This window comes from Paenibacillus sp. USHLN196 (assembly GCF_037144955.1).
GTDB lineage: Bacteria > Bacillota > Bacilli > Paenibacillales > Paenibacillaceae > Paenibacillus > Paenibacillus xylanexedens_C.
The window spans coordinates 576,714-634,384 of record NZ_JBBCYH010000001.1 but is presented as its reverse complement, the minus strand read 5'-3'; the positions used below and the strand labels follow the sequence as shown (position 1 = coordinate 634,384).

Below are 57,671 nucleotides of genomic sequence, written 5' to 3'. Positions count from 1 at the left end.
CTCTTAATGAACAACGTTTAACGTGCTGAATTGTTCACGACATGAATGATTGCTTGGTTGGATTACTCCAGTCCAGCGATCTGTTCTTTTAATTTGTTAGCAGATGCCTGGAAAGCCACCTTCTCGGTTTCATTCAACGGAAGAGGCAGAATTTCACGCACACCGTTGCGGTCTACCACACATGGAACGCCCAAGTATACATCCGAGACACCATTGTAGTCTTCAAGGAACGTCGACACGTTCAGAACGGAGCCTTCGTTGCCGAGAATTGCAGCTACAATACGGTCCAGAGCAAGAGCGATTGCATAGGAAGTCGCGCCTTTGGCATTAATAATCTCATACGCTGCATTTTTGGTACGGTCGAAGATATCCTGTTGTGTTTCTTCATCCAGTTCCAGATCTGTTCCTGCAACGTTAGCCAGGCTCCATACCGGAACTTCGGAATCGCCATGCTCACCAATAATGTGGGCGTGAATACTACGCGGATCGATCCCTTTATTTTTACCAATCAGGTAACGGAAACGTGCGCTATCAAGCAATGTACCCGAACCGATCACACGGGAAGCAGGCCATCCGCTTTGTTTCCATGAAGTATAGGACAGAATATCTACAGGATTGGTTGCAATCAGCAAAATACCATGAGAATTCACTTCAGTAATACGCTCAATAATATCTTTGAAAATGCTTGCATTTTTCTTCAGCAGATCAATCCGGGTCTCGCCTGGTTTCTGGGAGGCACCCGCTGTAATAATAATGATATCCGCATCTTTGCAGTCGGAGTAATCGCCAGCCCATACTTTCACGCCACCCGTAAACGGAAGACCGTGGTTCATATCCAGCATTTCGCCGGTTGCCTTATCATGATTCACATCCACAAATACCAACTCGGACGAACGCTGTCTCAACATTAGCGTGTATCCCGTTGTTGTTCCCACCGCACCCATGCCTACAATCACGACACGACTTGGTTTCAGAGCTGCACTGTTTGTCATGTTCATATCCACTCCTTTTGGGTTATACTCCCATCCATATTAAGGGATTAGAGAACATAAAGCGAGTGTTGTCTATAAAATAGTTCACATTTCATGTCTTTTTACCAATTATTCCGTCGAAAAACATAATAGGATGAAAAGGGCTGAAGCGCAGGCTATGAGTGGGCAATGAGCCTTTTACACAAGGTTTGTGGTAGAATAGGAGCAGTGGATTCTGATGAATCGTAAATAAAACGCCATAGGACAGGCATGCGCGCCTGTATATTGGATGAGAGAGGTGGAACCCACTTGCGTTGGCAATGGATTAAAATCGCGCAGACAGCATTGCTGTCTATAGGTATAGTAGCCTTATTGGCTGCCTGCACCGACTCAGATCAGCCGCCAGAAGCAGAACCTCCACAACAGCAGGAGGACGCTGGGAATACAGGACAGACGTTAACCGTCGTTCCCCCGGTGAACAGTACGGAATCTGCGGATATGGCGAAGTACCAAATACAGACCCGTTTGACCGATTTTCAGTTGCTCAATGACAACGGAGGATTGGCATGGGGGGTAACACGAAATGCGCTGCGTCTGTACTACACGCAGGATCAGGGAAAGACCTGGATCAATATTTCACCTTCGGAAAATGTACAGTTTCCGGCTAACCCTAAATATGGACAAAGCATTTATTTTGTAGATCGTGCGCACGGTTGGATTGTTCGTGAAGGCATGGGCGGAACAGATACCATGGTGCTTCGTACCAACAATGGAGGCGTAAGTTGGAGTCTGTCTTCTCTGTCCAAAACGGATAAAGTAACTGCGATCTCATTTGTATCTCCTGAAAAAGGCTGGATTCTCACCACGGTGGATACCGCTATTGGTAAACAGGAGAAGAAACTTTACTTTACCGAGGATGGTGGAATCACCTGGAATCGGATGTCATCCAGTGATGAAGACGGCAAACAGGAAGCAGAAGAGATTTCCAAACGTGGATACACAACAGGGATGACTTTCTCGGATCCGAAGCATGGTTTCTTAACAGCGCTTGAGTTCGGCACACCGAAGTTGTATGTAACGTCGGACGGGGGAGAGAATTGGGACACTGGACCATCTTTCTTTGATCGAAACAAATTCAACGGGTGTGGTAATTTCAGTGTCAGTTCACCACAATTTTTTGGACGTGAAGTACAGTCAGCCTGGATGTCAATGTCCTGTTCCCAAGGGGAGAGCACCACTTTCAATGGCTTCTTCACAACAGATGGCGGAAAGAGCTGGAAGCTGTCCAACTTCAGTTTGAATAAACAAACGGGTACGAATCGCAATCTTGCACCAGTATTCCTGAACGCATCAGAAGGTTGGGCGATGCAAAAGGGGATAACCTACCACACCAAGGATGCAGGCAAAACATGGAGCGCTCTTCCTGCAAGCAGTGTACTGGAGAAAATTCTCGAGGATTATCCGGAGATTGTGAAAATTCAGATGGTTACGTCCAAGCTTGGCTGGATATTGGTTGAAAATACGGATGCCAAAAGGTCGTTGTTACTGCAAACGGTAGACGGCGGCGTACATTGGAAAGTACTTTAAGAGTAATGTGTATAGATGTGAATAGATAGGAAAGTAGAGGAGCCTGAGGGATCCTTTTCTTTTTTGATTAGTTTGTGAAATAAATCACAAATAAATCCTCTTAAAGGTGATATATTTAATTCAACAAGAGAAGGAGTGATGAAGATGAGAACCAACGGTCAGACTCAATTCACGCAGGCGGACGAATTAACCAGATATATGCTTCAATTATGCTACACATGTGACGATGCCAATCGTTGTACAACTGAGGAAGCAGTGAAGGCTTGCATGGCAGAACACGCACAGGCAGACCAGCCCGAACCAGCCAAAGGCGGAGAAGTAACTCGCGGCTTTATGGATCTGATGTACGCTTAGGCTAATCATTCACGGAGAACGCTCCTGCAGGAGCGTTCTTTTTGATTTGAAGTAAAATGTATGCGCTTTTAAATGTACTTCGCAAATATTGCAGCATGGGTTATTATAGAAATAATTAAGGTAATTTACTCAAAATGTGGAATTTGAGATACTTTTTTAGATGGTAGATTAAATATTTTCAAGTCAGTAAACACCTGAATTAGTTTATAAGTACATAGCTGAGTCAGATCATTATTATTTTAGATATTAAAGGAGTGTAGCTAATGCAAATCAATCAAAGATATCAAGGTCTTAATAAAGTAATCGTTGGTGTTCTGGTACTCGCATTAATCATTGTGACATGTGCGGAACCTGTGCACGCTGAGGTAGAGAAGGTGGAGACTACGCCCTCCAGGATTGTGTTGTCTTCGCTAGAGGAAACGATAGATTCATATGTGGCTACGAATCAGAAGAACACCGCTGCCGTTTCGGTTGTAGCTATCAAGAACGGTGAGACCATTGTGAATAAGGCCTATGGATACGCAGAACTTGAGCAACAGAGAAAGGCAGACACCTCTACTGTGTTTGAATGGGGTTCAACTTCTAAACTATTGGTCTGGACGAGTGTTATGCAACTTGTCGAGCAGGGGAAGCTTGATTTGGATACCGATATTCAGGAATATTTGCCGGATGGATTTCTAAAGAAACTTGAATATGATAATCCTATTACTCTAATGAATCTTATGCATCATAACGCAGGATGGGAGGATAGATTGATCGATTTATGGTATTCATCCGAGAGTGATATTTTGGAATTAGGTGAAGCTTTACAAAAATTTGAACCGAGGCAGATCGATAAACCTGGGAGTGTCGTTGCTTATTCAAACTATGGTACGGCTATGGCTGCTTATATCGTTGAGGTGCAAAGCGGACAACCCTTTTACAAATATGTCAATGAATATATATTTAAACCGCTGAATATGAAAGACACTTCGATTCACCCGTCACAGTATGATAATCTAAACGTCTTAAAAAGGAGAAATGAGATTCAAGGCTACACTACGAATCTGAAACTTATCCCTAAGAACAGAGCATACATAAGCTTGTACCCTGCGGCGGGGGCCATTGGCACAGCAGAGGATGCAGCTAAATTCCTTGCAGCCTTAATGCCTGTGGATCGTAGCAATTTATTATTCGCAAACAAGGACACGTTAGACGAGATGCTTTCAACCAGTCTATATTATGATGGAACTTCTACTCCTCGAATTGCGCATGGTTTTTTTGAAGTTGAGTACTGGGTGCCTGCACTGGAACACGCTGGAAGTACGGCGGGATTTTCAAGTAGATTTGTTTTTGATCCGGAGTCTAATTTTGGGTTAGTGGTCATGACAAACCAGTTAAATGAAATGGCTTATAGCGTTGGTCTTGTCCAGAAGGTGTTTGGAAGTAGTTTCAGCACGAATTCAGTTACATCTGAGAGTGGAGGATATTATCTGCCTGCGCGACGGGTCGTTTCCGGTTTTACGATGGCATATTCCATGTTAAGTCTGCAGAAGTATACAACATTTGACCTTAGTAATTTTGCAAATGTTGTTGAGCGTAATGGCACTGTTGAGAAGGTCTCTATGTCTTATAATGACTTTTTGCCCGTATCCAACTTAACAATAAACTTGATTAAAGCATCTTTTATTGCTCTTGCAGTAGCCATCCTACTCAGTTTAAGAGCTACAATTGGTTATTTTATTCGGTTATCCAAATACAAATTAAAAAACTGGGAAAGACCCGGCACAGGATTTGATAAATATCATATTGTCATTAATATCGCCAGTCTGGCATTAATTTTGAATACGATCCTATTGTTCATGCGCGCCTTAGGCTTCTCCCCCTATTCTTCATTGCGCATACATCTCATCTTGAACCTGGTTTATGTGATTCTAGCTGTGGTGTATCTTGTCTTGTTGTTCTACAAAGTGCTGAAAAGAAGCTATAGTAAAAAGCAAAAGGCGGTATACATCATGTCTGGCATGTCGACTTTCCTGTTTGCTGCTTTTGTTGTGGGATGGGATTTGTACTTTTAGAGTTGTAAGCAAAGTTATTATTCTTTTGGTATAAGAGCTGATATTTTCATAGAGGACTTCCTCAGAAAGGGCACGAAATAGTAGAAAGGATGAAAACATGAATATTCAGGATCTCACCATTGAGATAATAGAACAGTTAGGGAAAGTCCAGAACATCACTTTTTCTAAGCAAAGACATACTTCTACTGTAGCTATTCTGGATACGCTTGAGATGGCTTTTGATGGATTATATTGATGGAACTTCTTTTAGTCTGGTTTTGAATCATGCTATTCAAACTAATATCCAATTTCTATAGAAGGAGTCGAAAAAATGAGCCTTCCAAAACATATCGTATCTGCCGCTGCAATCGTCATAAACGAAAAAAATGAATTATTACTTATTAGAGGACCACGAAGAGGATGGGAAATGCCAGGTGGTCAAGTAGAAGAAGGAGAATCCCTAAGTCAAGCTGCAATCAGAGAAACCAAAGAGGAGTCTGGAATCGACATTGAAATCATCAAATTCTGTGGAATATTTCAGAATGTCGAAAATTCAATATGTAACACGTTATTTTTAGCAAGACCAATAGGAGGAGAATTAACGACAACATCAGAGAGCCTAGAGTCTGGTTTCTTTCCGATCGAAGAAGCACTTTTAAAAGTCGTCGAATGGAAAAACTTTAGAGAAAGAATAGAGTATTGCTTAAAGCCTGAGCTGCAACCTTTTTGTGTTGAGTTCAGTGATAAGAATAATATTTAAAAGTTTCCGGAAAGGAAGTTCAATCAATGAAACGAGTCGATGTAGTATACTCACTACTAACCAATCCATCCAAAACTAAAGTCCTTGCCGTAAGAAATGTAGGACGTTCAAGTTGGTCGCTACCAGGTGGGGCTGTTGAACCCGATGAATCATGGGAACAAGCAGCTATTCGAGAAGCCCATGAAGAAACAGGCCTGGATGTTAACGTCCACGGTATTGTAGCGATTAATGAGTGTAAGTTTGAAGAAATCAATGAACATGTCATTTTTATCACATTTAGATCAGAAATCGTCGGAGGGAGAGAAGAGATATCAAGACCAGACGAAATCGCTGAGATTGCATGGTTGGATATAGAACAGGCAGATGAACTAATGCCTTATTATAAGAATGGCTTTAAAAGCTTACTTGGTGGCAATGAGATTACATATTTCAACGAGGGTAACAAGTGATGTTCTGGAGGTAGTGGTCTGCATCTCTAATTAGGGGGCATTACGGTGAATAAGCACAGTGTATACGAAACAAACAGCTTCTATTGGGATATAAAAGGAAATGAATTTTTAAGAGCAATCGTGCTTCCTCATTATGGAGCATTTGTTACAGAAGAGAAACACCAACTTTTTGGTGATGTCTCAGGATTAAAGATGTTAGAGGTAGGCTGTGGAAATGGTCAATCCCTGCAATATCATGGGGATCGCAAAGCAGGTGAACTGTGGGGAATGGATATCTCCGAGAAACAAATTGAAAAGGCAGCGCAACATCTCACCATGTGTGGTCTTTCGGCAACATTGATTTGTTCACCCATGGAAGAGGAATGTGGTATTCCTAAGAATTATTTTGAAGCTGTGTATTCGATTTATGCCATAGGTTGGACAACCGATCTTGAGGGTACTTTCCGCCAGATCGCTTCTTATTTAAAGAATGATGGTATTTTCATTTTCAGTTGGTCTCATCCAATTCATCGAAATGTTGTTGAAGAAAACAATAAATTTGTATTTAAAAAACCTTATTCTGATGAATCTTGGTATGCGGTGTCTCCTGATTTTTGTCAGGGAGAATTAGTTTTAGCTGATCGTCAAATATCAACCTATGTCAATGCGTTAGCGAAAGCAGGATTTGTTATTGAACAAATGATAGAAGAATCCGATGAGGATATCATGCAATTACATGATCATAGCGATAATCTCCTTAAAAGAGCGAAGATGTTACCTGTAACCTTTGTTATCAAAGCGAGAAAACTTTAAAAGCTGACTTTTTAACAAGGAGGACATCCATGAATAAATTACCTTTATTTATAGTGACAGGCGCAAGTGGAACAGGGAAAACAACGGTCTCGTCACATGTTCGCAAGCTACTCCCGGATTTTGACGTCTTTGATATGGATATCATCAATAATGTGGATTGGCAGGTTGCCAAAGAGAATTGGTTGAGGATTGCGTATAGCATTTCTTTAAGTGGCCGAGGGACTGTTTTATGTGGAACGATGGTGCCGGAAAACATTGCATCGTCCGATTACATAGATCGATTTGATCGGATTCTATATATGAACTTACATTGTAATGATGTCACACGTGAGACGAGGTTGAAATCACGGGGGTGGGATGAGAATTCAATCGAAGATCACAAGAATTTTGCGAATTGGTTACTCCAAAATTCGAAAACTGCATTTGATCCGGAAATGCCAACAATTAATACTTCAGAATTATCAGCAAAAGAAGTAGCTGATCAAATTAAAGAATGGATCTTGAAGAAGTCGTAAGTACATCACACTTTCAATTTAAGTTGGAATGTAGAACCAATAAATATAAACAACTAAGCTCTGTAGGCCAACGCCGATAGAGTTTTTTTAGTTTGTAGCATTCAAATAGAGGCTATTCTACGATGTTATTCGCCCTTTTTCATGAAAATGGGTTTCACTTTAGTGGGGAATTGGTTGTTCGTCCATGCATTTAACCCATCATATACGTACGTTAAACTATGTCTATAGGGAGGTGTCCACACCGTGAGCCATTCGGAAGTGAAGAAGCGTATGAAGAGAAAAAAGGCGACAGTATATCCATGCAAAGTTAAAAGAAAAGAACGCCGATTGAAAGTGGTTAAAAAGTTCGTTCAAGTAAAATGTCCTCCTCCAGAAGTGAATATATCTACTCCTACTGTTGTTGGCCCAACAGGACCACAAGGTTTACAAGGTATACAAGGCGTACAGGGTATTCCAGGTAAACAAGGGGTGGAAGGGCCACCTGGAGCTCAAGGACCAGCGGGGGGACCACCTGGACCACAAGGGCCTCAGGGACAGCCCGGTCCCGCTGGAGCAGTAGGCTCTCAAGGACCGGTGGGACCCGCTGGACCCATGGGAGCTCAGGGGATTCCGGGAGAAGCAGGTGCCGTAGGGCCACAAGGTCCGCAAGGTAATCCAGGTCCTGCAGGTGCCATCGGACCGCAAGGTTTCCCCGGCCCAGCAGGTGCAACAGGAGCAGTAGGCCCCGCTGGAGCAGTAGGCCCGGCAGGTGCAACAGGAGCGGTAGGCCCCGCTGGAGCAGTAGGCCCGGCAGGCCCAGCAGGTGCAACAGGATCGGCAGGCCCCGCTGGAGCAGTGGGCCCAGCAGGCCCAGCAGGTGCAACAGGAGCGGTAGGCCCCGCTGGAGCAGTAGGCCCAGCAGGCCCGGCAGGTGCAACAGGAGCGGTAGGCCCCGCTGGAGCAGTAGGCCCGACAGGTGCCACAGGAACAGCGGGAGGCGTACTGGGATTTGCTGACTTTTTCGCGCTGATGCCACCTGATAATGCTGCAACGGTTGCTCCAGGCACAGATGTCAGCTTCCCTCAGAATGGACCAACAAGTGGAACAACTATTGCCCGCACGGGACCTAGTGCATTCAATCTGGCAGCGATCGGTACGTATCAGATTTTGTTCCAAGTGAGCATCAATGAAGCGGGTCAACTAATTTTAACTCTTAATGGAGCTGATTTGGCTCCAACAGTAGTTGGGCGAGCAACTGGAACATCTCAGATTGTAGGCATCGCCTTGGTACAAACAACCGTCATCAATTCGATCTTAACTGTACGAAACCCGGCTGGTAATGCGACTGCATTGACAATCACACCTCTTGCAGGAGGAACAAGACCTGTATCGGCTCATCTTGTTATTACTCAACTAGCATAAGATCAGTTAAATAGGATTCGGGTTGCCATCTGACTTAATAAATCCGTTGCTTCCAGAAGCAAACATTGGCGATTAGACTGAGATAACAGTCTTTCAATAAGGCGGTCATCTCAGTCGGAGCCGATAATGGCATGAAGAGTGTGATAGAAGATGTGATTACATATAGCGCTTCGTTCATGCTATACGGGCATGAATCCGGATAACAAGTTTCGTGTTCGTCCGCATATACATTACAGGAGACGGGTCAAGACTCCGGCTGTCCTAAGTTGTATGAACGGAGGGAGAGACATGGGCATTGAATCATCCTGGATGTTTGATTTGTTTGGAACCGTCTTTCCGGTTGTATTTGTTCTAATCATAGGCATTGTCCTTCTGTCGGTGGGAAAAGAGATATGGAGGTGGGGGCGCAATAACTCCGAGCCGCTGCTGACCGTACCCTCAAGAATCACCAGCAGACGGATGAAGATGAGTCAGTCGCCATCTGAATCAGGCAGTACAGCACGAACACTATATTACGTCACCTTTGAAGTCGAGAGCGGAGATCGTCTCGAATTCAAAGTCAATGGCGAAGAGTATGGTTTGTGCGCTGAGGGGGATGAAGGACGGCTCTCATTCAAAGGGACGCGTTACATAGGCTTCGAGCGATATAATCGCTTGTATTCCGAACGCCTACGCGGTTAAACTGAGCAGCTTGCGCCAGGATGGCGTGAGCTTTTTTTGATTCTTTATCGGACAAGCGTTTCTAAATGGTCCTAACGTGTTTTTATATAAGAAGAGGCTTAAAGAGATTATGATCGAAGATCATTACTATAGAGGAGGTAATCAATATGTCATTTACAGATCAGGTCGTTGTTGTAACCGGGGCTGCTCAGGGAATAGGACGAAGTGTGGCCGAGGCTTATGCGGTCGCCGGGGCTAAAGTTGTACTTGCCGACCACAAGGAAGCCGAGGGTGCTGCAGCCGCAGCTTCCATTCGCAATGAAGGTGGAGAAGCCATCTTTGTTCAATGTGACGTTCGGAGCGAGCAGGATATTACGAATCTTTTTCGTACGACCGTGGAGGAATTCAAACAAATCGATGTTCTGGTGAATAACGCAGGACTAGCAAAATGGAAGTCTCCCTATGAATTAACGCTGGAAGAATGGGACGATGTGCTCAATACCAATGTGAGAAGTTGCTTTTTGGCGAGTCGGGAAGCGGCCAAACATATGAAAAGCAATGAACATGGGGGTGCCATTATCAACATGGCCTCTACCCGTGCGCTGATGTCCGAGCCGGATACCGAAGCCTATGCTGCATCCAAAGGGGCGATTGTAGCCCTGACGCATGCGCTGGCAGTCTCACTGGGCAAAGACCAAATTCGGGTCAATTGTATCAGTCCGGGATGGATTGAGACAGGAGACGTGGAGAAACTGAAAAAGGAGGATCATGAACAGCATCCATCCGGTCGTGTGGGTGTTCCTTCAGATATCTCCCGTGCTTGTCTATATTTATCTGACCCAAGCAATACCTTTGTCACAGGGACCAACCTCGTTATTGATGGAGGCATGACCCGAAAAATGATATATGAGGACTAGAACCGGGATAGACCCGGGCGAGTCACACAGTGTCCCAACATAAGAGTAATAAGCCCAAGTTAAGCACTTGGGCTTATTTGTTTTTAATAACCCGGTTGCTATAATAAATGTGATTTTACAACAGTATAAGAATGGAGGGAGTATATGTTCGGGAAACAATCCCGGAAAGTATTTTGGCTGTTACTGCTGATCGGAGGGATGATAATGATAGGGAACGAGTCACCTGCTGAAGCTGACGGCGTGGATATACGGGCGGCCTGGGTATGGCAGGCGCAGTCTGTTAGCAACGGAGACGAGCTGCTGGAGAACGCAGCTAAACATAAGATCAACCGGCTGTACGTGAATGTGGACATGACGCTGTCCAAGGAGGTATACCAGACGTTTATATCCAAAGCAAGTCGTGCGGGTATTGCAGTTGAAGCGCTGGGCGGCGATCCATCCTGGGCGGTCAATGGGCGTGAAGGCCCCATGCTCAGGTTAGCCTCGTGGGTAAGTGAGTACAATCAGGCTGTGGAGTCCAATGAGCGATTTGATGCCATACATCTGGATATCAAGCCCTATGTGTTACCAGACTGGAAAGAAGATGCCAAGCCACTGGTTCAATCCTGGGTGGCCAATATGAATCTGTTATTTGATCAAGTGAGGCAGGATGGTGCAGTTGCAGTGAATGTTGACCTGCCATTTTGGCTTGATTCGTACACCGTCACAGGTAATAGAACTTCTGAGGATGCAGATAACGAACCACTGTCACGTTGGTTTATTGATCGAGTGGATCATGTCACTTTACTGGCCTACCGTGATAACGCGCAAGGTAACAATGGTATCATTCGTTTAATTGAACAGGAAATGAACTGGGCGGATGCGAGCAACACGAGTGTCACGGTGGGTTTGAACACCAAACCTATGCCTGGTGAAGAGTTCACGACATTTGCTGGTAAAGGTGCAACGCAACTGGAAGCTGTCATTGGAGAAGTTGCCTCCGCATTTGGCGAACATACTTCCTACGCCGGTTCAGCTGTACATGACATTGTATACTGGGGACAATTGGAGCCGACAGAACTGCCATCACCGGAGATTCCATCCAATCAGCCAGAAATTCGGGGAACATATATCTGGGAGGCCTCTCAGGTGACGAATGACGGAGGGGAACACATACTAGAGTTTGCGAGAGAGCAGAACATTAACTGGCTGTATGTCCGGTTGGATCTGGATCAACCCTATTCCAGTTACCGCGGTTTTGTGAAGCGGGCAAAAGCCCAAGGTATTGAAATACACGCGATGGGGGGACACCCGATCTGGGGTAAAAAGGAGAATCGTCCACGGATACAGCGCTTGATTGATTATGTGAAAAATTACAACGCTGAATCCGAGCCGGATGAACAATTTGAAGGCATCCATCTGGATATTGAGCCTTACACCTTGCCGGAATGGGAGAGCAATCGGGATATCCTATTGACCGAATGGGCTGCCAATATTACATTTTTCCAGGAAGAGACGAAGAAGGACAGTGATCTCGAAACGAGTGCAGATCTTGCTGTATGGCTAGATACTTTCCCGTTGCCGGGCAAAGATATGTCAGTGACGGAGTTTATGATTGATACACTCGATCATGTGTCGATGATGGCATTCCGTAACCAAGCGGACGGTTCCAATGGCATTGCTGCTATAGTAGGTCAGGAGATGGAGATCGCCGATCGTCTGGGTAAAAGGTTGATGATTTCGGTGGAAATGAAGGAGAACCACGAAGGTCCTCATATTTCATTTTATGAGAAGGGGGCGGCAGAGATGGAACTTCAACTTGCCAAGCTTCCGGATCTGCTGGCTGAATATCAGGCATACCAAGGAAATATTGTACATGCCTATGATTACTGGATTGAAGCCAAGCCTTGAACAGGCGAGTAATATAAGAAATAACTTGCTACGGGACTTCACTTTGAGTGAGGTTCCGGGCTTTTTTTTATGGAAAAAAGATGGATCGTGTCACCAAATGGGCTCCTGCACAATACGATGTACGGTGATGAACAGCTGAAACAAGGGAGGTAACGACTATGGCTGTTATTAAAGCCAACTCAGAGGATGTCAAGTTATTGGCTAGGCTCATGAGGGCAGAGGCTGAAGGTGACGGCGAACAGGGTATGTTGCTTGTGGGCAATGTAGGTGTGAACCGGGTGCTGGTGGATTGTCTGGATTTTAAGGATATTCGCGATATCAATCGTATGGTATTCCAGAATCCAGGAGGCTACGAGTCAACACAGAAGGGGTACTTTTACCAGCGGGCAAGACAGTCCGAGATTCGTCTCGCCCAACGGGTGATCAATGGAGAGCGCATCTGGCCAGCGAGCAATTCATTGTGGTTTTTCCGACCTGTGGGCGACTGCCCACCAACGTGGTATAACCAGCCAAATACAGGACGTTTCAAAGCGCATTGTTTCTTCAGTCCGACAGGCGATGACTGTCCGGAAGTATATTAAATTTTGGGAGGAATCACCATGATTAATCAGCCTTATCAACCTATGACTCAAACGTTGGGTCAGCAAGCGAATTCCGTGTTAGGTCAACAAGCCAATTCTCAGGTTCAAGGTACGTCTTACAAAATCGGTAACGGAATGCCTGCCATGTCACCAACGCCAGGGATGGTATCGCCAAGCTCCACAAGTGTACCCCCACTCGTATCCAGTGGAAGCCCAATGACACCGACGGGTGCAGTGATTACGACAACGGCTCCACAGTTTGAGCAGTCATACATTGAGAATATTTTGCGACTGAATCTCGGGAAATTCGGTACATTCTACATGACATATGAAGGTAACAAAGAATGGAACGCTCGCATATTCCAAGGTATTATTGAAGCAGCGGGCCGTGACCATATTATCATCAGCGACCCGAAGACAGGAAGACGGATCATGCTGTTGATGGTCAACTTCGATTATGCTACATTTGATGAGCCATTGTTGTATCAATATCCAGGAGTGATAGGCAATTACCCACAAGCTCCAAGCAGATGATCATTGGCGCTTCATCATTTTGATTGATATTTGATATGGATAACACATAATGAACTACGAGCTGTCCTGAATGTGGAGGTATTCCACAGACGGGACGGCTTTTTACATAAATGATTAAGTCATACGTAACCTTTGGATAATAACATGGCACTTATATATGAATAGAACAAGCAGCATGTCTATATGAAAGGAGTCCATAGCATTGAAGTCATGGATTGAAGCAGCAATGAAAGGCGAACCCGAAGCATACGAACAACTGGTATCCCAATATCGCGGGATGGCTCTTGCTGTTGCCTACAATCGTTTAGGAGATACATTTTGGGCTGAAGATGTCGTACAGGAGGCTTTTACTGAAGCCTTTGGTAATCTGTCCAAGCTGGAGGCCCCGGAGGCTTTTCCTGGATGGTTCAAGGTGATCGTGGAGAGGCAGTGTTATCGCTGGCTAAGGCGCAAGCAGCATACCACGATTCCCGTTCAGGAGCTGGAGCATGTATTCCAGGAAGAGGGTCAGGCGCATAATCCAGAAGAACAAGCGATGCAAAACGAAATGCATCGTACGATGCGTGATTCTATTGCAATGCTGCCATCATCGATGCGAATTGCGGTTGAACTGTTTTATTTAGAGGGATACTCGCTGAAGGAAATATCAGAATTTCTAGGTGTCAACGTAGCTGCATTAAAGAAGAGACTGTTCGATGCACGTTCCAAACTTAAGCGCTCTATGCCAGTGAGGAATTTGGTCTCTATGTTTAACGATTTGTATGAAGGGGGAAAAGGTATGCTGCACATTATGAATGGGGATCACGCTGCCAATCGTTTAAGAGAGAGTGGAATTCAGGGAGACATCCTGGTGTGGAGAGAGTTGTATACGTTCGGCCCGGTTGCCAAAGATATGTCGGTTGCGAAGAAGAGGAAAAACCGGGCATCCGTGCTAGAGCAACAATTGGGCATCCCACAGATAGAATATTTGCAGATCGAGGAGCTTGAACGCAAGTTACATTCGTTTCAACAATATAAGGAAATTGTCTTATGGTTCGAATACGATCTCTATGATCAGACGATGTTATCTTACCTATTGCATTATTTCAAAGGACAAGCGCTCCAGAATACGAAACTGAATCTGCTCTGCATTGACTCGTATCCAGAGATCGAGCACTTTAGGGGACTGGGTCAACTTACCTCGACACAGATCGGAAGCCTGTCCGGAAGCTGGCATGTGATTGACACAGACGAGCTACAAGCAGGTGCACAGTTCTGGGAGGCCTATACGTCTAATGATTTCCGGCAGCATCTGGATTACTTGCGAGTAGATAATACGGTACTTCCCTTTGCAGATGCAGCATTCAAGGCCCACTTGTCCCGTCTGCCATCTGTGTCGAATGGCCTGGGAGTCATTGAGCAGACGACACTGGAGACCATTAGAGCGGGTGTAGATCGTCCACATCCTTTGTTTCGTGAGGTGGGGGACAAGCTGCATATTCTCGGAATGGGCGACCTTGAATACTGGGCACATCTGAGGCGGATGACAGAAGGACCTCATGCCCTTCTTCAGATGAGCGGTGCAACCACTTTCCCTAATTTCAAGCAGCATGATGAAAAATTCCGTGACGGAGTCCTGTCGCTAACGGAACTCGGCATTCAGGTGTTGGATGAAGAAGTCGATTGGGCTCTGCTGAAGCAGGATGAGTTATGGATCGGCGGGTTGCATATTGAAGCTGGCAGGCAAGCCCGTTGGCGCTGGAATCCAGCTTCGGAGAGCGTAGTGGAGATGGAGTCAATATAGAGGAATAGAGGATAAGAGTCATAAGAACAGTTCATTAAAAAGAGAGTATCCCGCCATGATGAAGCATGTGTGGGATGCTCTCTTTCGGTTACTTTAATATATAAATTAGAAGGTAGCAAATAAGCTCTCTTTTTTGGTTTTTAACTGGAGTCTAGCGAGTTAGAATAGACGCGATTAAAAAAAGTGAATAATTGTCCATCCTAATGTGTCTATAATATATCTCAACAAGAAAGGAGTGCCGGGGGTGACCGAGCATGAACTATTCCATAAGTATAACAAAGATGTATATCGCACTTGTCTGTATATGCTGAAGAATATCCAAGATGCAGAGGATGTATGTCATGATGTGTTTATTACTGTATTCCGTCAGGATTGGAGAAATGTGACGTATCTAAAAACTTGGATTATGCGTATCGCCATGAATCATTGTCTTAACATCATTCGAAAGAACAAAGTAAAAAATGAGAACCGAAACAAGCTACAATTGCTGCATGAACAAAAAGTCCTTACCACAGATCCGGTTGATACGATCGTGATGGCTAAGCTTTCATTTGCTGAATTGGAGGAACAGTTGCAGAAATTACCAGACAAGCTGCTTAGTGTAGTAATCTTGCGATATATTGGCGATCTCACGATTGCCGAGATTGCAGAGACTTTAAAGATACGTCAAGGCACAGTTCGGACAAGACTGCATAAGGCTCTTAAGCTGATGCGAAAAAAACTGGAGAACTACGAGAAGGTTAAAATGAGAGGAGATAGTACTTATGAATTCAATAGAATATAAAGTTAAAAATCATATGAAGCATTCTAATCCATTGGAGTATCCGGATTTCGATAAAATGTTCAACAGTATTCAAATGGGAGAGCCGAGACTAATCGATGAGATTACTAATAGGCCGCAACGACGGAACATGAAGGCAGCGATCGTCTTGGGTGTATCTGTAGCTGTCATGGCAACTCCCGTATATGCAGCCTTCCAATACGATTGGAGTGATGTCTTGTCCAACAAGTCAGGTATTAATACGTCTCTTCAAGCTGGGTATGGCCAGCTCATTGAACAAAGCGTAACAGCTCATGGAGTTACATTGATGGTACATAACGCGTTTGTAGATGATAACCGGACCGTACTCCTGTATACAGTGAAACCAGAATTAAAAACAGAAGGACAAGAGATCAGATATGATCAAATGGTCCTTAAGGATAGCCATGGAACGCCTATCGAAGGGCACTACTATCAACAATGGAACGAAGAGCAGGGCGTGTTTCAAGGATATTTCGAGACAGACTGGGTTATGGAAGAGAAACAATCTGACCTTCAGTTCTCCATTACAGATGTTCGGTACTTGCAAGATCTTCAGGAGGAGATTACCCTAAACCCTCAAGATTCGAGCACGCAGAAGTTTAATATACAGAAAAATGGGATAGAAGCAGTAGAAGTTCAATCTTTTGAATATGCTGAAGGTCAAATTATGATTAATTCCGCAGTAACCTTCACAGATCCAGAGATGAAGGGACAGACCTGGGCAAGAATTATGGCTTATGATCAAAAAGAAGACGTTATAAAGGAAATAGAAAGTCCTGTCTATGGTACAGGGGGGGCATCGAGTGAGTACTCTAGCAGACAGATATTTAACGAACAGCAGTTTAAAAAAGGGGACCGCTTCACCTTCGCATATACTCATGAAAAAGAACGGACGGAAGGCACATGGAGCTTGAATCTATCCTTATCACGTCAACAGATGGATACGGGCACATATAAGGAGAAGATGGATATTCCATTGCATTCTTTACCGGAGGAGGCAAGTATAAGTGGATTGGTAGTAACACCAACACAAATTCGAGTATCGATTGATCATCAGGAAGACTATTATAGGTTGCCTTACCGGACTTATCAATTGGAAGTCAACGGCGAGATTATGGATGGCTATGTTTCTCTTGATGGTAAGATGGATCCGAATCGAACAGAACTGCGGTTTGAGCAGTCGGATTCCATTCTCATGGATGTAAGTTCTCTATCCGGAAAACCGATGACTTTAATCGCTAAGGATCGAGTGGATGAGCATGCAGGGAGTAAGGCTTCTATTCGTCTAACGGATATTTCTACGCATTCACAGACCGTTACAAGCAATTATGAAGGGTATCCTTTAATCTGGACCTATTATATTAAGGACGGTAACCTGTACGTAGAATCTAAAAGCCCAGATACCAATTTCGGCGGCATTAACCAAACTTATTTTCTTGATAGGGAAGAAAAACATTACTTAATACCGCTATATTTCACTGACTCGGACAATAAGCATATCGAGATGTACAAAGATTTCAAGGGCAAAGATCTAGATCTGTACGTATGGAATTACACTACAAAAAATCCGGATGAAGAATGGAGAATTAACCTCAAAGAGTAATTACTTACGGCAACTGAGTACAGAATCATGTATTCAACTAAGGGAACAGGAGTACGAAAATCGTGGAGCAGTCTGAAGGTTGATAGGCTGCTCCTTTTTCGTTGAGCACTAGCGGCATTCTTAGAGCAAGGGGGCCCTTGATACTGATGAATGGATGGGTACCTCAAGACATGTGATTAAAACCTAAGGGGAGTAATCCGTTATTTATTTCTAAAATGTTAAAAAAACAGCGTAATCGAGACTTTTGTAAAAGAAATAAGGCGTTTGTGCCATTTCGTTGTCATAGGACACGGATTGACTGTGTAGTGTAGAATTATATAATAAAAGAAGCATATCTTTGTTATTCGACAGAACACGGTGGAGGTGGAAGCATTGGGAAGTTGAAACTGCATATGAACGGCAGAATGGCAAATATCCTACATTTTCGAAGGAGGTGGACCTATTTGCCGAAGAATGACGGCGAATAGGATGACAATTTGAGTGACCCCTTACCGAGTATTATGAATTTAGTATTAATTGGTTTGCTTGTATTAATGAATGGTTTCTTTGTGTCTGCGGAATTCGCGATGGTGAAGGTTCGTGGAAGCCGGATTGAGGCTTTGGTGGAAACAGGAAACAAAAATGCCATCTATGCTTCCAATATCGTACGCAATCTGGACGCGTACTTGTCTGCTTGTCAATTAGGTATAACTCTGGCATCACTGGGACTTGGGTGGCTGGGTGAACCGGCGATTGCACACCTGTTAGAACCTATGTTTACCGCATTGGGATTGGGTCCGGTCTATGTACATGGGATATCCATTGCCATTGCATTTGTAATTATTACAATCTTGCATATTGTACTGGGCGAACTTGCTCCCAAGACGATGGCGATTCGCAAGTCTGAGACAATCACGCTGTGGTCTGCAGCCCTGCTAACGTTCTTCTATAAGTTAATGTATCCATTCATCTGGGCACTGAACGGTATGGCTAATGGCTTGCTGAGAATGTTCCGAATGGCACCTGCTTCGGAGGTTGACGATGCGCATAGCGAAGATGAAATACGTATTCTGATGAAAGAAAGCAATAAGAGCGGTTTAATTGACAATACTGAATTAGCACTTGTTGATAATATATTTGATTTTACGGATACAACCGCCCGTGAAATTATGATTCCGCGGACGGAAATGATCTGTCTGAATGCCAATCAGTCCATGCTGGAGAATCTGGAGATTGCCAGTGAAAGCATGAGAACCCGGTATCCGGTATATAACGGAGACAAGGATCATATTATCGGCTTTATCCACATTAAGGATCTGATGCGATCCCAACTTACGGATACCATCTCCGTAATCCGGCCCATTCTGGCTGTGCCAGATACCACGCTGATCAGTGATCTGCTCAAGCGTATGCAGCGTAGCAAGACACAGATTGCTATACTGATTGATGAGTACGGAGGAACTTCCGGGCTTGTCACACTGGAAGATATCATGGAAGAGATTGTAGGCGAGATTCAGGATGAGTTCGATCAGGAGCGACCTGTCATCGAGCAAGTGGATGAGATGGAATACTCCATTGATGGATTGATGCTGATTGAAGAAGTCAGTGAACGATTCGGACTCGAGATGGATCGTGCCGATTACGATACCATTGGAGGCTGGCTATACTCTAGAGTAGATGCGATTCCACCCCAGATCGGTCAATCAGTTGAGTATGGTGGGTATGTATTTGTCATTCAAGAGACAGAGCATAAGCGAATTTCTCGTGTCAATGTGATTAAGCTTGAACTGTTGGTTGAAGAGGAAGGCGCTTAGCCAGATCAAAATTGTAATGAATGAAGCTGTATGGTGGCGTAATGTCATCGTACAGCTTCTTTGCATGCTCATGATTCTTTGGGTGCATGAATGACAATATCGGCATAACGGTTCTCCGTGACCAAGCTATTTTTGATATAAATTCGCTTATAAGTGACGTAAACATTTTCTCCAGGAGCGAGATCATGCTGGATATTCAATTTTTTTCGAGTAGATTTGGTTGTTGTCGGTGTCTTGATGGTGATGATGGCATACATATGCGTATCGACGAAAGTAACCTCGTAAGAATTGTAAGCCCTCACCTTAGTAGTGGATAACACCGGATTTTGCTTATACTGGGTCAGATGATCATTCACCATACCAAGTGTTACGGGTAACACATAAAACAGAAGTGCCAAAGGCAGAAGGAAGAAAGCAATCCCGAACACACGTAAGGTTTTGACATGGGAAAGGGTACGGCCACTCTGTTTGAGGAAAAGAACAGCAAGGATGGGGGACAGTACAAGTACCCAGATCACAAAGGGCAATGCATAGCGGTCAATCCCCATACTTATCCAGCTTTCTCGGGCTGTAGCCAATAAATATATTAAGGTCCCGACGGTAAGCACACTCATCAGGATAACAAGCCGACGTTTGAACGCGCTGGAAACTTCGATGTGTAATTCATTTGGATTGGAGCTGTGACGATGCCTTCTGGATTTGAATTGAAGTTTACTCAAGTTATACACCTCATTTGCAAATCTAGATGGTTAATATGCTTCCGTGCATACATTACCCAATACATACGGACTGGAATAATTTAGGTTTCACAATGCTGGAAATGTATAAAAAAGACAAAAGACGCTTCCGACAGAAATATCGGAGCGTCTAAATTTTTTTGAAACCTGTCACCCGATCCGTCCGTTTATACCCTTACACAAAATCAAGTATGGAAGCGGAGGATGGATCAATATGCGGAAAATGAAAACGAAGAGTGCATCATCTATACTAAGAATTACCCTTGCTGCCTTGTTAATGGTGCCAGCGATCCTGGCTATATCTACGGCCGAATCAGCCGTTGCAAGTCCGGTTATTAACGTGTCCTCTGGTGCACTTACACCTCCACCGCCGCCAGAACCATCCATCCAATCGTTTGCTACCACTCGGGAACGAGGACATATCTATCAGGCGGTCGGTGCAATTATCCCTGGAGGAGGCCTGTCCGCCATCGTCAATACAAAGACCACGACATATGTAGAAGTGAAGACACTTTCCGTAGATTATCGACTTGAGCGCTGGACAGGAACAGCATGGGTAACTTTTAAAACCAATTCCAACAATGCAACGAATACAAACTTACTGAATGCCACATCGGATTGGACCGTTATGCCAGGATATTATTATCGCGTTACCAGTATTCATACAGCGTATGATGGAAGCACCACTGATACAATCAAACATGTCTCTGGCACCGTGTTATTTTGATCTTATCGACGGGTGCTGCCGGGAAACTTCTGCTCTTGAAAATCGTTGGCAATAGCAGTCATTTCTTCTTCCGAAAGGGTGCCAAACAGACTCATATTGTTGGAACCCATCATCCACTGAAAGGAGTTATAGGGTGGGCCGATATACATCAGTGCTTCCGTGCCGTCCGCCAGCTTTACGGTGCTCATATCACGTAGCATGGCCCCTTCAATTTTCTCCCCAGGCATGACATAGACATAATCAAACTGGATGATCTCATCCTCTATGCTCTTGCCTTCACTGGTATATTGAACTCTCATTTGTGTGGACTCATAATAATCGTCTGGATTCACAGGGTTTTCCGTATCGAGCACGAGTTCGAATTTGACCTTGTTGAATCTCTCGGGAATGGCCTTGGATAACAGAAAGTCACCCATGAACCCTTCGCGTGCGATCTCTTCCGTAACAAGTACTGGACGAAGAAGGTGGCTCGATAACTCATACGAAGGTGTATTCAGAGCCTCTTCTTCTTGTGCTTTAAGAATGTCGTCTAAGCTGGTTTCCGGTGGTGGTGGCGTTTTGGCTGTTGACGGATCAGCCCCCAGATGGGTAGTGCGATCCTCGATGATAATGGATTTCATGCCATTGCCCCAATCCTTGATGGATTGCACAAAAGGGGAAACGGCTTGTGTTCCAGAAGGCAAACTGAATATGACCGCTCCGATCATTACAGATGCAGCGACTACGACAGACAGTCGTAAAGTACGTATTCTTTTTTTACGTAAACCGATTCTGTTAATTTCCTTGTGTACCTTCTGCCACGATTGCTTCATAGATTCGGTATGGGAAGCGGAAGGGGCAGAGACAGCCTGATGGAAAGCTTCGTCAAAAGCCAAGTCAAACGCAGCGTCGAAATATTCGTCTTCCAGCTCTGAATCAAATCGCTCCACATGCTTATCGGACTTGCCGTTGCTCAATGCTTCCACCCCATTCCTTATGTAATTTCTTCTTGATACTGCCGCGGGCTCTGAACAAGCGTTGCTTCACAATGTCTTCGGAGGTGTCCAGCAGCTCGGCCATCTCCCGGTAGGAGAGACCTTTTTTCCACCGTAACTCCACCAATACACGATATTCCGGTTTGAGCTGTCCGAGATAATATTCAATGGACTCTTCCATCATCTGCGTCTCCACCATGCTTTCTACGGAAGCTGCTGTCTGATTCATCGTCTCCATATCTATAAAAACACTATCCGTGTCCAATTGGTTACGGTTATTTTTATTTTTTCTCAGATAATTAATAGCTGTGTTCCGCGTGACGACTTTGAGCCAAGCTTTCAGTTTGACCTCGTCTTCGAAGAGGGGTTTGTTTTTGATGATTTTGATAAAAGCTTCCTGAATAATATCTTCTGCTGCAGCACGTTCCTTGATGATATAAACGATAAGACCATGTACCATATTATAATATTCATAATACACTTCTTCCTGAAGTACAGATCCTAAATTATGGAAATCTGAGGCGAGTAGTAACTGGAGCCGATTGGCCATTTTGTTCTCCTTTCTGGTGAACATTCCACAAACATTGGTATCATTACATTTTACAACATAATATGGAAACGATACAATGGGAGGTTGGTCCGAGAAAAACCAAATGAGGAGAGTACGTGTAGCCTCGGGGACAGTTTGCAGAAAATTAATAAAAGGCTGTCTTGCCAACCGTGAACACATGGTTGCAAGACAGCCTTTACGACTGTTCAGTGAAAATGCATTACGGGAGAGAACTCATCCGTATCCGTTAGAATGCCCAGTCTCCCTTAAGGAAGATAGCTTCACGTTCGCCGCTTGCCGTGATGCCGTAGATGTCTGTCTCGGGAGAGCCCATCATGAAGTCCACATGAGTGATGCTGGTGTTCATGCCACGGGCTGCAAGTTCTTCCGGAGACATCGTTTTGCCACCTTCGATATTGAATGCATAGGAACTGCCGATCGCAAGGTGGCACGACGCATTCTCATCATACAATGTAGTGTAATACAGGATGCCGCTCTCGGAGATCGGGGAATGGAAGGGAACCAAAGCAACTTCGCCAAGGTAGTGCGACCCTTCATCCATGGAGATAAGTCTTTCCAGCGTATCCTGACCTTCTTCAGCATGAAAATCGATGATGCGTCCGTTCTCGAATGTGAGTGAAAAACGATCAATGATACTGCCGCCATAACTGAGCGGTTTGGTGCTGGACACCTTACCGTTAACGCCATGCTTGGCTGGGGCGGTGAATACTTCCTCTGTCGGGATATTGGCAACAAAAGGTGTACCTTGCTCATTCACACTACCCGCCTGCGCCCAGATATGACCTTCTGGAAGCTCGACAGTAAGATCCGTCCCCGGAGAGAGGAAGTGCAGTGCCTGGTACTTCTTGTTATTCAGTGCAACGGCTTTGGTCTCCAGTCGTTCGATGTGCTGTTCCCAAGCTGCTACAGGGTCCTCCAGATCGGCTCTCACCGCAGCAAAAATGGCTTCCCACAACTGGCTAACCTGCTCAGCAGCAGGGAGATCCGGAAATACTTTGGCTGCCCAATCCGGTGAAGGGCAAGCTACGCCAGTCCAGCTCATTTTATCCGCCTGCTGATACTGACGGTACTTGGCCATTGCCTGACCAAATGTACGCTGATGGGTCGAGATCCGCTCCGGGTCAATCCCTTTCATCAGGTCCGGGCTGGATGATAATACCGTCAGGAAGGCTGCATTATTGGCTGCCAGTTCTTCAAGCTCCGCCGCATGCCATTTGGGTGGCTCTTGGAATGATTCCTCAGGAGCCATTTCAAACCGTAAGCGATTTACGGTTTCATCTCCGTATTTTACAATAACCTGCTTGGCGCCAGCTTCGTATCCCTTGCGCACCAGCAAGCGTACGAATTCAGCGGTATCAATCATCGCACTGATAACAAATACTTGCCCGGGCTGAACGTTAGCCCCTACTCTTACAGCAAGTTCAGCGTAACGATCCAGTTTTTGTTCAAAACTTAACATATGTGTTCCCTCCAATGATTGAATGTCGATCTGTTGACGCAGGAAAGAGAGGAGTAAAAACTCCTCTCTCCTAATCACATCAAACCGTTTTAAAATGCCCAGTTTCCTTGCAGGAAGATCGGCTCTTCCGCGCCTTCGGAGGTCACGCCGTGGATGTTCATTTCTCCGGATCCAATCATGAAGTCTACATGAGTGAGACTGGAGTTCATACCACGTTCAATCAACTCTTCTTTGGACATCGTTTTGCCACCTTCCAGACAGAAGGCATAGGCATTACCAATAGCCAAATGGTTGGAGGCATTTTCATCAAACAGGGTATTGTAGAACAAAATATTCGTATCGGAAATTGGTGATTGATGTGGAACAAGGGCTACCTCACCCAGATAGTGTGCACCTTCATCCATCTCGATCAGGTTTTTAAGTGCATCCAGTCCCTGCTCAGCGGTGTAATCTACAATTCGACCGTTCTCAAATGTGAGGGAGAATCCGTCAATCAGGTTGCCGCCGTAGCTCAGTGGCTTCGTGCTGCGCACTGTGCCGTTAACACCGGTTTTCAGTGGAGCTGTAAATACTTCTTCCGTAGGCATATTGGCAATAAAGACGTGCCCTTGTTCATTCACACTTCCACCGGATACCCAGATATGGCCTTCTGGAAGTTCGATGGTCAGGTCTGTGCCTGGAGCTGTGTAGTGAAGCTTTTTGTATTTCTTGTTATTCAGCAGATCAGCACGGGAATCCAGGTTTTGCAAATGGGTTTTCCATTCGGCAACAGCATCCTGCTCACCGATCCGTACCGTTTTGAAAATAACATCCCACAGGCGATCCACTTGCTGTGCTTCCGGAAGATCCGGGAACACTTTGGCTGCCCATTCAGGAGAAGGAACGGCCACGATAGACCAGCTGAATTTGTCAGCCATCTGATAAGAACGATATTTTTCAAGCGCTTTGCCGCGCACTTTCTGGCTAGTAATGATCCGTTCCTGAGCGACACCATTCAGCAGATCCGGATTCTCAGCGATGACGTGCAGTACTGCGGCGCCTTCTTCAACGAGTTCAGTCATTTCAGCAGCAAACCATTTCGGTTCAATGGAGAAAGCTTCATCAGGGGCAAGATCGTAATGAAGACGGGTAACCGATTCGTCGCTCCAGTTTACTTTAACCAATTTGGCGCCTTTACCGTAAGCGGCTTTGACGATTAGTCTTACAAAATGTGCTGCCGAGATTGGAGCGTTAACCACGAGCGTCTGTCCTGGGTGGACATTGACACCGACTTGAACAGCCAGTTCAGCATATTGCTGCAGATTCGTTTCGAAAGTATTCATGCTATTTTTTCCTCCAATGTGATAATAATATCGTAGCTTGTTGGCTATTATAGTCCTCATTACAACTATGTAAGGACTCAGAAGGGTTCCTTCATTGAATAAGGTATACGTTGCTACGATATATATTGTACAATTAACCAATAATAATTACCAAACTAGGTTTACCAAAAATGTTGGAGAACCACTGTAGATGAGAGATTAAAGGAGAGAATGATTGTGAATATTGAGATTATAAGTGCTGAAATGCGCCGTGAAGATGAAAAAAGTTTTGTGGGGAATACCGTTTTCCGTACAGAAGGTGGAAAGTCAGTGTATGAAATTACCTTCATGAGCAAGAACGGAAAAGACTGGGACTATAGCTTGCATTTCACGGAACAATCCGGAGATGAAGATGAACTGATGCGTATGGACGAGCTGCTTGAGAATGATGACGACTTGTACAATCAATTGCTTGATGCTGCATTGGAGGCATATCCGGCTTAACAGGCCGAGATGTTCTTGTTCTATTGTGGCGTGTCGATGACTATACTAGACGGTGTATGCCCGAAACAGGGTGTATACCGTCTATTTTATTGGAAATGTTGAATAGATGATCCAGAAAAGGGAAGTCTACGAGATGAATGGAACCAGAGAGACAATCCGCCTAATGGGAGGTAACCGTGAATGGCATCTGACAATCTGATAACAGAAGGGTTGACGGGGCTTGAAGAAGTCGCGCCCGATATCCTGAGTCTGCGCACACTATTCGTTAATGTCGTGTTCATCGGAGAGCCAGGAAGCAGGAACTGGGTCCTCGTGGACACCGGAATGGCGAAATTCACTGATCATATTGTTCAGATTGCAGCAGAACGTTTTCAAGGTCCACCGTCTGCGATCATATTGACTCATGGTCACTTCGACCATGTCGGAACCGTTATCGAACTGGAACAATTCTGGGGTGTACCTGTGTATGCTCACCCGCTTGAAATTCCGTATTTAACGGGGTTAAAAGACTACCCGCCAGCGGACCCTTCTGTAGGTGGAGGTCTAATGTCCAGGTTGTCATTCGCTTATCCCAATGAGGCAATCAATCTGGATGATCGGGTATTCAGCTTACCCAAAGATCATTCCGTCCCTGGCGTATCAGGATGGGAATGGGTTCATACGCCAGGTCATACCCCTGGACATGTGTCGCTTTTTCGGGAAGCTGATCGTTTGCTGATTGCGGGAGATGCGATCATCACAGTGAAGCAGGAATCGCTGTGGAGTGTGTTGCTTCAGGACAAACAGTTGCATGGCCCACCGTCTTATTTCACCACCGATTGGCATGCTGCTCATCAATCGGTTCAGCATATAAGGCATCTCGAGCCGAAACTTGTGATTACCGGGCATGGGCATGCTTTAAGCGGTGATATGCTGAGTGAGTCCCTGAAGCAGCTTGATCTGGACTTTGAAGAGAGCACTGTCCCGGAACACGGCAAATATGTGGATTGATTGAACCCTGATATGAATGGTACCCGAGACAGCCGCAGCGGATTGCAGCTGTCTTTTTTCTGCCTTTTTTGTGTTTCCATCATGAATTTGTTCTCTATCATAGATTGGTATTTTGTGCTCGGGCATGATATAGTCGAGCCGTATAATATAACCTTAGTATGCAGGAGGTACATATAACGATGACACAGCAAAACGCAGCATTTGAAGAACAATTTGGAGGGATTCCGGCCGTTTGGCTTCGTTTTAATCAATTTGAAGCGGCAGTTATTCCAAGCGTGGGTGCCAACCTCGTCGCTTTCCGTGATACAGAAAAGGGATTCCGTTACTTGAGAGAGCCGGATCAGGATCAAATGGATGAGTTCATGGCTGCACCTGCGGTCTATGGAATTCCGATTCTTTCCCCACCGAACCGTTATGAAGATGGACGTTTTCCTTGGAATGGTAAAGTCTATCAACTGCCAGTGAACGAACCCGCAACAGGCAACCATTTGCATGGGTTCTTACATGATGCCGAGTGGAAGATAGAAGGATATGGATCGGACCAGCTGGAGAGTTATGTGCTGCTTAGCCAGGACGTGAAGGAAGGACATACATTCCATCAGTACCTGCCGTTTACGTTCACGGTAACGCTTCGTTACTCTTTGAGTAGCCAAGGACTTCAGCAGCAATTGATCGTTCGTAACAACGGAAAGGAATACATGCCTAATCTGTTTGCATTCCACACCGCGATTGCTGTACCATTTGCACCGGACAGCCAATCCTCGGATTACACGGCCAAAATTACGATTGGACAACGTCGTGAATTGAATGAGCGTTCCCTGCCAACAGGACAATTTCAACCGCTTTCACCAGAAGAAGAACAGTTGAAGAAAGACGGAGTTAGTCCGTTCTTTGCGGCTATGGATAATCATTACACCGCAGAGCCTCAGAATGGACGTAACTATATGGAACTTACGGATCATCGTACTGGAGACAAACTTATATATGATGTGGGTACATCTTACAAGCACTGGATGATCTGGAACAATAACATGGGTGGCGATTTCTTCTGTCCAGAACCTCAGATGAACCTGGTTAATGCCCCGAATGTTGAAGGCATCCCGGCGGAAGAAATTGGTTTGATTGGTCTGGAGCCAGGCGAATTGTTCGAACAGACAAGCCGACTGTATCCAATTGCGTCACAAAAATAAATTCACGCTCGTTTTGCGTTGCGCTTACAATTTTGTCGAAAAGGTGAAAACCTGCTCGTAAATCATGTATAATATGACGAGATACACAAGCTTTGTAGAGACCCAAACCATTTTTTTGGAGGAGGACAAGCAAGTGGAATACCGCATTGAGAGAGATACGTTAGGCGAAATGAAAGTACCAGCCGACAGGCTGTGGGGAGCTCAGACGCAGCGCAGTAAGGAGAACTTTCCGATTGGCCGTGAACATATGCCGATGGAAGTTATACGTGCCCTTGCCATTTTGAAAAAAAGTGCTGCGGCCAGTAACCATAAATTAGGTAAATTATCTGCGGCCAAATCTGATGCGATTGCTTATGCAGCAGACGAGATTATTGCAGGTCGAATTGATGACCATTTCCCTCTGGTTGTGTGGCAGACCGGTAGCGGAACGCAATCCAATATGAATGTGAACGAAGTCATTGCTAATCTGGGTAACCAACTTCTGGAGCAGAAGGGCAAGGAAGAGCGTTTGCATCCAAATGATGACGTGAACATGTCCCAGAGCTCCAACGACACATTCCCAACGGCGCTGCATGTCGCAGGTGTTCTGGCTGTTGAAGATCAACTCTTGCCGGCCATTGCGGTATTGAAAGCCACTTTTGCAGACAAGTCGGATGCATTCAAGGATATTATCAAAATTGGACGTACTCACCTTCAGGATGCTACACCGATTACACTGGGCCAGGAGATCAGTGGTTGGGAAGCCATGCTGGGCAAGAGCGAGCGCATGATTCGTGAAAGTGTGCAGTATCTGAAGGAGCTCGCGATCGGCGGTACAGCTGTCGGAACCGGAATCAATGCACATCCTGACTTTGGGGATTTCACTGCCAAGGAGATTGGCAAGCATACAGGTAAAGATTTCGTATCTGCACCCAACAAATTCCACGCACTTACAAGTCATGATGAAGTTGTGTATGCGCACGGTGCTGTTAAAGCGCTTGCAGCAGACTTGATGAAAATCGCCAATGACGTACGCTGGTTAGCCAGTGGTCCTCGCAGTGGATTGGGAGAGATCCGGATTCCGGAGAATGAGCCAGGCAGCTCCATTATGCCAGGTAAAGTTAACCCAACTCAGAGCGAAGCCATCACCATGGTGGTGACGCAGGTCATGGGGAATGATGCAGCGATTGGTTTCGCGGCAAGCCAGGGTAATTTTGAATTGAATGTATTCAAACCGGTTATCATCTATAACTTCCTGCAATCCGTGCAACTGCTGGCGGACTCCATTATTGCGTTTAATGACAAGTGTGCGGTAGGCATCGAGCCTAACCTGGATCAGATTGAATATAATCTGAACAATTCGCTTATGCTGGTTACAGCGCTCAATCCGCACATTGGTTATGAGAATGCAGCCAAAATCGCGAAGCTTGCACATAAAGAAGGCTTGTCTTTAAAACAGGCAACGTTACAAACGGGCCTGCTTACCGAAGAGCAATTTGATCAGTATGTCGATCCAGCCAAAATGATCGCTCCAAAGGCCTAAAATCAGCCTAAATGAGGAATAAAAATCATTGATGAAGACGACCTGCCTAAGCAGGTCGTTTTTCTAATGCAAATCGATGAACTTAAAGCTTGTCAGGCTATACGTATACATATAAACTACATAAGCAACAGGTGTATTGAAATGGAATAGGATTCGTATATATTTGGAGGTTTCCGCGTTGTCAAAAACGAGAAGATTTACGATACGCTCCAAAATTCTCTTGGGCTATCTTGTTGTTGTGGTTTTATTTGGTGCTGTCTTGCTGGTTCTTACGGCCCAAATTAATGTCTTGCAGAAGGAAAATGATTTTATCAGTCATCATGATCTGGAAGTACATAATCTGACCAACGCGATTGAAAAAAATGTCTTGAACATGGAAACAGGGCAGCGTGGATTCATGATTACAGGCAATGAAAGTTACCTAGAGCCTTATTCCCAAGGCCTCTCCCAGTGGAATTCCAACTATGATCAGTTGAATGTTCTCATTAGTGACAATCCTTCACAGCAGCAGAGTCTGGAGAATATCAAAGCACATATTACACGCTGGATTGAGATCGCTGGGGAACCGTCGGTCAACTTAAAAAAGCAAGGTGATCAAGCCGAGGTTATTGCGTTCTTCCAATCTGACCCGGGTAAAACGGAAATCGATCTGCTGAGATCTCAGCTTACGACCTTCCGTAACACAGAAATTGCTCTGACGGAAGCAAGAGTAACCGATCTCGCCAGACGAAGTTCCACACTACTGACGATAATGTATACGTTATGGGGGATAATTGCAGCATTATCAGTCACCGCTGCGTTCGTAATTTCAGGCAATATTGTCAAAACGTTACGTGATGTTATGCAAACGATCAGCGATATCTCCAAAGGTGGAAACCTGAAGCAGCGAATTCAGGTGCGAACCCATGATGAAGTGGGTGACCTGGGGCATGAAACCAACAAGTTGCTGGATGAAGTGCAGGAACAGAATCGCATCAAGGATCAAATTACGGGGATTGCTACACTCTTGCAGAACCCAACCAATCTGGAGGGATTGTCACGTTTGTTCCTGAACGAACTTGCCATCCAGTTTGAAGTGCCTTATAGCGTCCTATATTACTGGAAAGACAATCGACTGTTACGGGTAGCTGCATATGCTGCGGATGGAGAGAAAGAACGTTCGCTCGGTAAAGTGTCGCTTGCCCCGGGTGAGGGACTTGTCGGACAAAGCGCTGTGGAGAAGCGAGTCTTGCGCATGAATGATCTGCCTCAAAACTATATCCGAATCTCATCTGGTCTTGGACATGCATCTGCCACATCACTTACTGTTGTGCCGGTCCTGTTCGAAGGCAGAACGATTGCGGTAATTGAACTTGCCTCAATGAATCCAATGCAAGAGAAAGACATGAAATTGATGCAAGAACTGACGGAGATTTTTGGTGTTTCACTACACTCCACCGTCACTCGTATGGAGTTACAGCATTTGTATGACGAGTCACAAGTTCTGAATGAAGAATTACAGGCACAAACGGAGAAACTTCAGGCTCAGACCGAAGAGATGCTGTCTCAGACGGAGGAGCTGCAAATGCAGACCGAAGAACTTCATATGCTTAATGATCGCCTGGAAGTACAGAAGAATGTTGCAGAGACATCAGCCAATGAACTCTCGGTTGTAGCAGATCAGCTTCGAACTAGTTCGGGGTACAAATCCGAATTCTTGGCCAACATGTCCCATGAACTGCGGACACCGCTTAACAGCATGTTGATTTTATCCGAAATATTGTCTGAAAATAAAAATCAAAACCTGAATAGTGAAGAGCAGAACTATGCTTCGGTCATTCACAAGTCAGGTAAAGACCTGCTGAGTCTGATCAATGATATTCTGGATCTATCCAAGGTGGAAGCCGGGCAGATGGAAGTGGATTTCGATGATGTCTATCTGGGTAGTCTGCCAGAAGTCATGAATCAGTATTTCTTGAAAACAGCGGAGCAGAAAAGAATAGATTTCCGAATTCAGCTCCAAAGTCCTTTGCCGGAAACGATCGTGACTGATGAGATGAGATTGCACCAGATTCTTCGAAATCTGCTCTCCAACGCATTCAAGTTCACCAGTGAGGGTGAAGTTGCCTTAACGATCTCCAGCATGAGTCTGGCTCATCCGGAAGCCAAAGGCCAAGAGACAGATGTGATTGCTTTCTCCGTTAGTGATACGGGTATCGGGATTGCAGATGACAAACTCTTGCAGATCTTCGATGCCTTCAAGCAGGCGGACGGAGCAACAGCTCGTAAATACGGGGGGACAGGGCTAGGCTTGTCCATCTCTCAATCGCTTGCGACTCTGCTGGGAGGTTCTATCTCAGCAACAAGCCGTGAAGGGCATGGCAGTGTATTCACGCTGTTCCTGCCACTGAGAATGGATGAGCCTGAGACCATGCACACATCCCGGTTGTTCCTGAATGAGGTGGCTAGCACCACTCCGGAGATCAACAAACTCCCTTCATTGACCACAGCTCCATCGGATGTGTTATTAACACCTCTGGAAGAAGCGTTGCTCAGCGGACGCCAAGTGCTTGTCGTTGATGATGATATACGTAATGTATATGCACTAGCTAACGCTCTTGAGCAATACGGCATGAATGTTATTTCAGCGCAGAACGGATACGAGTGTCTGGAACTGTTGGAACGCGGAGGAGTAACGCCTGATCTCATCATGATGGATATCATGATGCCGGAACTGGATGGCTATGAGACCACTCGACAGATCCGTGAACGGCTTGGCATGACCCAGCTTCCGATTATTGCGCTAACAGCCAAGGCCATGAAAGAGGATCGGGAAAAATGTATTGCAGCAGGCGCTTCGGACTATCTCAGCAAACCACTGAATATCAAAGAAGTATTATCCCGCATGAAATTATGGATGAATCACGAAACATTGGAGATCTGATCGTAGTTGAACTAAAAGTTATTTACACTGACACTACGATGACAGAACAACCCTCCAATCGCTGTTATCCCCAGATTTTTTCGATTCCCTTTTTTAAAGGGGAAAATCCGGGGATAAAGGCGAACGCTTCGCTTTTTCAGGTTTTTTCTGCCCTCTCCGTTATCGTGTAAATGGATTACTTCAACGTTATGTGGATCATAGTAACTTATAAAACCTATGCCGATTACAGGGAAGTGCGCTGTAATTAGGTCATGGGTTTTATTTTTTTACCGTGTAAGCTTTATTTAGAAAATTGATGTTATAATACTTAACAACAAATAAAAGTTAAACACATGAATATGGATTTAATTAGAAAAATTATGCAAAAAATTAGTTTCGGTATTCAGAATAAGATTATATCGTGTTATATATATGGGAGGTAGTGTCCATGCAACTTACCGTTAAAGAGGCTTTACAGGTATACCCGTTGTCAGAGGCCAAACTGGTTGCTGGTGGAGAAGGGACTTCACGGATGATGAAATCCGTTAATGTCATGGACGCTCCTGATATCGCGGATTGGATCAAATCCGGAGAGATGCTGTTCACCACCGCTTTTATTATGAAAGATAGTGAGACGGATGCATTACGTTTGATGCGACGCTTGAATGAACGCGGCTGTGCAGGACTCGGCATCAAGCTGGGACGTTTCTGGCAGTCCATTCCCCAAGGTATTGTCGAGGAAGCTGATCGACTTCGATTGCCGCTCCTTGAACTTCCCTTTCAATTTACCTTCTCCGACCAGATGAATGCCTTGTTCAAGGCTGAGCATGAACGCAGTAACCGATTGCTGCATGAGGTCGTGCAGAAGCAAAAGAAATTAATGCAGTTTGCGCTGCAACAGCAGCCCCACCGGAATGTGTTTGCCGAACTTGCCACAGTGTTGAACTATCCGCTTGCAGTCATTGGTTCTCGTGGACATGTGCTCTATGGCAGTGAAGGCATTGCAGGGGATGCGGTAACTCAGGGATGGCCATGGAAATCCGTCATGCATCGAGTGAAATGGAATCAAGGAAGCTGTCACCGCGTACCGATTAAGCAAAATGATGAAGAATACGGATCATTGCTTGTATTTACGGATTCAGCCCTATCGCTTCGAGCAGAAGAAGAATTGTTCCAGCAGGCTGCCGATGTACTGGCCTTCTATATGGATATGACCTATCGTGAGCACATTAATCCGACCGTGCAGGATGAGATGCGCACACTGCTTACACAGTATTTGGATAACAAAATGACCGTTCAGGAATTAACCACCATGAGTGAGAACAAAGGTGTCCATCTGTTCCAGGGAACCTATCAGTGTGTGCTGATCACGCTTGAACCCACTGTATTTGCCGAGGGAAAGCTACTTAAACAGATTCATCGCGAATTGCAATACAATCCGCTGATGCAATTCACGGCCTCACAGCATTTTCAGATCGAGGATGGCATTCTGTCGATCTACACCTGTCCAACAGGGCGAGATTATGGAGAAGAGCTGTCCAGTTTTCTGCTGAGCCGGTTCGGTGATGTTCTGGCAGCACAAGAAGCGAAAGGAGCACCGGCTCCACGCTTCTGGATCAGCAAAATGAAACATGAGCCCAAATCGCTCCGTGAAGCATACCAGGAGTGCCTGGATACACGACAACTGGCTCGTCGGTTCGGCATGAAAGACCGTGCGTTGCAATTTGAAATGCTCGAATTTGCCTATGTGTTCCAACACGTACCGGATAACATCATGGAGAACTACTGTAATAAAGTACTTGAACCGTTACTTGCCAGGGACGGTGACCCCAATCAGGTATTGATGAATACATTGGAGTCCTTTATCGAGAATGATGGACTGATCAATGAAGCTGCCAAGCAACTGTTTGTGCATCGCAACACGGTCACTTATCGGATGGAGAAAGTCGGCAGCTTGCTGCAAATGGACTTTAAGAAAACGAATGACCTTCTTAAGTTAAAGCTGGTATTTACCTTCCGCAAGTTCGTGCGGGACAAAGCAGCTGCAAGACCACACAATGTCCAACTCTAAACCACACATTGTGCAACATGACAATGCTACCGAGTTAGACCCCCAGGAACCGCATTCCCTTGATGGAGTGCGGTTTCTTTATGTTTGAGGATAACGAAAGATGTCCTTGCCGTGCATAGCAAACAAATCGCAACTCTGATGTTATGTTATATTACAAAATTGCGTAAATATTGTTGTCGCGACATTGAACGGCACTTAGAATGAAGAACAATAATCCACAACAGACCGGAGGTTCTAACATGAGCGACTTAATTAAACTTGTTAACAACTGGTCTATCACACAGTTCGTGCATACGTTTGGCGGCTTATTTGAGGAATCACCGTGGGTAGCTGAGCGTTCCGGGCTTTCACGACCTTTCGATTCGTTTGAACAGATGATGCATGTGATGACGAGTGTGGTTCAGGCATCGGATGACCAGGTGAAATTGCAACTGCTTCGAAATCACCCGGATCTTGGGGCACGAATCAGCATGAGCAGCAATTCCGTACAGGAACAAGCTGGTGCAGGGCTAAATTCACTTTCACAGGAACAATTCAACGAACTTCAACAATTAAACAAAGCATATACAAGCCAATTTGGCTTTCCATTCATATTGGCCGTCAAAGGCCATACCGCAAGTTCCATCCTCGAATCCATGCGGCAACGTCATCGCCGAGGCAGGGAAGAAGAATTCGAGACTGCCTTAAAGGAAGTATTCAAAATTGCAGGTATTCGCTTGGAGCAGTGGCTCGCACAGATCGGTCATGAACATGAGTTCGTGAGCAAGGCAGCCGCAGTGCAGCAGCGGACCATGTATTACGGCAAAGGGGATGTGTGGATGTATCGTTCCTACGCCAAGCCGCTGACGGGCATACAGTCGATCCCGGAATCTCCGTTCATGGGACGCAGTAATATTCTGTTTGGATTAAACATTAAGGTTGCTGTGCAGGGCGATGAATTCTTACCTTCTTTTGCAGAAGGGGATAATTCGCTGGTGGTGGCAACCGATTCAATGAAAAACTTCATTCTCACACATGCAGCGGAATACACAGGGGCAACGGTGGAAGGATTTCTTGCACTGGTAAGTCGGCGTTTTCTGGAGACGTATCCGCAGATGACCAAGGTTCAGATGACAGCGGACCAGATTCCTTTTGAAGATATACCGATTGGATTGGAAGGAAGCTATCGACCGAGTGCGCTCGTATTTCGTTATTCGCAGAACGATCGCGCGACAGCTGCCGTGGAAGCAGAACGAACCAGTGGCTTGATTGAACTGAGCAACCATTTCAGTGGTGTAGCCGATCTGAGACTAATCAAGGTCAAAGGCAGTGAATTTGCCGGATTCATGCAGGATGAATATACCACTCTTCCAGAGACAAGGGATCGACCGTTATTTATATTCCTGAACATCAATTGGCGTTATGAAAATCCGAGGGATGGCATCGACGATCAGCGCGGACGGTATGTGGCGGCGGAACAAGTCAGAGATTTGGCTGCTGCTGTATTTCATGAGTGTCGATCCGCTTCTATTCAACATCTGATCTATCAGATTGGACGAAGATTGTTAATTCGATTTGAGCAGTTAAGTGAGGTTTCATTTGAATCCAACAATCGGACCTGGGAGACGGTGCTGGAGGAAGTAAAAGAGGGGGAAGGCAAAGTGTTTACCGAGCCGAGACCGCCATACGGATTCCAGGGTTTCTCGATGACAAGAGATGATCTGGGAGCAGACGGCCGTGATTCCTCGAAAGAAGGTGACGTCTAATGTCGATATCTGGCGGACGAATTACAACACATGTCCTGGATACATCCAAAGGCGTCCCTGCTGCGGGTGTTCGGATCGAACTGTATATCCTGAAGAGGGATGGAGAGCAGGAAATCAAGATAAAAGTTGCTGAGTCGGTAACAAATGCGGATGGGCGTTTGGATGCGCCGCTGCTGGATGGAGGCAAGTTGGAGCAAGCGATATATGAGCTTCAATTCCATGTCGAGAGTTATTACGCACAGCGTTCGTTGGAAGAGTTGGGGCAGGCACTGTGGACGGTCGTTCCAATTCGTTTTGCCGTATCTGATGCATCAAGCCATTACCATATTCCGTTATTGATTGCTCCAGGAGGTTACAGTACATACCGGGGAAGCTGAAAATGCACACATCCGGTTCTGATTCAGGGGAGGGTCATCCACATGACAACATTTGATACCATCATTCGGGGGGCCCGGGTGGTGCTGAAAGATCGCGTAGAAGAACTGGATATCGGCATTACTGGTGAGAAAATAACAGCGATATCCACGCAGCTCGCCGCTGGCGAAGCGACTCGGATCATTGAAGCTGATGGCCTTACGGCTATGCCGGGCGTGGTGGACATTCATGTGCATTTCAATGAACCCGGACTCGCCAGTTGGGAGGGATTTAGGTCTGGATCGGCATCTCTTGCCGCCGGGGGAATCACGACCTACGTCGATATGCCACTTAACGGCGTACCACCAACCACACGGCCGGAAGCATGGGAGATGAAAAAGAAAGCAGCCGCAGACCAATCCTATGTCGATTATGCGTTCTGGGGAGGCTTGGTTCCCGGCAATCGTGATGAACTTGCTCCACTGGCAGGGTTGGGTGCTGCCGGATTCAAGGCATTTATGTCCGAGCCGGGTGGAGAAGGGGAAGACATTTTTGCGAGAGCTGATGACCGTACACTGCTGGACGGGATGCATGAAATTGCAAAATTAAACCGTGTGCTGGCACTTCATGCAGAGGACGAAGGCATCGTTGCCGAACTCGCTGCGAGAAGCATTGCGGAGGGAAAGACTGAACCGATGGATTATATCCGGTCCCGTCCTGTTGAAGCTGAAGTCGTCGCGGTTGCCCGGGCGTTGAAGTATAGTGAACTGACCGGTTGTGCGCTGCATTTTGTGCATATTAGCACCCGGGAAGCGCTGGACTTGATTGCAGCGGCAAAACGACGTGGGCAAGACGTCACTTCGGAGACGTGTCCTCACTATCTGACACTGACCGATCAGGATGTGGTCCGATTGGGAGCTGTAGCAAAATGTGCTCCACCTCTTCGCAGCTCCTCCGAACAGGAGCAGTTATGGGATGCACTGACGTCAGGATTAATTGATGTTATTGCTTCAGACCATTCTCCATGTCCGCCATCCATGAAACTATCCGATAATTTTTTTGAAATCTGGGGCGGTATATCCGGAGCACAAAGCACATTGTTGATCATGCTGGAGGACGGACATCTTCAGCGCAATATCGACCTCCCGTTGCTCGGAAGAGTGCTCTCCTTGCAACCTGCCAGAAGGCTTGGTCTGGAGAGCAAAGGAGAGATTGCGATTGGCAAGGATGCAGATCTGGTCCTGATTGACTGGGAGAAGAGCACAACCCTGAACACGGAGGATTTGCTCTATATGCATAAACAGAGCCCCTATGTGGGACGTACATTTAACTGTTGCATTACAGACGTGTTCTGCCGTGGGCAGGAGGTATATAACTCGGAATCCGGATTATCTCCTGAACCTATCGGGCGGCACATCGTAGCCTACTCCTCAAGTCCCATCGAGGTGGGAACGGAGGAGACGCCATGACAGAGTCTGGAGTATACCGATCATCCGGTACGAATAATCCGCCTATTCCTTGGCCGAATGTGGAACAGGTGGAGCTGCAAGCCATGCTTGACTGGCTCTCGACATATGGTGCGGATGCACAGGGTGGCGTTACAAGACTGTTATATGACTCGGCTTGGTGTGAAGCACAGCACGCCCTCGCAGCCAAGATGCAGGAGAAAGGGCTGTCTCCCGAGTTTGACCAGTCTGGTAATCTATATGGCACATTGAAGGGCGAGGGCAAGGAATCAACAACTGGTGCAGAAGCATTACCGATTGTGACCGGATCACATATTGATACTGTGGTGCACGGCGGTAAATATGATGGTGCATACGGTGTGGTGGCGGGAGTCCTTGCATTGGAGTATTTACAGAAGCATTTTGGAGCACCGAAACGCACACTTCAAGTGGTATCCCTATGTGAGGAAGAAGGAAGTCGTTTCCCTTTCGCGTATTGGGGTTCGCGCAGTATAACAGGAATGACAGTTCTCGAGGACGTAGAGCATTTGAAGGATCAAGACGGCATTACTTTTGCACAAGCGATCCGTGATGCGGGCTTTGGACCCGATAGTGCATATAGACCTGCCGCGAAAAATTACGGTGCCTTTATTGAGCTTCACATTGAGCAAGGTCAGGTTCTGGAACGTCTTGGACATTCAATTGGAGTCGTATCCGACATTGTAGGTCAGAAGCGGTTCAGTATCACCGTAAGCGGGGAAGCGAATCACGCAGGAACGACGCCGATGTCCTGGCGCAAAGACGCACTTGCCGGAGCTGCCGAGATGATTACTGCGGTAAGAGGTATCGCATTGAATGCAGGCGAACCGCTCGTAGCCACGGTTGGGCGAATCACGGCCGATCCGGGTGTTGGGAACGTGGTTGCAGCCCGGGCGGTGTTTTCACTGGATATTCGTCATATCCGGCAGGAGAGTATTGATCGCTGCTGGCAGGATATGCTCCAGGCTTTTAGTCGAATCGCAGCCGAGCAGCAGCTCGGACTGGACTGGGAAGAACATCTATCTGTCACACCCATCCCCATGAATGCGCAGATGATCTCGGACATTCAAAACATCTGTGAGCAGGAGCAATTGTCCTACTGGCCCATGCCAAGCGGTGCCGGACATGATTCGCAGATTTTTCAGCCGGCTTGTCCGACAGCGATGATCTTTGTGCCGAGCCAGGATGGTATTAGTCATAATCCACTTGAATATACAGCTGAAGCAGATCTGATGCACGGTTTTCGGGTTCTGGTCCAGCTACTCTATAAATACGGTTACGGGAGTTGAATGAAGATGTCCAACTATAAAGAGTTATCTCCGTCCTTGCGGACCATTATGACCCCGGGCCCCGTTGAGGTTGATCCGCGTGTGCTAAGAGCATTATCCTTTCCGATCCTGGGTCAGTTTGACCCGGAGTTCACATCTTTGATGAATGAGACAATGGCGATGCTGCGTGAGCTATATATGACAGATAACGAGTGGTGTTATCCAGTAGATGGCACATCCCGTTCAGGCATTGAAGCCGTGTTGGTCAGTCTGATTCAGCCCGGTGACAAAGTTCTCGTCCCGATCTATGGGCGATTCGGACATCTGCTGGTTGAGATCTCGGAACGCTGTGGTGCGGAGGTCGTCTTCTTCGAAACGGAATGGGGAACGGTATTTGATCCGGAAGAAGTGATCAAGGCGATCCATACCCATAAACCGAGTCTGGTTGCGATGGTTCACGGTGAAACTTCCACGGGGCAGATGCAGCCCCTTGCCGAGATTGGCAAAGCCTGTCGCGAACTCGATATATTACTCGTTGTAGATGCTGTGGCGACCATCGGTGGCACGCCCGTGAAGACGGATGCCTGGCATCTGGATGCGGTGATGGGCGGCACCCAGAAATGCCTGTCTGTTCCTTCGGGGATGGCACCTCTCACGTACAACAGTCGTGTGGAGCAGAAACTGATGAGCCGTAAAACAGTTGAACGCGGACTGCGAGATGCAACCAGTGCACGGGCAGAAGGCCGCACGATTGCCAGTAATTATTTTGACCTGAGCCAATTGCAGGATTACTGGAGTTCAGCACGGTTGAACCACCATACGGAGGCCACCTCCATGCTCTACGGTCTTCACGAAGGATTGCGCATTCTGCTGCAGGAAGGATTGGAGGCCAGATTCCAGAGACATCTTGTGAATGAACGTGCGTTGGTCGCCGGAATTGAGGGAATGGGACTGCAATTGTATGGGGATATGTCCAGTAAACTTCCGGTGGTTACTTGTATCACGATTCCGGAGGGGATCGATGGTGAGTCGGTGCGCAGCATGTTGCTGAGCGATTTCGGCATTGAGATTGCCAGTTCATTCGGCCCGTTGAAAGGGCAAATCTGGCGGATCGGTACAATGGGATTCAGTTGCCAGCGCAAGAACGTACTTCATGTGCTCGGAGCGCTGGAAGCTGTTCTATTACGTCATCGTCATGTACTACCTGCCGGTGAAGCAGTGCAGGCCGCATTGGATGTGTATGCAGGGAAGGAGGGTGCCTTATGTTAAACCAGATGCCAATCTCCAGAGAGGTCATGGTCACCTCTCCTCATTATCTGGCGAGTGCAGTTGGAAGTTCTATCCTCCAGCAGGGCGGGAATGCTTATGATGCTGCTGTTGCGGTCAGTGCAGCTCTGGGTGTGGTATATCCGCATATGACTGGACTTGGAGGGGATGCCTTCTTCCTGATTCATGATGGAGCCAGCGGTGAGATTACCGCTTATAACGGAAGTGGCCGCTCAGCCGCAGGCATTCATGCCGATACGTTCAAAGCGATGGGCATGAGTGCCATCCCCCAGCGTGGTGTGCTTAGTGCCATTACGGTCCCTGGAATGGTGGATGCCTGGTGGGAAGTCTGGTCCCGGTACGGTAAGTTACCGTGGGAGCAACTGCTTGAACCCGCAGCACAGTATGCGGAAAAAGGATGCCCTGTATCCCGAAATCTCCGCCTGTGGATGGAAAGGGATGAAGATCTCATTATGGGGCATACACCGCTGCGAGCGGTATTTGCCCCGTTGGGTACACTTTTGCAGGAAGGCGATCTATTGATTCAGCTTGAACTCGCTACCTCCATTCGTCTGATTCAGACGGGGGGAAGAGACTCTTTTTATACAGGAGAGCTTGCGGATCGTCTGACTTCGGCTATTCGTGAGGATGGGGGCATGCTTGCACCGGCGGACTTTGCAGGTCATCGTGGCGAGTGGGTGAAACCCGTTAGCACGGGGTATCGTGGCTATGAAGTTCATCAGATGCCGCCCAACTCACAGGGATTCTCGATGCTGATGATGTTAAATATGCTGGAGCATACGGATCTATCCTCTGTAGCACGTACCTCACCTGAATTCTATCATCTGATGGCGGAAGTGGTGAAAAAGGCGTTTCGGGATCGTGACCGTTATCTGACAGACCCGGATTTCAGGGACATTCCGCTGGATCATCTGTTATCCAAGGGTTATGGAGACCAATTGTGGAATGAGATTCAGTCTGCTCCACCTGTGGCACAGCCATTTTTGTCCAAAACGATAGGTCAGGACACGGCATATGCAGCGGTTGTCGATAGCGAAGGCAATGCCGTTTCGTTCATTCAAAGCCTGTATTTCGACTTCGGTGCCGCCTATGTTCCAGGAGATACGGGAGTCATTATGCAAAATCGGGGATCTTTTTTCTCCTTAGATCCGAGAGATGCCAACGTACTGGAACCGAACAAACGCTCATTCCACACCCTGATGCCGGGCCTCGTTACACGAGATGGCAAACCTTATATGCTCGTGGGCACGCAGGGCGGAGAAGGCCAGCCGCAGACGCAATTATCGGTGCTTACCGGAGTGCTTGATTACGGGCTCAACATCCAGGAAGCGATCAGCCTGCCACGTTGGGTGTACGGACGTACCTGGGGTGAAGAAGGCGATACGATGCGTGTGGAGAACCGATATCATGATGACGTATGTGCAACCCTTGCCCAGTGGGGACATAACGTTGAAGCCAGAGCGCCGTGGGACGGGATAATGGGACAGTCGCAAGGCATTGTCATTCGGGAGGACGGCATGATTAGCGGCGCAGCAGATCCTAGAGGCGATGGTATGGCTATCGGATGGTAACAGACAGCGATCGGAAGGTTAGTCTGTCATCGGAGGGCAAGTGTAAATATCTATGAGTTGAACGATACAGACAGACACAGATAGGGGAGATTGGCATGGGAACAATCCTGCTGAAGGGCGCACAGCTTGTGACGATGAATGCAGAAGAGGAAGTGTTCATCGGAGATCTGTTGATTGAGGATAACAAAATTAAGGAGATTGCAACACACATCGACGTTCAAGCTGATCAAGTCATTGATGCTCGCGGTAAAGTGTTGTTGCCAGGCTTTATCCAGACGCATATTCATCTGTGTCAGACCTTGTTCCGTGGACGTGCGGATGATCTGGAACTGATGGATTGGCTCCGTCAGCGCATCTGGCCACTGGAAGCAGCGCATGATGAGGAGTCTGTATATTATTCTGCGATGCTTGGACTTGGCGAATTGATCTCCAGCGGAACGACGACCATTCTGGATATGGAGACGGTACATCACACGGACTCGGCGTTTCAGGCGATGGCACAGAGCGGCATCCGGGTCATCTCCGGCAAGGTGATGATGGATCATGGAGACGAGGTTCCAGAACCCCTGCGTGAGAATACAGCAACTTCATTGCAACAGAGTGTGGATCTGCTGGAGAAATGGAACGGATTTGGCGGCGGACGCATTCAATATGCTTTCTGTCCACGCTTCGTTGTATCGTGTACCGAGGAATTACTGATAGAAGTGCGCGACCTGTCCAATAAATATCATGTCAAAGTTCACACCCATGCCTCCGAGAATCGCGGAGAGATCGAACTGGTCGAACACGAACGCGGGATGCGCAACATTGTATACCTCGATCATATCGGTCTGGCTACCCCCAGATTGGTGCTGGCACACTGTGTATGGCTGAGTGAGGAAGAGAAGGAGATCATCCGCAAGCGCGGTGTCAAAGTCACTCACTGCCCTGGATCGAATATGAAACTTTCCTCCGGGGTAGCTGATATTCCAGATCTGCTGAATCGTCAGATCGCGGTTGGGATTGGTGCCGATGGTGCCGCGTGCAACAACAATCTGGATATGTTTCAGGAAATGCGCCTCACAGCTCTGATGCAGAAGATTCCTCATGGTCCAACAGTGATGGATGCCCGGACTGTATTGCGCATGGCTACCATGGGTGGTGCAGAGGTGCTCGGCATGTCGAAGGAAATCGGCAGTCTCGAAGTGGGCAAAAAGGCAGATATGCTGCTGCTGGATCTGGATGATTTCCACACGTACCCTTCCTATGAGACGGATGTCTATTCCCGCGTAGTGTATTCCGCAACACGTAGCTGTGTGGATACCGTTATTATTGACGGAAGTATCGTGCTCAAGAATCGTAAGATTCAGACGATTGATCGTGGCATTGTGCTTCGTGAGTCGGATAAGAGCATTGCGAGATTGATGAAACGTATCTGATCGAAGGAAGCTTATGCAATTCCAGAAAGGATGGAGACCGATATGGAAATGCATGATCTGTGTGCAATTGCAGCCTGTGAAACGCGCTGCGTGCTCGCAACAGCAATCAAGGTAGAGGGTCATGCCTACCGTAAGCAGGGAGTCTCTATGCTGTTGACCGAGGATGGCCAAATGTATGGCAGTATCAGTCCGGGATGCCTGGAGAGTGACCTTCAGGCCCGGGTGAGCCGTGTGCTGGATACGAAGCAGATGGAATTCGCGGAATACGACATGCGTCCCGAGGATGATCTGTCCTGGGGTGAGGCGATTGGCTGCGGCGGACTCGTTATTGTGTTGCTTGAACCTGTATGTGGTAAACTCCGATCTACTTTGCAGGAAATGCATGAGTGTTTGCAATCCGGGGCTGCAACAGCGTTAACCCGAACGTTCCAAGATGATTATACGAGGGTGGAATATGATTGGAAACGGACTGAGCCTGCGGACACGAGGCACGAGCCAATCTTGCGCCCTTCGCTTGTGCTTCGTCATGATCGCGTGGCGAAGCATAATTTAGGGCCAATGCAGGCTGAAGAACAGCTCAGCAGAGGGAATACTAAGCATGAACATTTGGCTGTAACACCACATTCTCCCGACATACCTCGCCTTACACTCGTGCCTGAAGTGGTACCAACTACGTCAAACGGATCTTATTCTTCCCATCTGTCCACTGATTCACAATATATCTCTGAGTCTGACATACCGACAACCGATGCGGTTTCAAAAAATCCCTGGGGCCTCCCGCAGCAACTTACTTCGCTGTACGCTCCTAAACCTCGCCTGATTATCATCGGAGCCGGGAATGATGTTATTCCTGTTGCCAGACTTAGCCGATCGGCAGGATTTCGTGTTGTGGTAGCGGATTGGCGAGAGTCCTTATGCACCTCGGAACGATTCCCTGAAGCTGAGCTAGTAGTGGGATTCCCGCGTGAGATTATGCCTCTGTTAGACGTGAACAAAGGGGATTATTTGATTTTAATGAGTCACAATTTCCCCCGCGAACGTGAACTGTTGGAGATGTTAGTGGACTCTGAGTATGCGTATCTTGGCATCATGGGTTCGAAAACACGAACGGCCCGCCTCCTAGATGGTTTACCATCCTTGAAACATATTCATTCTCCCGTCGGCTTGAGTATCGGGGCAGACGGTCCAGAAGAGATTGCCATCAGTATTGCAGCTGAATTGATCGCATGCAAACATAAGGTTTCTTCCTTGAGTTCTGAGGTACAGAAGGGGAGCGTTGCACATGCGAATGACGGGCATTGTTCTGGCGGCAGGTAAGAGTCTTCGCCTTGGTCGGGATAAACTCTCGGTTGTCATGCCTGACGGGAGGTCCCTGGCTGCATGGTCACTGGAAGCTGCGCTGGATTCGGATCTGGAACAAGTGGTCTGTGTGGTCAAACCGGAAGATTCGTTGGCATGGTTGCCAGTAAAATGGTTTGATTCTGCCACATATACGTATCATCCTACAGCCAGACTTCGAATTGTAGTCTGTGCTGACTATGCCAGTGGTATGGCCAATTCTCTCCATTCTGGCGTATTGTCAGCCCTGGAGTATAAACCGGAGGGCATCCTCATGCTGCTGGGGGATCAGCCTTTATTACAAGCACAGGATATCAATCGTGTGACTGCAGCACTGGCTAGCCACAAGCTATGTGACTATGTCGCAGCTACCGACGGAGAGGGGGGAAAGCCACCCGTCGCTTTTCGCTCCCATATGTTCGGGCCGCTGTTGTCTCTGCATGGAGATGAGGGGGCGCGCAAGATTATGCGCAGTGCCAACTATTCAGGTATACATGTACCTTTGCCTGAGAAGCGTTTCTGGGATGCGGATACGGAACCGGAATTGGAACGCATTTTGAATGATGTATTTGAATCGAATAAGAAAGACTCATGAATAGGAGAAGATGAATAATTATGTTTAATTTAATGACATGAACAGGTCAGCCAGGCATTCTGGTTGGCCTGTTTGCCTTCTTTTATCATGTGATGAATGAAAGTTTGTGTTAGCTTTCGATAGATCATGATGCATCAAGCACAATTAGAACACGGGATTTATACATTTATCCAAAACGATGTAAAGGTAATTGACGTTGTTGCTGAACTCTCATATGATTTGAAGAATTAATTTGGATCAGACGGTTGAATTGGCGTGATGAGGACACGCATGGGCAGTGTGCCAGTGATGTCATCAATAGCGTTGGGCTAATCACATCCTGCTCATGGAAGAGAGAGAAAGGGGATGCAGCGATGGTAATACCGGCATACGGTTCTGGAGCCATGCCATCGGTATGGCAGCCTGAGAATCTGCAAGAACTGCAAACGTTGAGAAGTAGAATGAAGGGAATATGTTGTTACACGGCAGGCGGAACATTACTGCGAACCCAGTGGGAGGGCGGCTTGGTTCCTGCTCCTGAACACATGATTAGCCTGGCTCGTATTCCTGAAATGAGCGGTATATCAAGTCAGGGAGATGAGATGGTCATTGGCGCAATGACCCGATTAAAGGAATGTGCAACAGAAGCCTTGCTGCATCAACTACCCATCCTGCAAGAAGCGGTGAATGCAATTGCTGCTCCTTCCATTCGCAATGTGGCAACCATTGGCGGGAATATTGTATCCGGAGTAGGAGATACGTTGCCTGCTTTGCTTGTATATGATGCGGAGCTGCACTGGTTGACTGACAACGGCATTGAGATCCGCAGTGTGTCATCCTGGCTTCGAGGTGGATGGGATGGAAGTCGGAATCCAGGTGATGTGTTGATTTCCATTCATATTCCGATGAGACCGTCATCTATGTTCGATGTGGTGGGTGAGCACATACCTGCTACACGAGCAGTTTCCTTTTACCGCAAGCTGTGTCGACGGGAGACGTTCAGTGCATCGCTGGTGACGGTTGCGTTGTATGGAGAGATGGACTCGGATAATTGCTGGACCAAGATTGCGATTGCAGCTGGTGGGGGCTCAGGCATGGCGATGCGACTTCTGGAGTCTGAACAACAGCTTCTTCGTGGCAAAGCTTCTGTAATGCAAGCGGCGACTCTCGCAGCTGCTGTAGCTAGTGAATTTACGACGTATGGCGATGCATTTGCAACAGAATATTATCGCAAGCAGACCGCGGGCAACATGCTTGGCGCCGGGCTATGGGAAGCACTTCACGAATAGAAGAATTCGATCAAACAAAGGGGGAGAGGGATCATGCTGCTGAATCGGGAACAGAGCGGGAAACGCTGGCACCTGCGGCCAGATGGGGCACCCAAAGTAACTGGCCAGCTTCAATATCTGACGGATATGACGCTACCTGACATGATTCATGGCAGAGTATTGCGAAGCGAATATCCTCATGCTCGCCTATTGTCTATAGATACTTCGGAAGCTGAGGCGTTGGAAGGTGTGTACGCGGTCCTGACTTCCAAAGATGTGCCTGGTCTGAATCGTTTTGGCATTGCGACCCCGGACCAGCCTGTGTTCTGTGAGGATATCGTGCGTTATGTCGGTGACGCCATTGCAGCGGTTGCTGCGGATTCTCCGGAACGTGCGGCCCTCGCACTGGACGCGATCCGGGTAGTGTATGAAGAACTTACGCCACTGGATAGTACAGATGCTGCATTGGCTCCCGGCGCACCAGAGTTGCATGAGCATGGTCCAGGTAATGTGCTGCATCGCACGGAAATCAAACGTGGAGACGCCGAGGAAGCCTTTGTGACATGTGATCATATCGTGAAAGAGACGTATTATACGCCTCGCCAGATGCATGCATACATGGAGACAGAAGGTGGCCTGTTTGTCCCGGACGAAGAGGGGCGGCTGAATGTGTACGCGGCAACGCAACATGGCTATAAAGACCGAATGCAGCTTGCGCGCATCATTGGCTGTCCTGAAGAAGATATCCGGGTGGTGTCTTCACCGATTGGTGGTTCATTTGGCGGAAAAGATGAACTAAACGTACAGCCTTATGGTGCATTGCTGGCCTTGAGATGCGGACGTCCTGTGAAAATGCATAATTCACGCAAAGAATCCGTCCGTGCAGGACTGAAGCGGCATCCGATGAAAATTGAAATGCAGACCGGCATGAGTCGAGAAGGCATCATACAGGCGCATCGAGTCCGTATTACAGCGGATACCGGAGCGTATGCCACACTTGGTGCACCCGTGCTGAACTTCTGTACCGAGCATTGCCTTGGACCATACGCCATTCCGAATGTGGATGTGGAAGGCGTATCTGTATACACGAATAATGGGCTGTCAGGTGAGTTTCGCGGATTTGGCGGGAACCAGGCGATTTTTGCCATGGAAGGTCAGATGGATCGGCTGGCAGCAATCATGAACATGGACCCTTGGGAATTCCGCAGACGCAATATGAGGGAAAAGAATGATCCCGGGCCGCTAAACCAACGGATTCTGGTCACAGATGGACTGTCCCAAGTATGGGAGGCATTGGATCGTTCCGAATTATGGAAAAAACATCAAAGTCCCCCGGCAGATCCTTCTCTGCCGCCCTGGATCAAACGTGGTGTTGGAGCAGCCATCGCGATGCACGGTGCAGGGCTCGGTTACGGTATTCCGGACCCTGCGGGAGGGCGTCTGTCCCTGAATAACGAAGGCAAGATTGAGGTGGCGTTCAGCTACGAGGAATTTGGGCAGGGGCTCGTTGCAACGCTGGAAATTATGCTATGTGATCTGTTCCAATGCAGTACGTCGGATCTCAGTATCATCATTGGAGACACGGATCGTGTGCCACACAGCGGGTCAAGTACTGCTTCGCGTTCAACAACCATGGCCTGGATGGCTCTGCAGCGGTTGCAGACTCCGTTTCGTTCCCGTGTTCTCACTGTCGCGTCTGAAATGTCGGGCATTCCGGCGGAGCAACTGGTGACAGGACCTGGCGGTGTATGGCGTAAAGACCAGCTTCCTGGTGAAACTCCTGAAGTGGAAACAGCTGGGCAAGGGGAAGGAACGAGCGAGAAGGAGAAAATGCAGGCGCTGAAGGGAGTAGATCAAGATTCTGAAGCTGGGTTCGATTCTGTAGCAAAAGAAGGAGTTCGCTCATGTGCTGTGGTTTCGTATGCGGAGCTTGTCATGCAGGGCGATGCCGATGAATGGATTTTCGATACAAAGTTTGATTACCCAACTACACCGGACAACGTGGTAGGTGGTCATTATTTGTATACGTACGCGGCTGTTGCGGCAGAGGTGGAAGTGAATACCTTGACCGGCGAAACCAAGCTGCTGGATACACGCCATGTTGTGGCGGCAGGCCCGATTATCAACCCTATGGGCTTCATTGGACAGATTGAAGGCGGCAGTGTCATGGCCCTTGGATTTACGTTGAGCGAGGATGCGGTCATGCAGGACAGCCGCTATGTAACCACGAATCTTGACACCTACCTGATCCCAACCATTCAGGATATCCATACAAATCTGGAGGTTGAGGCTATTGAAGATTTGCCCGAGGGTGATTCATTCGGCCCGAGAGGCATCGGTGAGATTGGTTCCGTAGCGCTTGCGCCGGCCATTACAGCCGCAATTCATCAGGCGACAGGCGTATGGGTTAACCGTCTTCCTGTACCGAGGGAACAACTGGTCAGACCTTTAAATGTACCTTTGCAGGAAGGAGTGAGTCCATCATGAGTAAACCACTTGAAAACAACTGGACAGCCGTTGTGAATGGTGAACAGAAACATCTGGAGATCGCCCAAACGACCCGACTTGTCGACGTGCTCCGGACTCATTTACAGCTGACGGGTACCAAAGTATCCTGCGAAGTTGGTCGCTGTGGTGCATGTATGGTGCTGATCGATGGGGAGCCCGTGAATTCCTGTCTCATGATGGCTTATCAATGTGAAGGCAGTGACATCACGACCATTGAAGGCCTGCACGGCGAAGAGAACGGCACTCTGCATCCGATTCAACAGGCTTTTGTGGAGGAAGGTGGTTTCCAGTGTGGGTACTGTACTCCCGGCATGGTGATCTCCACTAAAGCATTGCTGGATGCACATCCAGAGCCGTCACAAGAACAGATTGAAGCAGGACTGTGTGGGAACCTGTGTCGATGTACGGGATACGGGGGCATTATTCGTGCGGTACGCAAGGCAGGAGAACGTTGTTCACTAACGGAAATATCTGCCGAGGAAACCGCAAGTTGAGCCCGAGATATAGACCGAAGACATAAGTAAGGGCAATTATAGAAAGTACTTGAAAAGCATCCGAACCGGAATGCTTTTTTTGTTTTTATCAGGGTTTCTGCCAAACAAACAATAAATGATGTGTCTAAGTTCCATAGCCGATTTTGTGAGATTATGAACCGTTTTCGTCAAAAACCATAAGTCCACTGAAATTAGAGAAAAAGTGTTTAAAGTACTGGTATAAAAGAAGTTTTAACATTTACATTCACCATATATTTACAAATATTGATGCACATGCTATGTTTACTATGAAAGCGCAATCATGAATGGGTTCATTGACATTTCATTATCATATTTCACTTGGGAAGGAAGATGGAATTGATGAAAAATTTGCTCAAAAAGGCAACCGCAATGATGCTGGCATTGGCCCTACTGCTTGGATTAATGACAGCGCCCGTTCATGCAGACACCCCACTGTTCACCATCGAAAGCGAAAATGCGCAGCTCACCCCGGATCTTCAAGTGGTTACTTCAATCTATGGACAACCCAAGCCCGGATTCTCGGGGGATGGATTTGTCTGGATGCAGAACTCTGGCACATTAACCTTCACAGTTACTGTCCCGGAAACCGGCATGTACGCGATCTCCACTCGATATATGCAGGAGCTCAGTGCCGATGGAAGGTCACAAAATTTAAATGTGAATGGTGTTACCAAGGGGGCGTATATGCTGCCTTACACAACAACGTGGTCGAATTTTGATTTTGGTTTTCATAAGCTGAACCAGGGTACCAACACGATTGAGCTAAAGGCTGGTTGGGGCTTCGCTTATTTTGACACCTTCACAGTGGATCATGCTGATCTGGATCCCCTGAATGTGCAACCAGTTCTCACTGATCCTGAAGCTACACCGGAAACTCAAATTTTGATGAATTATTTAACGGAGGTATACGGAAACAACATTATTTCTGGTCAGCAAGAAATCTACGGAGGAGGGAATGACGGAGATACAGAGCTTGAATTCGAGTGGATTCATGATCTTACTGGAAAGTATCCGGCTATCCGCGGTTTTGATTTGATGAACTATAATCCGTTGTATGGTTGGGAGGACGGTACAACCGATCGTATGATTGATTGGGTGAATAACCGTGAAGGCATTGCAACAGCTTCCTGGCATATCAATGTACCTCGTAATTTCAATACGTATGAGCTCGGGGACTTTGTGGATTGGAAAGAGGCTACCTACAAACCAACAGAAACGAATTTTAATACAGCGAATGCGGTAATTCCCGGTACGAAAGAGTATCAATACGTGATGATGACTATCGAGGATCTGGCAGAACAATTGCTGATTTTGCAAGATAACAACGTGCCGGTTCTGTTCCGTCCATATCATGAAGCAGAAGGCAACGGCGGGCTGAACGGGGAAGGTGCATGGTTCTGGTGGGCTTCGGCAGGCGCAGAAGTGTACAAAGAGCTATGGGATCTGCTGTATACCGAACTTACCGAGACGTATGGCTTGCACAATCTGATCTGGACCTACAACAGTTATGTATACAGTACTTCTCCTGCCTGGTATCCGGGCGATGATCAGGTAGATCTCGTTGGATACGATAAATACAATACGATCTACAACCGTTATGACGGTTTGTCTGGCGTACCGAATGAGGATGCGATTACCTCGATATTCTATAAGCTTGTTGAGTTGACGAACGGTACGAAAATGGTAGCCATGACGGAGAACGATACTATTCCAAGTGTGAAGAATCTGACCGAAGAGAAATCAGGATGGCTGTACTTCTGCCCTTGGTATGGCGAGCATCTGATGAGTTCTGCGTTCAATTACCCGGCAACCTTGAAAACGCTTTATCAAAGCGATTATGTCATTACTTTAGATGAGCTGCCGAATCTAAAAGTTAACAATCCTAACCCCAGTGCATCCATCACACCTGTAAACGTTGAATTTGACAAATACACACCCAATCAAAGCGACAAAGCCGTAACCGTTAATGCGAATGGCAATACGTTGACTGCTCTCCGGGCAGGCAATAATGCATTGACCGCAACGACGGACTATACTTTGAACGGAAGCACATTGCTGCTGAAAAAAGCTTATCTGGCGACATTGCCAGTTGGCGAGCATTCGATTGTTCTGGATTTTAATCAAGGCCAGGACCCTGTGTTAAAAGTCAAAATTGTGGATTCAACACCGGGGACGAATGCTGTGATTTCTCCTGTGAATGCAACATTTGATAAAGCGACGAATCCCGCGCAGGATATTAACGTCTCTCTCACCCTAAATGGCCGTCAGCTTACAAGCATCACGAAGGGGAATGCTACGCTTGTAACAGGTCAGAATTATACAGCGTCCAGCTCTGCTGTTGTTCTGAACAACTCCTACCTTGCTACACTGCCGCTGGGCCAGAACGTATTAACCTTTCACTTTAATGGAGGGAATAACGCTGAACTTACATTGAATGTAGTAGATAGCACGGTTACTGTACCTGCCGGGGATTTGACGATCCAAGCGTTTAACGGCAATACGAGTGCATCCACCAACGGCGTCTCACCCAAGTTCAAATTGGTCAACTCAGGCAATTCGGCTATTCCGTTAAGTGATGTAAAACTCCGGTATTACTATACCATTGACGGGGAGGAAGCTCAGAGTTTCTGGTCCGACTGGGCCAGTATGGGTAGTGGGAATGTAACGAGTCAATTCGTTAAACTTGCGACTCCAGTAGCCGGAGCCGATCATTATCTGGAAGTGGGCTTTACAAGTGCTGCGGGGACGCTGAATGCAGGCCAGAGCGCAGAGATTCAAGCTCGTTTTTCCAAAAACAATTGGTCGAATTACACCCAGACTAACGATTACTCGTTTAAGGCATCTGGCAGTCAGTTCGCAAACCATGATAAGGTCACCGGGTATGTGAATGGTCAGCTGATATGGGGAATTGAGCCGTAAAGGTAGAAAGAACGTTTAGTGAGCTGGATCAGGGTTGAAACCTCTGATCCAGCTTTTTATTGTGTAGACGGTGTACACTCGTTAGATCGAATGTTCTTTCTCATGCTCAGTGCTCGACGATGTATCCATGTCTGTTAATATGCGATCTATTTTCTTTTTCGTATGGCCCATGATGAACTGAAGGAGAAGACCTGCAAAACATACGGTTAGCAACGTTCCAATCCCGATCGGTCCACTGAGCAGAAAGGCCAGAATCAAAAATACAAGGTAAATGAATGTTCTCGATATAAATAAAGGAGTTCGAGTGAGTTCATGCAGGATTAATGTTAAGCGGTCAATCGGAATGGGTGCGAAATTAGTCTGTAAGTAGATTGCTGTGCCGATACTGATGATCACTAAACCAATGACAAAAGTCATTAATTTGGTGTACCAAACTTCGGGCGTAATCAAGAAATCAGATACATAAAGCCAGATATCAATCCCGACACCTGTAATGAATGCGGTGATGAGACCCAGAAGTTCGGGTTTTTGCTGCTTCAACAGTGAATTGCATCCGATTAACAGGAAAGCAAGGATGACTTCCCAGCTTCCTACACTTAGGCCTACATGTTGTGACAACCCTACCAGCAGTGCGTCAAACGGTGAAGTACCCAGTTCAGATTGAATGGTAAGGGAAATACCAAGCGTTAAGATTAGAATACCTGCGACAAAAAGAACATATTTCAATTCATTCAACCTCTTCTTCTATATTATGTTGCAAATACAACAAAATTGAGTTAAATTCAATGTAATACTTTTTTATTGCATTTGCAACAAATGATTAACTTGATAAAGGAATGTGATTATAGATGACGATTCGTATAGGGATATGTACCATCGAACAGGTGTGTGAACTGCAGGAGATTAGTTATGAGACGTTTAATGAAACGTTTAAAGCGCAAAATTCGCCTGAAAATATGAATGCTTATCTGAACAAGGCGTTTAATCGGGAACAATTAGAGAGTGAGCTATCCATGGCGGATTCACAATTTCTTTTTATTTATGTCGACAATCAAGTTGCTGGTTATATGAAGGTGAATATCAATGATGCTCAATCTGAGAAGATGGGGGAGGAATCCCTTGAGATCGAGCGGGTATACATCAAGAAAGCGTTCCAAAAACATGGGCTTGGTAAGGTGATGCTCCATAAAGCCATAGAGATGGCAACTGAACATCACAAGACGAATATTTGGTTAGGCGTGTGGGAGAAAAATGAAAATGCCATCGCATTTTATGAAAAGATGGGGTTTGTTCAGACCGGAGCCCATGCTTTTGTTATGGGAGATGAGGAACAAATTGATTTGATAATGACCAAAACGATATTGTAACGGGTTCATCGAGGGAAAAGCCTGGGGAGAAAAAATGCTAAATGCAGAATTCTTTCGGGCTTTTTTATCTTTTGCTAGAACCGTTGAATAATAAAATGAAGAAATTGAAGGAAAAACATACATAATAAATATTATGTAAACTTATTATTTTCGATGACCTTCATAAGCTGCATCTATGGCATTTGTAAGAGCTAAAGGTCTGATTAATACATAAATGACATCCAAATTTAGCTTGATAACATTGAAGGAAGCAGGTTGATCTCGGCACATATCATTACAATTTATTAGTGTATTTCCGCGTTTGCCGAGCCTACCGAAAATCGTTTTCGCTCGTAGTCAGTCGGAGACCTTTACGTTCTTAATATTCACCATAAAAGTTGTATATACCCTATGTTAACAGACTTATTAGGTGTGAAATGAATACTCAAAATCACTAAATTGAACAATATGGATTTTTGTGAGGTAAGTGGGAATTAAGATTAATATTTCAGTTGAGAAATTAGCTAAATTGGATTCCTAAAACCATCCGAAAAAAGCTACAAAATCAACTTGATTATAAATTGGAAAAACAAGGGAAAAATCGCGAAAAAGGCGCTGCTACGCTGATTTTAGATCAATTTCATATGGATTTGCGATGGATTTAGTACCGCTTTCACGTTATGCTTTTGGAAACTGGAAAGGAAGTGGGAAAAATGGAACGCGAACTGGCGTTGGAAATTGTCAGAGTAACAGAATTGGCTGCGTTAGCTTCAGCACCCTGGATGGGGCGAGGCGACAAGAACAGTGCAGATGAAGCGGCTACTTTGGCCATGCGCGCCATGTTCGATTCCGTGTCTATTCGCGGCACGGTGGTAATCGGTGAAGGAGAAATGGATGAAGCACCCATGTTGTACATCGGCGAGGAAGTGGGCAACGCTGAGGGCCCTGAGGTTGACGTGGCTGTAGACCCGCTTGAAGGTACAGAAATCGTGGCCAAAGGACTGAACAACGCTCTATCGGTTATTGCAGTGGCGGGAAAAGGTAACCTGCTCCACGCACCGGACATGTACATGGAGAAACTGGCGGTAGGTCCTGCGCTTGTAGGCAAGGTCAGCATTGAAGACCCAGTTGAAGTTACGCTGGAGAAAGCTGCTGCCGCATTGAACAAAAACATCTCGGATCTGACAGTGATGATTCTGGATCGTGTACGACATGAAAGCACAATCAAGACGCTGCGCAAGGTTGGCGTAAGAATTAAGTTCCTCAGTGACGGCGATGTTGCTGGGGCGATGGCACCGGCCTTCCCGGAGGCGGGTATCGATCTCTATGTCGGATCAGGAGGAGCACCAGAAGGTGTGCTGGCTGCAGCTGCCTTGTCTTGCCTCGGAGGTGAGATTCAAGGACGCCTGATGCCAGCCAACGCGGACGAATTCCAGCGCTGCCTGCAGATGGGAATCGACAATCCTTACAAAGTGTTAACGATGCAGGATATGATTGGAACAGAGGATGTCATTTTTGCCGCAACAGGTGTGACGCCAGGCGAGATTCTGGGAGGGGTAAGGTATCTGGCGGATGATCGGGCTGAGACCGATTCGATAGTTATGCGGGCCAAAACCAAAACGATTCGTTTCATTCGTTCTCAACATTTCCTGCCTAACAAAGAAGTGCTGCATAAAGTAAGACAACTCCAATCCACGCCAGAACCTTCGGATCGTATTCCGAGTCATGTCAAAACGATGGAACAGGCTGAGTTTAGCCAATCATCCGTTGATCATGGCGTAACAACGACGTTGTAAACTGTTCTCATTAGTAATGGACCATATAGCATCACTATCATCGGTGTAGTGAGTCGGACAAATAACCTTGAGCCCCTAAGGTAACAGTGGGCATAAATTCAATAAAAGTACCATCTCTGGCAAGTTAATAATGAGGGCTTGGGGTTAAACCAAGCCCTCATTATTTTTATGTTAAAAGCATTGACAACGGTTACATGGCATGAGAAAATGTACGCGCGTACATAAATTTTTAACCATTATATTATTATTGATGAGCTAGAAGGGGGTGAAGTTAGTGGCATCTCGTAGAGAAGTGGCTGATCTTGCGGGTGTTTCCGAGGCAACGGTATCCCGGGTGCTTAATGGGGTAGGACCTATTAAAGAAGAGACGCGGCGCAAGGTCCTTGAAGCTTCGGAACAGTTAGGCTATGTGCCCAGCGCACTTGCTCGCAGTTTTGCCAGAAGTAAGAGCGGTAACCTTGGCGTGGTGTTGCCTTATGTTCCGAAGGCGCACCTGTTCTCGGCGTATTTTTTCTCGGAAATGCTGAGTGGGATTGGCAGCAAAGCGAGAGACAATGGCATGGACCTGTTGGTTATGTTCCGGACACCGGGAGAGGTGATGAATTATACGGATCTGTTTCGGCGGCAGAAAGTGGATGCTTGCATCATCCTCGGTGCCAGAGATGATCACGAAGAACTGGCAGCCATACAGCAGCTTCACCAGGAAGGTCACCCATTCTGTGTCATGAATCAGCACTTTGAGGGCCAATCGTTCACGGAGGTGGATGCGGATCATGTGGAAGGTAGCAGGCTCGCCATACGTCATTTGACGGATCAAGGATATAGCCAAATTGCTTTTCTCAATGGTCCGGATAGCTATTCTAACAGCCAGGAGCGCATGGAAGGTGTCCGTCTAGGTCTGCAAGAAGCAGGGATGGAGCTGGACCCGAGCCTATTGCTTGAGGGAAATTATAGCAGAAGAAGCGGTATTGAGGCGGCAGCGATTGTAGCAGATCGGTTACATGAGATCGACGCTGTATTCGCAGCCAATGACCGGATGGCTATTGGAGTCATGCATGGTTTGCGTGAGCGAGGAATAGGGCCTGCGGATTTTCCGGCATTTGTCGGTTATGACGACTCCGATGCGGCCGAGATGGCGGTTCCGCCGCTGAGCAGCGTCAGGGTTCCATTTTTTGAAATGGGCGAGCTTGCTGCATCGAAGCTTATGCATGGATCAGCGGGTGGAACGACTGAAGCGAATAACTCTGTTGTAGCTGAAACCGAGTCAGCAAGAGCGTTATTGCCTACTGAACTGATCATCCGTGCTTCTTCTATTCGTCAATAGTTAAATGGTGCACATATTGAAAGACTACTTATATTCCAAAAGGAGGAAATGACCATGTCAAATCGTCTTCGTGTCGGAATGGTTGGATACAAGTTTATGGGGAAGGCCCACAGCAACGCATATCGCAGTCTGCCAATGTTCTTCCCTTCTGCTCCACTGCAGCCTGAGATGTCTGTCATCTGTGGTCGCAACGAGCAGGGAGTACAGGAGGCAGCGAACCAATTTGGTTGGTCTGAAAGCGTTACGGATTGGCGCGAGCTTGTGAAACGAGATGATATCGATCTGATTGATATTAACGCGCCAAGTGATGCCCATAAGGAAATTGCACTGGAGGCAGCCCGTCAAGGCAAGCATCTGTTCTGTGAGAAACCACTGGCCCTGTCGCTCGCGGATTCACGTGAGATGCTTCAGGCAGCAGAGGATGCTGGAGTCGCCCATATGGTCGGGTTCAATTATCGGTTCTCACCAGCGGTGCAATTAGCCAAGGATCTGGTGGAGAGCGGAAGACTGGGTAAGATCTATCATTTCCGTGCGTTCTTCCTTCAGGACTGGATCATGGACCCTTCGTTCCCGCTGGTAT

The 57,671-nt window shown here is 46.7% G+C and carries 49 protein-coding genes (1 of these 49 only partly in view); 42 read left to right on the top strand and 7 right to left on the bottom strand.

Going from position 1 to position 57,671, the window contains the following annotated elements; all coding sequences use genetic code 11:
* Positions 1-62: 62 nt before the first annotated feature.
* Positions 63-992, bottom strand: a complete 930-nt coding sequence (locus WFI24_RS02700; protein WP_017688122.1) for an L-lactate dehydrogenase — start codon at positions 990-992, stop codon at positions 63-65.
* Between the two features lie 288 nt (positions 993-1,280).
* Here WFI24_RS02700 and WFI24_RS02695 point away from each other — a divergent pair, with 288 nt between their 5' ends.
* From WFI24_RS02695 to WFI24_RS02610, 18 genes are all read left to right on the top strand, one after another.
* Positions 1,281-2,558 (top strand): WD40/YVTN/BNR-like repeat-containing protein, encoded by a 1,278-nt coding sequence (locus WFI24_RS02695; protein ID WP_336758552.1) that lies wholly within the window; start codon positions 1,281-1,283, stop codon positions 2,556-2,558.
* A gap of 144 nt (positions 2,559-2,702) precedes the next feature.
* Positions 2,703-2,912, top strand: a complete 210-nt coding sequence (locus WFI24_RS02690) for a hypothetical protein (RefSeq protein ID WP_336758550.1) — start codon at positions 2,703-2,705, stop codon at positions 2,910-2,912.
* A gap of 263 nt (positions 2,913-3,175) precedes the next feature.
* On the top strand, positions 3,176-4,969 hold the full coding sequence (locus WFI24_RS02685) for a serine hydrolase domain-containing protein (RefSeq protein ID WP_336758548.1): 1,794 nt from the start codon (positions 3,176-3,178) through the stop codon (positions 4,967-4,969).
* 97 nt (positions 4,970-5,066) lie between these two features.
* On the top strand, positions 5,067-5,204 hold the full coding sequence (locus WFI24_RS02680) for a hypothetical protein (protein WP_336758546.1): 138 nt from the start codon (positions 5,067-5,069) through the stop codon (positions 5,202-5,204).
* Between the two features lie 75 nt (positions 5,205-5,279).
* Positions 5,280-5,708 (top strand): NUDIX hydrolase, encoded by a 429-nt coding sequence (locus tag WFI24_RS02675; RefSeq protein ID WP_336758544.1) that lies wholly within the window; start codon positions 5,280-5,282, stop codon positions 5,706-5,708.
* A 26-nt stretch (positions 5,709-5,734) separates the two neighbouring features.
* Positions 5,735-6,157, top strand: a complete 423-nt coding sequence (locus WFI24_RS02670) for an NUDIX hydrolase (protein ID WP_336758542.1) — start codon at positions 5,735-5,737, stop codon at positions 6,155-6,157.
* A 45-nt stretch (positions 6,158-6,202) separates the two neighbouring features.
* Positions 6,203-6,949 carry a class I SAM-dependent methyltransferase gene (locus tag WFI24_RS02665; protein ID WP_336758541.1) on the top strand — a complete coding sequence of 249 codons (747 nt, stop codon included), beginning with the start codon at positions 6,203-6,205 and terminating at the stop codon, positions 6,947-6,949.
* A 29-nt stretch (positions 6,950-6,978) separates the two neighbouring features.
* Positions 6,979-7,464 carry an AAA family ATPase gene (locus tag WFI24_RS02660; RefSeq protein ID WP_336758538.1) on the top strand — a complete coding sequence of 162 codons (486 nt, stop codon included), beginning with the start codon at positions 6,979-6,981 and terminating at the stop codon, positions 7,462-7,464.
* A gap of 243 nt (positions 7,465-7,707) precedes the next feature.
* Positions 7,708-8,865: a collagen-like protein gene (locus WFI24_RS02655; protein WP_336758537.1), complete on the top strand. Its 1,158-nt coding sequence runs from the start codon at positions 7,708-7,710 to the stop codon at positions 8,863-8,865.
* A 288-nt stretch (positions 8,866-9,153) separates the two neighbouring features.
* On the top strand, positions 9,154-9,546 hold the full coding sequence (locus WFI24_RS02650; RefSeq protein ID WP_336758535.1) for a DUF2500 domain-containing protein: 393 nt from the start codon (positions 9,154-9,156) through the stop codon (positions 9,544-9,546).
* A 146-nt stretch (positions 9,547-9,692) separates the two neighbouring features.
* Complete coding sequence (locus WFI24_RS02645) at positions 9,693-10,442, top strand: glucose 1-dehydrogenase (protein WP_076250310.1); 750 nt, start codon at positions 9,693-9,695, stop codon at positions 10,440-10,442.
* 204 nt (positions 10,443-10,646) lie between these two features.
* Entirely contained in the window at positions 10,647-12,332 is a 1,686-nt protein-coding gene (locus tag WFI24_RS02640; RefSeq protein WP_336758531.1) for a hypothetical protein, read from the top strand.
* Between the two features lie 158 nt (positions 12,333-12,490).
* Positions 12,491-12,913, top strand: a complete 423-nt coding sequence (locus WFI24_RS02635) for a cell wall hydrolase (protein ID WP_221821779.1) — start codon at positions 12,491-12,493, stop codon at positions 12,911-12,913.
* Positions 12,914-12,988: 75 nt separating this feature from the next.
* Positions 12,989-13,447: a spore coat protein GerQ gene (gerQ, locus tag WFI24_RS02630; RefSeq protein ID WP_442956190.1), complete on the top strand. Its 459-nt coding sequence runs from the start codon at positions 12,989-12,991 to the stop codon at positions 13,445-13,447.
* Positions 13,448-13,649: 202 nt separating this feature from the next.
* On the top strand, positions 13,650-15,230 hold the full coding sequence (locus tag WFI24_RS02625) for a sigma-70 family RNA polymerase sigma factor (protein ID WP_336758528.1): 1,581 nt from the start codon (positions 13,650-13,652) through the stop codon (positions 15,228-15,230).
* Positions 15,231-15,474: 244 nt separating this feature from the next.
* Entirely contained in the window at positions 15,475-16,014 is a 540-nt protein-coding gene (locus WFI24_RS02620) for an RNA polymerase sigma factor (RefSeq protein ID WP_336758527.1), read from the top strand.
* The gene (locus tag WFI24_RS02615) at positions 15,995-17,635 is read left to right on the top strand and encodes a DUF4179 domain-containing protein (RefSeq protein WP_336758525.1); all 1,641 of its coding nucleotides are present in this window, start codon (positions 15,995-15,997) and stop codon (positions 17,633-17,635) included. The genes WFI24_RS02620 and WFI24_RS02615 overlap by 20 nt, the downstream gene beginning before the upstream one ends.
* Before the next feature lie 500 nt (positions 17,636-18,135).
* On the top strand, positions 18,136-19,428 hold the full coding sequence (locus tag WFI24_RS02610; protein WP_145324090.1) for a hemolysin family protein: 1,293 nt from the start codon (positions 18,136-18,138) through the stop codon (positions 19,426-19,428).
* A 68-nt stretch (positions 19,429-19,496) separates the two neighbouring features.
* On the opposite strand, the gene WFI24_RS02605 is transcribed toward WFI24_RS02610, so the two are convergent.
* Entirely contained in the window at positions 19,497-20,147 is a 651-nt protein-coding gene (locus WFI24_RS02605; protein ID WP_336758523.1) for a hypothetical protein, read from the bottom strand.
* Between the two features lie 232 nt (positions 20,148-20,379).
* Here WFI24_RS02605 and WFI24_RS02600 point away from each other — a divergent pair, with 232 nt between their 5' ends.
* Positions 20,380-20,892, top strand: coding sequence for a hypothetical protein (locus WFI24_RS02600; RefSeq protein WP_336758522.1), 513 nt, complete (start codon positions 20,380-20,382; stop codon positions 20,890-20,892).
* A gap of 2 nt (positions 20,893-20,894) precedes the next feature.
* On the opposite strand, the gene WFI24_RS02595 is transcribed toward WFI24_RS02600, so the two are convergent.
* The 4 genes from WFI24_RS02595 to WFI24_RS02580 all read right to left on the bottom strand — a co-directional run bounded on the left by WFI24_RS02595 (position 20,895) and on the right by WFI24_RS02580 (position 25,218).
* Complete coding sequence (locus WFI24_RS02595; protein WP_336758520.1) at positions 20,895-21,848, bottom strand: hypothetical protein; 954 nt, start codon at positions 21,846-21,848, stop codon at positions 20,895-20,897.
* Positions 21,826-22,416, bottom strand: a complete 591-nt coding sequence (locus WFI24_RS02590) for an RNA polymerase sigma factor (RefSeq protein ID WP_336758517.1) — start codon at positions 22,414-22,416, stop codon at positions 21,826-21,828. Before WFI24_RS02590 ends, WFI24_RS02595 begins: the two co-directional genes overlap by 23 nt.
* Positions 22,417-22,663: 247 nt before the next feature.
* Positions 22,664-23,896 carry an aminopeptidase gene (locus tag WFI24_RS02585; RefSeq protein ID WP_336758515.1) on the bottom strand — a complete coding sequence of 411 codons (1,233 nt, stop codon included), beginning with the start codon at positions 23,894-23,896 and terminating at the stop codon, positions 22,664-22,666.
* Between the two features lie 89 nt (positions 23,897-23,985).
* The gene (locus WFI24_RS02580; RefSeq protein ID WP_145321925.1) at positions 23,986-25,218 is read right to left on the bottom strand and encodes an aminopeptidase; all 1,233 of its coding nucleotides are present in this window, start codon (positions 25,216-25,218) and stop codon (positions 23,986-23,988) included.
* Between the two features lie 210 nt (positions 25,219-25,428).
* Between WFI24_RS02580 and WFI24_RS02575 the strand changes: the two genes are divergently transcribed.
* The 19 genes from WFI24_RS02575 to WFI24_RS02485 all read left to right on the top strand — a co-directional run bounded on the left by WFI24_RS02575 (position 25,429) and on the right by WFI24_RS02485 (position 52,625).
* Entirely contained in the window at positions 25,429-25,701 is a 273-nt protein-coding gene (locus tag WFI24_RS02575) for a hypothetical protein (protein ID WP_442956182.1), read from the top strand.
* A gap of 180 nt (positions 25,702-25,881) precedes the next feature.
* Entirely contained in the window at positions 25,882-26,691 is an 810-nt protein-coding gene (locus WFI24_RS02570; RefSeq protein ID WP_336758511.1) for an MBL fold metallo-hydrolase, read from the top strand.
* 179 nt (positions 26,692-26,870) lie between these two features.
* Entirely contained in the window at positions 26,871-27,881 is a 1,011-nt protein-coding gene (locus tag WFI24_RS02565) for an aldose 1-epimerase (RefSeq protein ID WP_336758509.1), read from the top strand.
* A 133-nt stretch (positions 27,882-28,014) separates the two neighbouring features.
* Positions 28,015-29,403 (top strand): class II fumarate hydratase, encoded by a 1,389-nt coding sequence (gene fumC / locus WFI24_RS02560; protein ID WP_336758508.1) that lies wholly within the window; start codon positions 28,015-28,017, stop codon positions 29,401-29,403.
* Positions 29,404-29,581: 178 nt separating this feature from the next.
* Complete coding sequence (locus WFI24_RS02555) at positions 29,582-32,326, top strand: CHASE3 domain-containing protein (RefSeq protein WP_336758506.1); 2,745 nt, start codon at positions 29,582-29,584, stop codon at positions 32,324-32,326.
* A 427-nt stretch (positions 32,327-32,753) separates the two neighbouring features.
* Positions 32,754-34,376: a PucR family transcriptional regulator gene (locus WFI24_RS02550; RefSeq protein ID WP_336758504.1), complete on the top strand. Its 1,623-nt coding sequence runs from the start codon at positions 32,754-32,756 to the stop codon at positions 34,374-34,376.
* A 239-nt stretch (positions 34,377-34,615) separates the two neighbouring features.
* A complete protein-coding gene (gene pucL / locus WFI24_RS02545; protein ID WP_336758503.1) occupies positions 34,616-36,121 on the top strand; it encodes a factor-independent urate hydroxylase in 1,506 nt (501 codons plus the stop codon).
* A complete protein-coding gene (uraH, locus tag WFI24_RS02540; protein ID WP_336758501.1) occupies positions 36,121-36,498 on the top strand; it encodes a hydroxyisourate hydrolase in 378 nt (125 codons plus the stop codon). The genes pucL and uraH overlap by 1 nt, the downstream gene beginning before the upstream one ends.
* Before the next feature lie 42 nt (positions 36,499-36,540).
* The gene (gene allB / locus WFI24_RS02535) at positions 36,541-37,944 is read left to right on the top strand and encodes an allantoinase AllB (protein WP_336758499.1); all 1,404 of its coding nucleotides are present in this window, start codon (positions 36,541-36,543) and stop codon (positions 37,942-37,944) included.
* Entirely contained in the window at positions 37,941-39,248 is a 1,308-nt protein-coding gene (locus WFI24_RS02530) for a Zn-dependent hydrolase (protein ID WP_336758497.1), read from the top strand. The genes allB and WFI24_RS02530 overlap by 4 nt, the downstream gene beginning before the upstream one ends.
* Positions 39,249-39,254: 6 nt before the next feature.
* Positions 39,255-40,496 carry a pyridoxal-phosphate-dependent aminotransferase family protein gene (locus WFI24_RS02525; RefSeq protein ID WP_336758495.1) on the top strand — a complete coding sequence of 414 codons (1,242 nt, stop codon included), beginning with the start codon at positions 39,255-39,257 and terminating at the stop codon, positions 40,494-40,496.
* Positions 40,490-42,085: a gamma-glutamyltransferase gene (ggt, locus tag WFI24_RS02520; protein ID WP_336758494.1), complete on the top strand. Its 1,596-nt coding sequence runs from the start codon at positions 40,490-40,492 to the stop codon at positions 42,083-42,085. Before WFI24_RS02525 ends, ggt begins: the two co-directional genes overlap by 7 nt.
* A 95-nt stretch (positions 42,086-42,180) precedes the next feature.
* Positions 42,181-43,503, top strand: a complete 1,323-nt coding sequence (locus WFI24_RS02515) for a 5'-deoxyadenosine deaminase (RefSeq protein ID WP_145321903.1) — start codon at positions 42,181-42,183, stop codon at positions 43,501-43,503.
* A 42-nt stretch (positions 43,504-43,545) separates the two neighbouring features.
* On the top strand, positions 43,546-44,820 hold the full coding sequence (locus WFI24_RS02510) for an XdhC family protein (protein ID WP_336758491.1): 1,275 nt from the start codon (positions 43,546-43,548) through the stop codon (positions 44,818-44,820).
* Entirely contained in the window at positions 44,786-45,436 is a 651-nt protein-coding gene (locus tag WFI24_RS02505; protein WP_336758490.1) for a nucleotidyltransferase family protein, read from the top strand. The genes WFI24_RS02510 and WFI24_RS02505 overlap by 35 nt, the downstream gene beginning before the upstream one ends.
* A 353-nt stretch (positions 45,437-45,789) precedes the next feature.
* On the top strand, positions 45,790-46,704 hold the full coding sequence (locus WFI24_RS02500; protein WP_336758488.1) for an FAD binding domain-containing protein: 915 nt from the start codon (positions 45,790-45,792) through the stop codon (positions 46,702-46,704).
* A gap of 33 nt (positions 46,705-46,737) precedes the next feature.
* Positions 46,738-49,170, top strand: a complete 2,433-nt coding sequence (locus WFI24_RS02495; RefSeq protein WP_336758487.1) for a molybdopterin cofactor-binding domain-containing protein — start codon at positions 46,738-46,740, stop codon at positions 49,168-49,170.
* The gene (locus tag WFI24_RS02490; RefSeq protein ID WP_336758486.1) at positions 49,167-49,685 is read left to right on the top strand and encodes a (2Fe-2S)-binding protein; all 519 of its coding nucleotides are present in this window, start codon (positions 49,167-49,169) and stop codon (positions 49,683-49,685) included. Before WFI24_RS02495 ends, WFI24_RS02490 begins: the two co-directional genes overlap by 4 nt.
* A gap of 360 nt (positions 49,686-50,045) precedes the next feature.
* On the top strand, positions 50,046-52,625 hold the full coding sequence (locus WFI24_RS02485; RefSeq protein ID WP_336758485.1) for a glycosyl hydrolase: 2,580 nt from the start codon (positions 50,046-50,048) through the stop codon (positions 52,623-52,625).
* A gap of 81 nt (positions 52,626-52,706) precedes the next feature.
* Here the strand turns inward: WFI24_RS02485 and WFI24_RS02480 are convergent, their stop codons facing one another.
* Positions 52,707-53,351, bottom strand: coding sequence for a YczE/YyaS/YitT family protein (locus tag WFI24_RS02480; protein ID WP_336758483.1), 645 nt, complete (start codon positions 53,349-53,351; stop codon positions 52,707-52,709).
* A gap of 122 nt (positions 53,352-53,473) precedes the next feature.
* Here WFI24_RS02480 and WFI24_RS02475 point away from each other — a divergent pair, with 122 nt between their 5' ends.
* The 4 genes from WFI24_RS02475 to WFI24_RS02460 all read left to right on the top strand — a co-directional run.
* On the top strand, positions 53,474-53,992 hold the full coding sequence (locus WFI24_RS02475; protein WP_336758482.1) for a GNAT family N-acetyltransferase: 519 nt from the start codon (positions 53,474-53,476) through the stop codon (positions 53,990-53,992).
* Positions 53,993-54,684: 692 nt separating this feature from the next.
* Positions 54,685-55,767 carry a class II fructose-bisphosphatase gene (gene glpX / locus WFI24_RS02470; protein WP_145321886.1) on the top strand — a complete coding sequence of 361 codons (1,083 nt, stop codon included), beginning with the start codon at positions 54,685-54,687 and terminating at the stop codon, positions 55,765-55,767.
* Positions 55,768-56,041: 274 nt separating this feature from the next.
* Complete coding sequence (locus tag WFI24_RS02465) at positions 56,042-57,091, top strand: LacI family DNA-binding transcriptional regulator (protein ID WP_442956181.1); 1,050 nt, start codon at positions 56,042-56,044, stop codon at positions 57,089-57,091.
* A 54-nt stretch (positions 57,092-57,145) separates the two neighbouring features.
* Positions 57,146-57,671: the 5' portion of a Gfo/Idh/MocA family protein gene (locus WFI24_RS02460; RefSeq protein ID WP_145321882.1), read on the top strand. Its footprint extends 647 nt past the window's final position; the window shows 526 of its 1,173 coding nt (coding positions 1-526); its start codon is at positions 57,146-57,148; the stop codon falls past the right edge of the window.

Coding starts and splice junctions, on each gene's coding strand:
- WFI24_RS02700 (WP_017688122.1), bottom strand. CDS start 992: ATGACAAACAGTGCAGCTCTGAAACCAAGTCGTGTCGTGATTGTAGGC.
- WFI24_RS02690 (WP_336758550.1), top strand. CDS start 2,703: ATGAGAACCAACGGTCAGACTCAATTCACGCAGGCGGACGAATTAACC.
- WFI24_RS02685 (WP_336758548.1), top strand. CDS start 3,176: ATGCAAATCAATCAAAGATATCAAGGTCTTAATAAAGTAATCGTTGGT.
- WFI24_RS02680 (WP_336758546.1), top strand. CDS start 5,067: ATGAATATTCAGGATCTCACCATTGAGATAATAGAACAGTTAGGGAAA.
- WFI24_RS02675 (WP_336758544.1), top strand. CDS start 5,280: ATGAGCCTTCCAAAACATATCGTATCTGCCGCTGCAATCGTCATAAAC.
- WFI24_RS02670 (WP_336758542.1), top strand. CDS start 5,735: ATGAAACGAGTCGATGTAGTATACTCACTACTAACCAATCCATCCAAA.
- WFI24_RS02660 (WP_336758538.1), top strand. CDS start 6,979: ATGAATAAATTACCTTTATTTATAGTGACAGGCGCAAGTGGAACAGGG.
- WFI24_RS02650 (WP_336758535.1), top strand. CDS start 9,154: ATGGGCATTGAATCATCCTGGATGTTTGATTTGTTTGGAACCGTCTTT.
- WFI24_RS02645 (WP_076250310.1), top strand. CDS start 9,693: ATGTCATTTACAGATCAGGTCGTTGTTGTAACCGGGGCTGCTCAGGGA.
- WFI24_RS02640 (WP_336758531.1), top strand. CDS start 10,647: ATGATAGGGAACGAGTCACCTGCTGAAGCTGACGGCGTGGATATACGG.
- WFI24_RS02635 (WP_221821779.1), top strand. CDS start 12,491: ATGGCTGTTATTAAAGCCAACTCAGAGGATGTCAAGTTATTGGCTAGG.
- WFI24_RS02615 (WP_336758525.1), top strand. CDS start 15,995: ATGAATTCAATAGAATATAAAGTTAAAAATCATATGAAGCATTCTAAT.
- WFI24_RS02610 (WP_145324090.1), top strand. CDS start 18,136: ATGAATTTAGTATTAATTGGTTTGCTTGTATTAATGAATGGTTTCTTT.
- WFI24_RS02600 (WP_336758522.1), top strand. CDS start 20,380: ATGCGGAAAATGAAAACGAAGAGTGCATCATCTATACTAAGAATTACC.
- WFI24_RS02590 (WP_336758517.1), bottom strand. CDS start 22,416: ATGGCCAATCGGCTCCAGTTACTACTCGCCTCAGATTTCCATAATTTA.
- WFI24_RS02585 (WP_336758515.1), bottom strand. CDS start 23,896: ATGTTAAGTTTTGAACAAAAACTGGATCGTTACGCTGAACTTGCTGTA.
- WFI24_RS02580 (WP_145321925.1), bottom strand. CDS start 25,218: ATGAATACTTTCGAAACGAATCTGCAGCAATATGCTGAACTGGCTGTT.
- WFI24_RS02575 (WP_442956182.1), top strand. CDS start 25,429: ATGATTGTGAATATTGAGATTATAAGTGCTGAAATGCGCCGTGAAGAT.
- WFI24_RS02570 (WP_336758511.1), top strand. CDS start 25,882: ATGGCATCTGACAATCTGATAACAGAAGGGTTGACGGGGCTTGAAGAA.
- WFI24_RS02565 (WP_336758509.1), top strand. CDS start 26,871: ATGACACAGCAAAACGCAGCATTTGAAGAACAATTTGGAGGGATTCCG.
- WFI24_RS02550 (WP_336758504.1), top strand. CDS start 32,754: ATGCAACTTACCGTTAAAGAGGCTTTACAGGTATACCCGTTGTCAGAG.
- pucL (WP_336758503.1), top strand. CDS start 34,616: ATGAGCGACTTAATTAAACTTGTTAACAACTGGTCTATCACACAGTTC.
- uraH (WP_336758501.1), top strand. CDS start 36,121: ATGTCGATATCTGGCGGACGAATTACAACACATGTCCTGGATACATCC.
- allB (WP_336758499.1), top strand. CDS start 36,541: ATGACAACATTTGATACCATCATTCGGGGGGCCCGGGTGGTGCTGAAA.
- WFI24_RS02530 (WP_336758497.1), top strand. CDS start 37,941: ATGACAGAGTCTGGAGTATACCGATCATCCGGTACGAATAATCCGCCT.
- WFI24_RS02525 (WP_336758495.1), top strand. CDS start 39,255: ATGTCCAACTATAAAGAGTTATCTCCGTCCTTGCGGACCATTATGACC.
- ggt (WP_336758494.1), top strand. CDS start 40,490: ATGTTAAACCAGATGCCAATCTCCAGAGAGGTCATGGTCACCTCTCCT.
- WFI24_RS02515 (WP_145321903.1), top strand. CDS start 42,181: ATGGGAACAATCCTGCTGAAGGGCGCACAGCTTGTGACGATGAATGCA.
- WFI24_RS02510 (WP_336758491.1), top strand. CDS start 43,546: ATGGAAATGCATGATCTGTGTGCAATTGCAGCCTGTGAAACGCGCTGC.
- WFI24_RS02505 (WP_336758490.1), top strand. CDS start 44,786: ATGCGAATGACGGGCATTGTTCTGGCGGCAGGTAAGAGTCTTCGCCTT.
- WFI24_RS02500 (WP_336758488.1), top strand. CDS start 45,790: ATGGTAATACCGGCATACGGTTCTGGAGCCATGCCATCGGTATGGCAG.
- WFI24_RS02495 (WP_336758487.1), top strand. CDS start 46,738: ATGCTGCTGAATCGGGAACAGAGCGGGAAACGCTGGCACCTGCGGCCA.
- WFI24_RS02490 (WP_336758486.1), top strand. CDS start 49,167: ATGAGTAAACCACTTGAAAACAACTGGACAGCCGTTGTGAATGGTGAA.
- WFI24_RS02485 (WP_336758485.1), top strand. CDS start 50,046: ATGAAAAATTTGCTCAAAAAGGCAACCGCAATGATGCTGGCATTGGCC.
- WFI24_RS02475 (WP_336758482.1), top strand. CDS start 53,474: ATGACGATTCGTATAGGGATATGTACCATCGAACAGGTGTGTGAACTG.
- glpX (WP_145321886.1), top strand. CDS start 54,685: ATGGAACGCGAACTGGCGTTGGAAATTGTCAGAGTAACAGAATTGGCT.